Annotated in this window: 38 protein-coding genes and 2 tRNA genes (1 of these 40 running past the window's edge); 13 read left to right on the forward strand and 27 right to left on the reverse strand. The window is 62.9% G+C overall.

Annotated elements, in window-relative coordinates; all coding sequences use genetic code 11:
* Window positions 1-893: IS4 family transposase (locus BEN48_RS10390; protein WP_125932585.1), on the forward strand; the 893-nt coding region annotated here is incomplete at its 5' end.
* A 129-nt stretch (window positions 894-1022) separates the two neighbouring features.
* Here the strand turns inward: BEN48_RS10390 and BEN48_RS10395 are convergent.
* From BEN48_RS10395 to BEN48_RS10415, 5 genes are all read right to left on the reverse strand, one after another.
* Entirely contained in the window at window positions 1023-2138 is a 1116-nt protein-coding gene (locus BEN48_RS10395; RefSeq protein WP_070734608.1) for a TlpA disulfide reductase family protein, read from the reverse strand.
* Between the two features lie 342 nt (window positions 2139-2480).
* Complete coding sequence (locus tag BEN48_RS10400; protein ID WP_070734610.1) at window positions 2481-2879, reverse strand: response regulator; 399 nt, start codon at window positions 2877-2879, stop codon at window positions 2481-2483.
* A gap of 27 nt (window positions 2880-2906) precedes the next feature.
* On the reverse strand, window positions 2907-5468 hold the full coding sequence (locus BEN48_RS10405) for a PAS domain-containing sensor histidine kinase (RefSeq protein WP_070734612.1): 2562 nt from the start codon (window positions 5466-5468) through the stop codon (window positions 2907-2909).
* Window positions 5469-5875: 407 nt separating this feature from the next.
* Window positions 5876-6661 (reverse strand): hypothetical protein, encoded by a 786-nt coding sequence (locus BEN48_RS10410; RefSeq protein ID WP_070734895.1) that lies wholly within the window; start codon window positions 6659-6661, stop codon window positions 5876-5878.
* Between the two features lie 308 nt (window positions 6662-6969).
* Window positions 6970-7629: an ABC transporter ATP-binding protein gene (locus BEN48_RS10415; RefSeq protein ID WP_035561930.1), complete on the reverse strand. Its 660-nt coding sequence runs from the start codon at window positions 7627-7629 to the stop codon at window positions 6970-6972.
* A gap of 136 nt (window positions 7630-7765) precedes the next feature.
* Here BEN48_RS10415 and BEN48_RS10420 point away from each other — a divergent pair, with 136 nt between their 5' ends.
* On the forward strand, window positions 7766-8929 hold the full coding sequence (locus tag BEN48_RS10420; RefSeq protein ID WP_125932586.1) for a glycoside hydrolase family 113: 1164 nt from the start codon (window positions 7766-7768) through the stop codon (window positions 8927-8929).
* Between the two features lie 105 nt (window positions 8930-9034).
* On the forward strand, window positions 9035-10231 hold the full coding sequence (sucC, locus tag BEN48_RS10425) for an ADP-forming succinate--CoA ligase subunit beta (protein WP_070728883.1): 1197 nt from the start codon (window positions 9035-9037) through the stop codon (window positions 10229-10231).
* 79 nt (window positions 10232-10310) lie between these two features.
* On the opposite strand, the gene BEN48_RS10430 is transcribed toward sucC, so the two are convergent.
* Window positions 10311-10778, reverse strand: coding sequence for an Ohr family peroxiredoxin (locus BEN48_RS10430; protein ID WP_070734614.1), 468 nt, complete (start codon window positions 10776-10778; stop codon window positions 10311-10313).
* Between the two features lie 159 nt (window positions 10779-10937).
* On the opposite strand from BEN48_RS10430, the gene BEN48_RS10435 reads away from it, so the two are divergent.
* Together BEN48_RS10435 and BEN48_RS10440 are read left to right on the forward strand one after the other, a co-directional pair.
* Window positions 10938-11009, forward strand: a tRNA-Arg gene (locus tag BEN48_RS10435).
* 700 nt (window positions 11010-11709) lie between these two features.
* Entirely contained in the window at window positions 11710-12198 is a 489-nt protein-coding gene (locus BEN48_RS10440) for a fasciclin domain-containing protein (RefSeq protein ID WP_070734899.1), read from the forward strand.
* A gap of 111 nt (window positions 12199-12309) precedes the next feature.
* Here the strand turns inward: BEN48_RS10440 and BEN48_RS10445 are convergent, their stop codons facing one another.
* The 3 genes from BEN48_RS10445 to BEN48_RS10455 form a co-directional block, all read right to left on the reverse strand.
* Window positions 12310-14259 (reverse strand): T9SS type A sorting domain-containing protein, encoded by a 1950-nt coding sequence (locus tag BEN48_RS10445; RefSeq protein ID WP_083320965.1) that lies wholly within the window; start codon window positions 14257-14259, stop codon window positions 12310-12312.
* Window positions 14260-14400: 141 nt separating this feature from the next.
* Window positions 14401-15162: a PASTA domain-containing protein gene (locus BEN48_RS10450; RefSeq protein ID WP_070734618.1), complete on the reverse strand. Its 762-nt coding sequence runs from the start codon at window positions 15160-15162 to the stop codon at window positions 14401-14403.
* Window positions 15163-15300: 138 nt separating this feature from the next.
* Complete coding sequence (locus BEN48_RS10455; protein WP_070734626.1) at window positions 15301-18048, reverse strand: D-alanine--D-alanine ligase family protein; 2748 nt, start codon at window positions 18046-18048, stop codon at window positions 15301-15303.
* A 274-nt stretch (window positions 18049-18322) separates the two neighbouring features.
* On the opposite strand from BEN48_RS10455, the gene BEN48_RS10460 reads away from it, so the two are divergent.
* On the forward strand, window positions 18323-19513 hold the full coding sequence (locus BEN48_RS10460; protein WP_070734628.1) for a phosphoglycerate kinase: 1191 nt from the start codon (window positions 18323-18325) through the stop codon (window positions 19511-19513).
* A gap of 165 nt (window positions 19514-19678) precedes the next feature.
* On the opposite strand, the gene BEN48_RS10465 is transcribed toward BEN48_RS10460, so the two are convergent.
* From BEN48_RS10465 to BEN48_RS10480, 4 genes are all read right to left on the reverse strand, one after another.
* A complete protein-coding gene (locus BEN48_RS10465) occupies window positions 19679-20029 on the reverse strand; it encodes a hypothetical protein (protein WP_070734630.1) in 351 nt (116 codons plus the stop codon).
* A 354-nt stretch (window positions 20030-20383) separates the two neighbouring features.
* Entirely contained in the window at window positions 20384-21022 is a 639-nt protein-coding gene (locus tag BEN48_RS10470; RefSeq protein WP_070734632.1) for a hypothetical protein, read from the reverse strand.
* 299 nt (window positions 21023-21321) lie between these two features.
* Entirely contained in the window at window positions 21322-22599 is a 1278-nt protein-coding gene (locus BEN48_RS10475; protein ID WP_241502240.1) for a site-2 protease family protein, read from the reverse strand.
* On the reverse strand, window positions 22568-23221 hold the full coding sequence (locus tag BEN48_RS10480; protein WP_070734634.1) for an HAD family hydrolase: 654 nt from the start codon (window positions 23219-23221) through the stop codon (window positions 22568-22570). Before BEN48_RS10480 ends, BEN48_RS10475 begins: the two co-directional genes overlap by 32 nt.
* A 99-nt stretch (window positions 23222-23320) precedes the next feature.
* Here BEN48_RS10480 and BEN48_RS10485 point away from each other — a divergent pair.
* Window positions 23321-23394 (forward strand) — tRNA-Ile (locus tag BEN48_RS10485).
* A 1051-nt stretch (window positions 23395-24445) separates the two neighbouring features.
* Window positions 24446-25909 (forward strand): T9SS type A sorting domain-containing protein, encoded by a 1464-nt coding sequence (locus BEN48_RS10490; RefSeq protein ID WP_083320966.1) that lies wholly within the window; start codon window positions 24446-24448, stop codon window positions 25907-25909.
* A 250-nt stretch (window positions 25910-26159) separates the two neighbouring features.
* Here the strand turns inward: BEN48_RS10490 and BEN48_RS10495 are convergent, their stop codons facing one another.
* From BEN48_RS10495 to BEN48_RS18470, 4 genes are all read right to left on the reverse strand, one after another.
* Window positions 26160-28373, reverse strand: coding sequence for a PAS domain S-box protein (locus BEN48_RS10495; protein WP_070734638.1), 2214 nt, complete (start codon window positions 28371-28373; stop codon window positions 26160-26162).
* Between the two features lie 20 nt (window positions 28374-28393).
* The gene (locus BEN48_RS10500) at window positions 28394-29044 is read right to left on the reverse strand and encodes a response regulator transcription factor (RefSeq protein WP_070734640.1); all 651 of its coding nucleotides are present in this window, start codon (window positions 29042-29044) and stop codon (window positions 28394-28396) included.
* 377 nt (window positions 29045-29421) lie between these two features.
* Window positions 29422-29733 (reverse strand): hypothetical protein, encoded by a 312-nt coding sequence (locus tag BEN48_RS10505; protein ID WP_125932587.1) that lies wholly within the window; start codon window positions 29731-29733, stop codon window positions 29422-29424.
* Window positions 29734-29922: 189 nt separating this feature from the next.
* Window positions 29923-31374: an OmpA family protein gene (locus BEN48_RS18470; protein ID WP_083320967.1), complete on the reverse strand. Its 1452-nt coding sequence runs from the start codon at window positions 31372-31374 to the stop codon at window positions 29923-29925.
* A gap of 621 nt (window positions 31375-31995) precedes the next feature.
* On the opposite strand from BEN48_RS18470, the gene BEN48_RS10515 reads away from it, so the two are divergent.
* Window positions 31996-32655, forward strand: coding sequence for a sce7726 family protein (locus BEN48_RS10515; RefSeq protein ID WP_070734647.1), 660 nt, complete (start codon window positions 31996-31998; stop codon window positions 32653-32655).
* Window positions 32656-32842: 187 nt separating this feature from the next.
* Here BEN48_RS10515 and BEN48_RS10520 read toward each other — a convergent pair whose 3' ends face one another.
* Together BEN48_RS10520 and BEN48_RS10525 are read right to left on the reverse strand one after the other, a co-directional pair.
* Window positions 32843-34306, reverse strand: coding sequence for a glycoside hydrolase family 30 protein (locus tag BEN48_RS10520; RefSeq protein ID WP_070734649.1), 1464 nt, complete (start codon window positions 34304-34306; stop codon window positions 32843-32845).
* Between the two features lie 100 nt (window positions 34307-34406).
* Window positions 34407-35843 carry a glycoside hydrolase family 30 protein gene (locus BEN48_RS10525; RefSeq protein WP_070734651.1) on the reverse strand — a complete coding sequence of 479 codons (1437 nt, stop codon included), beginning with the start codon at window positions 35841-35843 and terminating at the stop codon, window positions 34407-34409.
* A gap of 315 nt (window positions 35844-36158) precedes the next feature.
* Between BEN48_RS10525 and dinB the strand changes: the two genes are divergently transcribed.
* Both dinB and BEN48_RS10535 read left to right on the forward strand, forming a co-directional pair.
* Window positions 36159-37238 carry a DNA polymerase IV gene (dinB, locus tag BEN48_RS10530; RefSeq protein ID WP_070734653.1) on the forward strand — a complete coding sequence of 360 codons (1080 nt, stop codon included), beginning with the start codon at window positions 36159-36161 and terminating at the stop codon, window positions 37236-37238.
* A 406-nt stretch (window positions 37239-37644) separates the two neighbouring features.
* The gene (locus BEN48_RS10535) at window positions 37645-39774 is read left to right on the forward strand and encodes a carboxy terminal-processing peptidase (RefSeq protein ID WP_070734655.1); all 2130 of its coding nucleotides are present in this window, start codon (window positions 37645-37647) and stop codon (window positions 39772-39774) included.
* Window positions 39775-39848: 74 nt separating this feature from the next.
* On the opposite strand, the gene BEN48_RS10540 is transcribed toward BEN48_RS10535, so the two are convergent.
* On the reverse strand, window positions 39849-40532 hold the full coding sequence (locus BEN48_RS10540; protein ID WP_125932588.1) for a hypothetical protein: 684 nt from the start codon (window positions 40530-40532) through the stop codon (window positions 39849-39851).
* A gap of 261 nt (window positions 40533-40793) precedes the next feature.
* On the opposite strand from BEN48_RS10540, the gene BEN48_RS10545 reads away from it, so the two are divergent.
* Window positions 40794-43373, forward strand: a complete 2580-nt coding sequence (locus tag BEN48_RS10545) for a PAS domain-containing protein (protein WP_083320968.1) — start codon at window positions 40794-40796, stop codon at window positions 43371-43373.
* A 159-nt stretch (window positions 43374-43532) separates the two neighbouring features.
* Here the strand turns inward: BEN48_RS10545 and BEN48_RS10550 are convergent, their stop codons facing one another.
* The 5 genes from BEN48_RS10550 to BEN48_RS10570 form a co-directional block, all read right to left on the reverse strand.
* Window positions 43533-45026 (reverse strand): AsmA-like C-terminal region-containing protein, encoded by a 1494-nt coding sequence (locus BEN48_RS10550; protein WP_070734660.1) that lies wholly within the window; start codon window positions 45024-45026, stop codon window positions 43533-43535.
* Entirely contained in the window at window positions 45023-45346 is a 324-nt protein-coding gene (locus BEN48_RS18915; protein ID WP_141764583.1) for a hypothetical protein, read from the reverse strand. The genes BEN48_RS10550 and BEN48_RS18915 overlap by 4 nt, the downstream gene beginning before the upstream one ends.
* Window positions 45249-46811 carry an AsmA family protein gene (locus BEN48_RS10560; RefSeq protein WP_070734665.1) on the reverse strand — a complete coding sequence of 521 codons (1563 nt, stop codon included), beginning with the start codon at window positions 46809-46811 and terminating at the stop codon, window positions 45249-45251. Before BEN48_RS10560 ends, BEN48_RS18915 begins: the two co-directional genes overlap by 98 nt.
* Window positions 46812-47052: 241 nt before the next feature.
* On the reverse strand, window positions 47053-50469 hold the full coding sequence (locus BEN48_RS10565; protein WP_083320969.1) for a S41 family peptidase: 3417 nt from the start codon (window positions 50467-50469) through the stop codon (window positions 47053-47055).
* Between the two features lie 478 nt (window positions 50470-50947).
* Window positions 50948-51658 carry a hypothetical protein gene (locus BEN48_RS10570; RefSeq protein WP_070734667.1) on the reverse strand — a complete coding sequence of 237 codons (711 nt, stop codon included), beginning with the start codon at window positions 51656-51658 and terminating at the stop codon, window positions 50948-50950.
* A gap of 457 nt (window positions 51659-52115) precedes the next feature.
* Here BEN48_RS10570 and BEN48_RS10575 point away from each other — a divergent pair, with 457 nt between their 5' ends.
* Window positions 52116-55670: a PAS domain S-box protein gene (locus BEN48_RS10575; protein WP_070734669.1), complete on the forward strand. Its 3555-nt coding sequence runs from the start codon at window positions 52116-52118 to the stop codon at window positions 55668-55670.
* A 71-nt stretch (window positions 55671-55741) separates the two neighbouring features.
* Here the strand turns inward: BEN48_RS10575 and BEN48_RS10580 are convergent, their stop codons facing one another.
* On the reverse strand, window positions 55742-56698 hold the full coding sequence (locus BEN48_RS10580; protein ID WP_070734671.1) for a 1-phosphofructokinase family hexose kinase: 957 nt from the start codon (window positions 56696-56698) through the stop codon (window positions 55742-55744).
* Window positions 56699-56761: 63 nt separating this feature from the next.
* On the reverse strand, window positions 56762-57671 hold the 3' portion of the coding sequence (pulA, locus tag BEN48_RS10585; protein WP_070734673.1) for a type I pullulanase. It continues 1088 nt past the right edge of the window; the window shows 910 of its 1998 coding nt (coding positions 1089-1998); its start codon lies beyond the right edge, outside the window; its stop codon occupies window positions 56762-56764.

Consider the following 57671-nt stretch of genomic DNA (forward strand, 5'->3'; position numbering starts at 1 on the left):
CGGCCTTGTGGGGGCAGGGTTTACGGGCCGTCGGCAGCCCGCCGCCGGGTACGCGCTGGGTGGTGGTGGCCGACCGGGGGGCGGACATTTACGAGCACTTGCACCAGTGCCAGGCCCAGGGCCTGGGCTTCGTGGTGCGCGCCGCCCAGGACCGGGCCCTGGTCGCGGGCGCGGCCAAAACGCCAGCGGGCCGTCTCTTCGAGTTGGCCCGCGCTCAGCCCAGCGCGGGCAGCTTTGCCCTGGTTCTGCGGGGGCGGCCGCGCCAGCCGGCGCGGGAGGTGGTCTTGCAGATAAGTTTCAGCCCGCCACTCGCGTTGCGCGCCCCGCAACGGCCAGGCGGGGCCACGGGCAAGGGCGAGCCGGTACCGGGCAGCGTGGTGCGTGTTTGGGAAGAAACGGCCCCTGAACAGGCCCCCGGCCTGGAATGGCTGCTGCTCTGCGACCAGCCCCTGAGCAACTTTGCCCAAGCCCTGCGTTGCGCCCGGCAGTATGCCAGCCGCTGGCTGATAGAGGACTTCCACAAGGCGCTGAAAACGGGCCTGCGGGTGGAGCAGCTGCAGCTGCAAACGGCCGCCCGGCTCTTCGCGGCGGTGGCCCTGCTCAGCGTGGTGGCGCTGGCCCTGGTGGACCTGCGCGAGAAAAGCCGGCTGGAGCCGGACGCGCCGGCCGAGGCAGCTGGTCTGACGCAGCAGGAATTGCGGGTGCTGCGCCAGCAGAGCCGCCGCCCCCTGGACACGGTGCGCGCCGTGTTTCTGGCCCTGGCCGCGCTGGGCGGGCATCTGGGCCGTAAAGGCGACGGCCCACCCGGCTGGCAAACGCTCTGGCTCGGCCGACGGAGCCTGCGTCTGCTCGTGGAAGGCGTACAGATGGCCGCGCAACTGCTCGATGACTAGCCCCAAAAAAGAGCGCCGACCTGCCGGCCGGCGCTCTTTCAAGTTTTGGGTAAGGACAAGGACCTCACGGTACGGGGCTTTTCTGCTTATTGCCTTGCATCGATATCGCTAGGTGGCCACCGAGCAACGTTACTTGATAAACTTGGCAAGCTGCGCCACTAAATCGTCGCCGCGCAGGTTAACGGCCACAATTTTGCCTGTGGGGTCAATGAGAAAATTTTGCGGGATGCCTTGTAGGTTGTAGCGCTTGTATATCTCGTTTTCCGGGCCACGCAGGTCGGCTACCTGCGTCCAGGGCAGATTGTCGTCCGCTATGGCTTTTAGCCATCTATCGCGGCCTTCGTCAAACGAGATGCCCAACACTTCAAAGTTGCGGTTTTTATAGGCTTCATAGACTTTTACCATCTGTGGATGCTCGGCGCGACACGGGCTGCACCAACTGGCCCAGAAATCAAGCAGCACGTATTTGCCCCGGTAGTCGGCCAGCGAAACCTGCTTGCCGGCTGGGGTAGGCTGCACGAAGTCGGGCGCCTGGGCCCCGATGGCGGTAGTTTTTTGCTTGGCGAGCAGCTGGCCGTACTGCTGCCCGGCAGGGCTGTTGCGCAGGGCAGGGCTAAGCGCGGCATACAGGGACGCTTTTTCGTTGTAAGTCGTGCCTGGTGGCAACTCCTGCAGGGTTTCGAAGCTGACCCAGGAGGCTGGATGCGCCTTAATGAAGGCCATTTTGGTGCGGGCCTCCTCATTGTGGTAGGCTGTGAAACTTCCCCGCGGGGTAGCCTTTTCGAAATTGTCCGCCATGGTCTTCATGGCTTCCTGGCGCTGCTGGTAGTCGGTGGTGAGCCGCCCGCCCTTTACCAGCGCTTTAAACACCGAATCGGAGCTGGTGACGACCACCGGCCCGGGCTCCAGAAACAGGCGCACGCGGTCGGGCGACTCGAAATAATATCTGCTCATTTTGCCTCCCCTCATCTGCTCGCGCCACCCGTCTTGCAAGCGGCCCTGCCGCTCCAGTACCAGGGAGACCGTCATGTGCTGAGGGGTGGTGCCCTTCATTTCAAAACGACCGTGTTGAAGCGTGGCGGAATCAAGCCGTTCCGTACCACGCACCAAATACACCTTGGCCGGCGCGTCAAGCTGGGAAATTTTGCCTTTGATTATGTACGGATAGGTAGCCGGTGCGGGAGATTGGGCCAGCGCGAGGCCAGGGGCCAGCAGCAGCAAACCAGCTAAGTGGGTTTTCATCATGGGACGGGGAAGGGGTAGGGTTCCAGCCAGTAGCAGCCAGGCGCTAAAGGTAGGCGGCACCCGTGATAATAGCGATGTTGAAAACTTGTCTTTTCCAGGTCACAAAATCACAGTAAAAATGCCCATCATGCACCAGCTGAAAACCGCATTCTCCAGTTTAAGCACACAGTGAAATCATCGGCAGGATGAAGACCCCACATCCCATTTCGCACAAGGGCTCACTATTCAACTTCAAAGGCGAACCAAGCACCTGACAAAAAAGCCCGGCACCGCACGGCACCAGGCTTTCCAGGCCACGAGGCCGAAGCTCAAGCAGCCGTTACGTTTCCGCAACCAGTTGCTTTACCGTTGAAAGTGCAGCTGCATGATGTTCTCGATTTTCTCCTTGGTCAGCGGCTTGCTCACCAGCCCGGCAATGTTGAGCTCTTCGAGGCGGGACAGGTCGCGGGCGTCCATGGTGGTGGTGAGCATGATGACGACCGTGGCGCTGCGCTGGGCCTGGGGCAGGCGCTTATACGCCTCCAAGAACTGGATGCCGTTCATGCCCGGCATGTTCACGTCCAGCAGGATAAGGGCGGGCTCGTCGGGGCCGGCGGTATTTTCAATAAGGTCCAGGGCCTGATTGCCGTTTTCGGCCAGCAGCAATTTGTCCGTCACGCCCAGGCTCTGGAACAGCAGTTCGTTCAAAAAATTGTTGGTCGAATCGTCGTCGACCAGGAGTACGCTCGAAAGCTTTTTCATGCAAGCAGGAGATTAAAAGATGATGGGCTAGCCCGGGTTGGGTAGCGTAACGGTGAAGGTGGAGCCCACGCCCGGCTGGCTTTGCACCGCGATGCTGCCGCCGGCATTCTCCACCATCTTCTTGACCATGTACAGGCCCACGCCCGAGCCGGGCACGTGGCCGTGCAGGCGGCGAAACATGCGGAATAATTCGGTTTGCTGCGCCGTACTCAGGCCCAGCCCGTTGTCCTGCATCTCCAGCACCACCTGGCCGGGGGCGGTGTGGCAGCGCAACGCCACGACCGGGGCTCGGTCAGGCGCCCGGTACTTCACGGCGTTGCTGAGCAGGTTATAAACAATGGAGCGCAGGTTGTTGGCCGAGAAGCGAACCGTGCGGCATCCGTCCAGATTTACGGTAAGCGTGGCCCCGGCGGCGGTCAGCTCGGGCAGCATGTCGAGGCGCACGGCGTCGACTAGCGTGGGCAGGTCAATTTCTTCGGCGGGGTGCTCGGACTGCCCCTGCTGCAGGCGCGTCACGTCGGTGAGGTAGCCCAGCGTTTGCTGGAAGCGCGCCACCGCGTCGTCCATCATGCCCAGCAGGCGCGGCACCAGCGGAACTTCAAAGGCCGGGGCCGGCAGGTGCTCGCGCAGGGCCAGCAGCAGCCCTTCCACGTTGGTAATGGGCGACTTCAGGTCGTGCGAAGCCGAATAAACGAAGGTGTCCAGGTCGGAATTGGTGCGCGTGAGGCGGCTGTTGGTGTTCTGCAGCTCCTCGTTGGTGGCCTGGACTTGCTGATTGATGGCCGCCAGCTCCGCGTTCAGGGCCTGTACCTGGTGGCGGGCCAGCACCTGGTCGGTCACGTCGTACACAAACGCCGCCACGCCCACTATTTGCCCTTCCTCGCGGTAGGCCTGGTAGGCAAACGTGACGTAGCGCGGGCTGCCGGGGTGCAGCTTGGCGAGCGGCATGTCGATAACCGCCTGGCTTTCGCCGGTGGCGTACACAATGTCCATCAGCTCGACCAGGCCCGCCAGCCGGATGCGCGGGTACACCTCCGACAGGGTGTGGCCGCGCAGCGGCCCGTTCCACTCTTCGGGCGGAAACAGCTCCACGAAGGCCGGGTTGAAGTGGTCGATGCGGTGGTCGGGCTCGCGCAGCAGCACAATGGACACCGGCGTCTGCTCAAATACCTGAAACAGGTCCTGCCGCTGCTGGGCCTGGCGCTGCACCACGGCCAGCATGGCAGCCTGCACCGTTTCGGCCTGCTTGCGGGCCCGCACCCGGTCGGTGACGTCGGCGATGAACGCCAGAATGCCCTGCGGGCGCGCCTGCCCGTCGAACAGCGGCTGGTACATAAAGTCGATGTACCGCGTCTCGGCCGACTCGGCGGCAGCACCCGGCAGCAAAAGTATCGTTTCGGTGCCGCTGAAAGGCTGGCCGGTGGTGTATACTTTGTCGAGCAGCGCCAAAAAGCCCTGTTCCTTTATCTCGGGCAGCAGCTCGGCCACCGGGCGGCCATGCACGGCGCGGCCCGCCACCAGGCGCTGGTATTGGTCGTTGAAGAACGAATAGCGGTGCTCGGGGCCACTAAGCGTGGCAATGGCGGCGGGCACCTGGCCAATAATCTGGCTCAGGAGGCCCTGCTGCACCCGCAGCTGCTCGCGCTGCTGCTCCGCCTCCACAAGGGCGACGCGGGTTTCGGCCGTGCGAGCGGCCACGCGCTGCTCCAGCTCGTTGTTCAGCTGCTGCAGCTGCTGGCGGGCCCGCACCTGCTCGGTGGTCTCGGTGGCCACCACCATGGCTCCGTAAATGCTGCCGTCGGCCTCGTGCATGGGCACGTACACAAAGTCCCAGTACACGGTTTCGCGGCGGCCGTTGCGGTCGTGCTGGGCCTCCATGGCGTGGGCTACGTGGGGTTTGCCAGTGGCCATCACCCCATCCAGCAGCTCCTCATAGCCCATGCCGGCTACCTCGGGCAGCGCCTCAAACAAGCCCTTGCCAAGAATCTGCTCCGGGGTGCGGCCCCACAGCCGGCACACCGTGGGGTTGGCCAGCTCAATGATGTACTTGGGCCCCCGGTACACGGCAATGGCCACGGGGGCTTGCTCAAATACCCGCCGGAGCTCCCCGCGTTGGTGCTCGGCTTCGGCCTGGGCGGCCTGTTCGCGGTTCTGTGCCTGCTGCAGCGCCCCGGCCTGGGCCGCCGGCAGCGGGTCCAGGGTGTCGAGGAAGCTGACGACCAGCAGCGCCCCCTGCCGCCGGGCTACCAGATGAAAATAGCCTTCTAGGCCATCGTGTTGAAAATTAAAAGCCTCGCGCTGGGTTTGCCCCGACAGGAAAGCATCGCGGTAGAAGGCGAAAATGCCAACTGGCCCGGCGTTGGGAAAACGCGTCAGAAAGGACTCCTCAGGGCGCTGCGGCAGCCGCAGCATCTGCTGGGCGGCGGGGTTGAGGTACTCGTAGCCCAGGTCGGTTATGGTAGTGCCGGCCGCGTCGTACACCGGGCGAAACAAAATGAACCCCGTCAGGGCTACTTCCAGCAGCGTGAGCGAAAATTCATCGAATCCTGCCGGCAAGTGGGGCAGGGTAGAAGCAGGCGTGTCGGGCATGGGACGGTGGGCAGGCTGGAATACAGGTTCCTTTGCTTTGGGCAGCGGGACGGCTTGCCTGGGCGAAGCAGAAAGATTTTCCCAAGGACGGAATGACAACTGCGACCGGACTGGCCAGCGAGGTGCCGCCAGTTCAGCCTTTGCGCCCGATTACGCTGCCGCGTGCACGGAAGTTCATCGCCCCGCGCTTAAAGATGAAAATGCCAAGTGGTAGTGGACCAGGCTACCAACCATCCCAGGAATGGGCACCGAACTAATGAACCCCGATTACCTTGCCCCAGGGACTACCAGCGAAACGCGGCAGCGTCAACTTTGGCGGGCACACGCAGCCCCCTCGCCTATAGAAAAGGGCAAAAAAAAGCCCGATACCTCACGGCACCGGGCTTCTAAAGTATCGTAGCCGAAGCTTAAGCAGCGGCCTTCTCGCCGTTCTCACGGTCGTCGATGGCCTTGCGCAGCTTGGCGATGGCCTGAATGGCACGCTCCTCGTCCAGCCGGTTGATGTTGAGCAGCATCTTGGTCTTCTCAGGGCGGGTAATCACCGGGTGGTTCAGCAAGCGGATGATTTCCTCTTTCTGCGACGCCGTGGCGTACTGCACCGGTGCTGCCTGCTCGGCGGCTACGGCCGGGGCCTCGGCGGGCACTACCTGCATGGCGGGCACGGCCTGCGCTACAGCCGCCGCCGGCGCCACAACGGCAGCGGGCGTGTTAGTATTGTAGTCCATTTCCTCAGCGGGCGTGGGCTCGTAGCCGGCGGCGCGGATAATCCAGGCCAGGCAGTTGCGGTAGGCCTTGCCAATGGCGCGGGTCTGCGCCATGCTCATGATGGCAAACTCCTGGTAGAACTTCTTGCCGCTCTCCTTATTGGAGCACACGGCAAAGCCAGCGCCCACGGTAATCTGGTGGCGGATGTCAAACAGCGTCACCTTGGCCTGGTACTTCATCTCATCGGCGCTGCTCACGTTGATGACGTGCTCCACGATGGGCACAATGCCCAGGCGCGAACCGGCGTACTGCCAGCCCTCTACGTTTACGAACTCCTTGCCCTGCACGTTGGTGGTGAGCTTGTTGTCCTTGATGAACTTGGCGAGGTCCTTCGCCAGGTCCAGCGTCTCATCGGAGCGACTAATATCGTAGCTCTCGACTTTTACTTTCTTGGTAATGTCCTTGGTGGTTTTGGTGGCCTCGTTCATGGCTTTGTTCTTTAGTAATGTGTCCAACTGATGTTCGGGTTTATAACCGAAGCATTGCGGAAAACGTGCCAGAAAAGCCAAAATTACTGGTAAATTTTATCGTTGTTTATCAGGTGTTTATCAGCAATAGTGAAAATATAATAACTAATCAGATTAGGTAAGCGGCCGGGACTGGGGACTTCGCTTGCTAAATGGGCTGCAATGCGTTCACCGCAGACGCAAACGCAGAAGGGCCGCAGAAGAATAAATCCTCTGCGGCCTTCTGCGTTTGCGTCTGCGGCGTCTGCGGCGTCTGCGGTGAAAAAAACCTACCCGCCTTCCACGATGTGGCCGTCGCGCATCACAATCTTGCGGTCGGCCATTTCGGCCAGTTGGTCGTTGTGCGTCACAATTACGAAGGTCTGGCCCAGCTCTTTGCGCAGCAAAAAGAAAATCTGGTGCAGCTCCTGGGCGTTCTTGGTGTCGAGGTTGCCGCTGGGCTCGTCGGCGAAGATGATTTCGGGCGAGTTGATAAGGGCGCGGGCCACCGACACGCGCTGCTGCTCGCCGCCGCTCATTTCGCTGGGCTTGTGGTCGGCCCGGAATTCCATGTTGAGCATGCCGAGCAGTTCGCGGGCCCGCACGCGCACTTCTTTTTCGGAGCGTCCGGCCAGGTAGGCGGGCAGGCACACATTCTCCAGCGCCGTGAACTCAGGCAGCAGGTTGTGGAACTGGAAGATGAAGCCAATGTGCCGGTTGCGGAACCGGGCCAAGTCGTTGCGACCCAGCGTGCTCACCGACTCGCCATCAAACAAAACCTCGCCCGAATCGGGGTTGTCCAGGGTGCCGAGAATGTGCAGCAGCGTGCTTTTTCCCGCGCCCGAAGAACCCACGATGCTGACGATTTCCGACTTTTCAATCGTCAAGTCGATGCCCTTGAGCACGTTCAGGGAGTTGTAGCTCTTGTGAATGTTGATAGCTTGCAGCAACGGAAGGCAACGAAAAGCGTGAATGATGCGGTAGTGGCAAAGCTACGCAGAATCTACGCTAGCGTTACGAGGCCGCAAACATGTTGCAACCCGGGCGGTATATTTTGAAAATTTGCCAGTGACTGACCTTTCGCTCATGCCTGTACCTTTTGTTTTGTGGCGGCGCTGGTGGCTGCTGGTGCTGCTGGCTGCAGTGCCGCTGCTGGTTCTGTGGTCGTGGCCCCGGCACATAGGGGGCACAGACGCAGGCCCGGCCCTCAACCAGCAGCTGGCCTCTACGCCATCCGCATCCGAAACCGCTCCATCCAGCGCTGCGGGTTCTTTCGACAGCACCCGCCTGCGCGGCGTGAGCTGGGTGGGCAGCGATTCTGCCACCTCCGCCGACCTGGAGCCCCTGCGCAAAGCCCACGTGACCTGGATAGCCCAAATGCCCTTTGGCTGGCAGGCCGGCGCAGCCGACCCCGCGATACGGGTAAGTACCGGGCGGCGGGCCAGCCGGGGCAGCTACTGGGGCGAGAGCGACGCCGGCCTGTTGCACACCGCGCGGCTGGCCCGCCAGCACGGCATCCGCACCCTGCTCAAGCCCCACCTCTGGGTGCGCGGCAATGGCGCCTGGCCCGGCGACATCAACATGAAAAACCAGGCCGACTGGGACGCCTGGTTTGCCAGCTACACCAGCTTCATCCTGCACTACGCCCAGGTGGCCGAGGAAGGCAAATTCGACGCTTTTTGCATTGGCACCGAGCTGCTGTACCCCACCAAGCCCGCCCACGACAAAGCGTGGCGCCGCCTCATTCGCCAAATCCGGAAGGTGTACCAAGGGCCGCTCACCTACGCCGCCAACTGGAGCGGCGAGTACCAGCAAATTCGGTTCTGGGACGCGCTCGACTACGTAGGCATTCAAGCCTACTTCCCCCTGAGCCCGGCCGCCAACCCGTCGCTCGACACCCTGATAGCCGGCTGGCAGCCCCACCTGCGCGAGCTGGCCGCCTGGCAGAAAAAGGTTAAAAAGCCGATTGTGTTCACCGAAGTGGGCTACAAAACCACCCCCGATGCCGCCGCCCGGCCCTGGGAGTGGCCCGAGCGCCTGGCCCTGCCCATAGCGCCCGACGAAGCCACGCAGGCCCGCTGCTACGAGGCCCTGTTCCGGGCCTGCTGGGGCCAGCCGTGGCTGAAAGGCATGTTTATCTGGAAGTGGTACCCCGGCCTAGCACCCGACGGTCCGGCCCGCCGCCACGCCGATTTCACGCCCCAGCACAAGCCCGCCGAAGCCGTGCTGGCCCGCTGGTACGGGCAGTAAAACGGTTGCTACGAGCACGCAATTGCTACAATAAAGACTGGCCGCCGTACTTTCGTGCTACCAACCGAAGGTAAGAGTAGCTAAACCCACCCCTTTACCAACCTTATGAACATTCACGAATACCAGGGCAAGGAAATCCTGAAAAAATACGGTGTCCGTATCCAAGAAGGCATTGTGGCCGATACGCCCGAGGAGGCCGTGGCCGCCGCCGAAAAGCTGACGGCTGACACCGGCACCACTTGGTTCGTCATCAAGGCGCAAATCCACGCCGGCGGACGAGGCAAAGGGGGCGGAGTGAAGCTCGCTAAAGGCCTGGACAAGGTGGCGGGTATTGCCAAGGACATCATTGGCATGCAGCTCATTACCAAGCAAACCGGCCCCGAAGGCCGCAAAGTAAACAAGGTGCTGGTAGCCCAGGACGTGTACTACCCCGGCGCTTCGGAGCCGAAGGAGTACTACATGAGCGTGCTGCTGGACCGGGCGTTGGGCAAAAACGTCATCATCTACACCACCGAAGGTGGCATGGACATCGAGGAGGTAGCCGAGGCGCATCCCGAGAAAATTCACCGCGAGCACGTAGACCCCGCCGTGGGCCTGCAGGGCTTCCAGGCCCGCAAAATTGCCTTCAACCTGGGCCTTGAGGGCGAAGCGCAGAAGGAGATGGTGAAATTCGTAACCGCCCTGTACAAGGCCTACGACGAAACCGACAGCGCCATGTTCGAAATTAACCCCGTGTTGAAGACGTCGGACAACAAGATTCTGGCCGTGGACGCCAAGGTGACGCTGGACGAAAACGCCCTGTACCGCCACAAAGATTTCGTGGCCCTGCGCGACTTCAACGAGGAAGACCCCTTGGAAGTAGAAGCCAGCCAGAACAACCTGAACTACGTGAAGCTCGACGGCAACGTGGGCTGCATGGTGAACGGTGCCGGCCTGGCCATGGCCACCATGGACATCATCAAGCTGAGCGGCGGCGAGCCGGCCAACTTCCTCGACGTAGGGGGTGGAGCCAACGCCCAGACGGTAGAAGCAGGCTTCCGCATCATCCTGAAGGACCCGAACGTGAAGGCTATCCTCATCAACATCTTCGGCGGCATTGTGCGCTGCGACCGGGTGGCAAACGGCGTGGTGGAGGCCTACAAGAAAATCGGCGACATCCGCGTGCCCATCATCGTGCGCCTGCAAGGCACCAACGCCGAAGAAGGTGCGCGCATCATCGACGAAAGCGGTCTACAAGTGAAATCGGCTACCCTGCTGAAGGACGCCGCCGCCCGTGTAAAGGAAGTGCTGGCTACCGCGTAGCGGTAACTGGTTGTTGAACTGAAAAATGGCCGCCGGAGCATATCCGGCGGCATTTTTCAGTTAACAACCAGTTAAAAAATTACTCGCCGGCAACGCCCGCATTCTCTTCGGCCTTCACCGGAATGGCTTTGCCCATCACGCGCAGCTCCACTTCCATGTTGCCGCGGGTGCCCACCGAGTACGGGCAGATAACGTGTGCCTGGCGCACCATTTCAATGGTTTTGGCCTCGTCGAACTTCTTGAGGTCCACGTCCAGCACGGCACTCAGGCCGTAGCCTTCGCCTTCCTGAAACAAGGTGACGGAGCACTGCACCTTGCTTTCCTTATCGAGGGTGTCGCCGGCTTTTTGGGCAATCACGAGCAGCGCCTGCTGGAAGCACGAGGCGTAGCCGGCAGCAAACAGCTCTTCGGGGTTGGTAGCATTTTTTTTGCCGCCCAGTCCTTCGGGTACCGACATTTCCATGTCGATAGTGCCCGTGGCCGAGCGAACGCGGCCGCTACGGCCACCAATGGCCGAGGCGTCGGCCGTGTACAGATTCTTTTTCATAAAGACGATGTAGAAGGTTGAAGATTTGTGAGCATTAACACGGTTGGCTTAACTGATATTGCAGGCTTGAGGTTTTGCCTATTCCCGGCTGACTTGCAGTAATTGTGACGTTACATTTGGTCCCCTTCGCTTTTATGGCTACTTTTGCAGCCGCAATCCGGCCGCGTCGTACAACGGATAGTATGAGAGTTTCCGAAGCTCTTGATTTAGGTTCGATTCCTAACGCGGCCACAAAAAACCCCGTTTCCAGCTTGGAAATGGGGTTTTTGTTTGTTCAAGGTACGCTTGTGGGTACGCGGCGCGGCTTTTATGCTTGCGTTTTTAGGCAGCGGTGGTAGGGTAAGCGGAGTGAATATTTCAGTCGAATAGATTTGTGCAAGCCCAAAGGGTTGTAGATGCCAACTCGCCTATGACAAAAGCCCCTCGCTCCTCAATCGAGGCCGTGGGGCTTTTTCGTACTGAGGATTCTAGCACAATGGCCGACGTTACCGCACTGCCGCAAGCGGGGTTTGGCTAATCGAATCCATTAGCAGGCATTGTGTCTGCTTCGCTGCCTTTGTTGAGGTGAACCCTCCCCCGCACCACGGTCCCTCGTTCCACTCGGGATGACAGCTTTTTCGACTTTCACAGTAGTCTCAACACCCAAAACGAATTGAACCACGTATAGTGGCCAGTTAAATTTATCACTTCCTAATAATTTCCCATGAACAGCAAACCACTCTTCGCCGCCCTCGCTCTCACCGTCGCTTTCGCAACTCCTGCATTCGCTCAGGACATGAAAACCAAAAGTGACGACGAGAAAACCAAAACCAAGGCCGACGGCACGATGACCAAGACCAAAATGGCCGACGACGGCAAAATGAAGGTCAAAGGCAAAACAGATAAGGGCGACAAAATGAAAGCCAAAACCAAGCCCCGCAAAGGCGAGGCGATGAGTACCACCATGGGCACCGGCGGTGGTGTTATGGTGGGCGGCGCCATGATGACGCCCGATAAGGACATCGTGGACAACGCCGTGGGCAGCTCTGACCACACCACCCTAGTGGCTGCCGTGAAGGCTGCCGGCCTGGTAGAGACGCTGAAAAGCGCCGGTCCTTTCACCGTATTCGCCCCTTCCAACGCTGCTTTCGATAAGCTGCCCGCTGGCACGGTTGCCTCGCTGGTGACTCCCGAAATGAAGCCGACTCTTACCAAAGTCCTGACCTACCACGTAGTACCCGGCCGCCTCACCGCTGCCAACCTCACCGCCGGCCAGGTTCTGACCACCGTGCAGGGCGAGCAGCTGACCGTGATGAAGAACGGCAACGGCGTAATGATTAGAGACGCCAAAGGCGGCATGGCTACCGTGACCATCGCCGACGTGATTTCGAGCAACGGCGTAACCCACGTTATCGACACGGTGCTGATGCCCGCTAACTAAGCGCACACACCAAGCCGGGCCGGTAGCAGCATATGCTGCTGCTACGCCCAATGGCCAAAAAAAGAGGCCCGTCCAATTAGACGGGCCTCTTTTTTGTGTTTTCTGGTGCGGCTATTCCAGCATCAGCCGGCGGCCCACGGGGCGGCCATCGGGCAGGGTGAGCCGCACCGTGTAAACGCCCGGTGGCAGTGCGGGCAGCGCCAGGCTCGCCTGCCCGGCCTGCGCCGTAGGCTGTTGCCAGACTGCCCGCCCCAGGGCATCGAATACGGTGGCGCGGGCAAAGCGGGGGCCCGCTACCGTGACGGTGGTGCCCCGCGCCGCCGGGTTGGGAAACAGGCTGAAAGCTGCCGCCTCGCGGGCCGAAGCTGTGGCTGTGACCACGCCATTGGTCATCACGGCACGCATCATGAGGGCACCGCGGGGCGGCAGGCCGCGCGGCACGAAGTTCACGGTGTCCCAGGTGCCGGTATTGTCGCGGCGCCAGAGGTGGCGGGCCGGAAAAGTGCTGTTCAGGTCGAGGCCGTAGTGCAGGTCGCGGCCCTGCGAGGGCTGCGAGTAGCCCACGTAAAAGGACCCCGAAACCCGCACGGGGACGTCGAATGTGATTTCGGCGTACTGAAAGCCGGCCGGTAACGGGTTGGAAATGGTAGCGGTTTTGGTGGCCAGGGGCTGCTGGCTGGGCCGGCCGGCCTCATCGGCCCACACGTTGATGGTGATGGGGCGCGGGCCGGCATCCGACGCGGTGAAAACGGGGTACAGGCGGAGTGCCCGCACGAAATCAGGCTGGTTGAGGTCGAAACGATAAGCGAAGGCGGCAGACTGGCCCGTGGAGTAGGGCACCAGCTGCGTGATGTTTTCGGCCGAGCCGTCGTCGTAGGCGTAGTAGTTGCTCAGCTCTACGTCGCGGAAGATGGTGTCGTTGGCCAGGGTGCGCGGGTTGGTTTCCTGGGTGTTGAGGGCCAGCGTGTAGCGCAGGCGCTTTTCAACAGCCGTGGCGGGTATGGCCAGGCGGTTGGCGGCCCCGGTCACGCTGTCGAGGCGTGGGTTCACAGGCAGCGGGCGGCTTATTTGGAGCCAGCTGCCCAGCGCCGCGGCGGGCAGCACGCGCACCGAGCCGGTGATATCAATGGGAATGGGCAGCACGCCGGCGTTCAGGTTGCTCAGGTTCACGCCCAGGCGCGGGTTTAGCTCGCTGGTGCCTGCCGGGGCGGCGTTGAACTGCCACACCGGCATGGCCGAAAACCGCCGCAGGGGGCTGCGCAGGCCGCCCGAGGGGTTGCCGCCGCGCAACCCGGCGCTGGTGGCAATGTCTACAAAGGTGGTATCGGAAGTGCCGCGGGTGCGGCCGCGGTCCAGCACCACGTAGTCGATGCTCCAGTTGTCGCTGTTGTCGGAAGCGTTGCCGATGGCCACAAACCGAAACTGGAAGCTGCCGTGCAGGTACTTGGCCTGGTTCAGGTCGATGACCTGCTGGCGGAAGCCGGTGCGGCGGCGCGTGCTGGCCTGGCTCCAGGCCAGCTCCCAGGTGCCGTTGGCGGTGCGCACGTACAGCTCCAAACGTACCGGCGTGGTGCCGCCACTGGCATTGGGCACGCCCACAATGCTGCCCGCCTGCCAGGCAAAGCTCAGGTACACGGCATCGTTTGGCGTCAGGCCACCCAGGTTGATGGGCTGTGATGTCAGCGAATCAAGCTCGCCGTAGGAGCTGGTCACCAGCCCACTGTAGCTCCGGCCGTTGGCCCGCAGGCCGTCGAGGGTGGCCGTGCCGCGGGTCAGGGGCTGCAGGGCCAGGCGGTTGTTAACCAAAGCGCCGCCGGTGGGCAGCCAGTTCAGGGTTTTGGGCAGTCCTTCGAGGGGCGTGGTGAAATCGTCGAAAAAAGGCAGCGCCACCGCGGCCACCCCGCGCTGCTGGGCGCGCTGGGACTTGGTGGGGGCATACGCGGCGCGGGCCGGGTCGGCGGCGAGGGGCAGCGCGGGGGCCACCTGGCCGGCTGCCGCGCCGGCCAGCAGCAGCAAAGCGGGCAATAGGAAACGGCGGTAGCAGGAGAAGCAATTGGTCATAGAATCGGGCTTTGAAAACCTAACGACGGCAGAACCGGAAAAAGTGCAGTAGCGCGAAGCGGTGCTTCGCGCCCGGCGCCACAAGAACTAATCCCTTCGGCACACGGACGCGAAGCACGCTTCGCGCTACTCAGATACGAATTACTGGGCCACCCAGATATCAACCAGCTGGCCCATGCGAATGGTGGCGTCGGGGCTGGCGATGGGGCGCTGGCGCACCACTGTGCCGGGCACCTGGCCACTCTCGGCGGGCACCTGGAATACTTCGCCTTTTTGCAGGCCCTGGCCCACCAGCAGGGTCACGGCCTCGTCCTCGGGCATGTTGATGAGGTAGGGCACGGCAAAGGTTTGGTTGCCCTGGCCGTCGCCTACCACCAGGTCCACCTTGGTGCCTTTGGCAATGGGGGCGCCGGGCGCTATCTCCTTGCCGTTCACCAGCTGCTTGAGCACGGCGTTCTGGGCCAGGTCGGGCACCAGCTGAATCTGGCCCACCACCAGGTCGTAGCTTTTCAGGATGAGCATGGCATTCTTCGAAGAGCCATCGGTGAGCTTGGGCATCTTGATTACCGGCGGGTTTTTCATGCTCACCTGCAGGTAGATTTTGCGGCCTTCCTTCACCTTTTCGCCGGGCGCGGGGTCCTGCACCAGCACCGTAAAGGGCCGAATGCTGGGGCTGTAGCTGGAATCGTCCACGAAGTAGGCCAGGTTGCGCTCCTCGAGGTAGTCCTCCAGGTCGGCCACGTTCATGCCCGTCACCTTGGGTACTGTAATGGTTTCGCCGTGGTGCGTGGTCATGGGCAGGTACACGTAGAAGAACCCCAGAATCAGCAGCAGGCCGGCTATGGCAATCAGCACCAAGTGCTTCACCACGTCGAGGGGGGAATTAGCAGAAAAGAAAGACATTGAGTGAGTAAGATGCTATTTGAAGGAATAAAGAACGTCATGCTGAGCGGAGTCGAAGCATCTCTACTGCTTAACCAAACCAATTAATTGGATTTACTACTGCGGTAGAGATGCTTCGACTGCGCTCAGCATGACGTGCTATTTGGTTGTGCTTAAGGCCACCCGCACCTTGCCAAACTCCAGAATCCGGTCGATGAACTGATACGGCGTGTAGCCGGCCAGCGCCGTTTGGTGGAAAATGCACGTGGCGGGCGTCATGCCGGGCAGGGAGTTTACTTCGATAATCAACACCTCGACTTCGCCCTCGGTGCGCACGCGCACAAACGCGTCGATGCGGGCGTAACCCTGAATGTCGAGCACTTCGGCCACGCGGCGCAGCACGGCTTTCACCTCGTTGGAGATGCGCTGGCGCTCGGCGGGGTCGGTGGCGTAGCGGGCGGGGGTGATGTTTTGGCCTTCGCCGGCCAGGAATTTCTCTTCCAAGCTTAGCACCTCGCCGGTGGCCAGGGCCTCGCTGGCTTCAAAAACCTCAATGCTGAGCTGCCCTTCTTTGTCGTAAGCCGTGAGCAGGCCGCCCGTCACTTCCAGGAAGTGAGCCGCCCCGTCGCGGCTGATGAGCGTTTCGACCAGGAAGGCATCCTTGCGCGGAAACTCTTCCTTGAAGCCCAGCTGCAGCACCCCGGCGGGGCCAGTCAGCAAGTCTTCCTCGGTCCGGAAAATGAGCTTGCTGAAGGCTTCCAGCTCCGCGCGGGTCTTGATTTTCTTCACCGCCGAAGAGCAGCCGTCGTCGGCGGGCTTGGCAATGAAGGGGTAAGGAAACTGCGTTTCGAGCGTGCGGTAAAAGCCTTCGGCATCGGCCCACCACTCCAGCTTGGTGGCCATACGGTGCTCGGCCACCAGCAGGCCGGCGGTGCGCAGGCGCTTGTTGGTTTCAAACTTGTTGATGGTGACGCTGCTGCTGGCCACGCCCGAGCCGTTGTAGGGAAGCCCGAATTTTTCCAGTTGCTGCTGCAGCGCGCCGTCTTCGCCGGGCCGGCCGTGCAGGGCAATAAACACCTCATCAGCCAGCTGGGCCAGGTCTTCGAAGGTAATGCGGCGCGGCAGCGCCAGCCCTTGGCCGGCGTAGGTGCTGGTGATGGTGCTGGCTTCGCGGCGGATGCGCTCCAGAATGGGGTGCGGGGCCTCGCCGGCCTCGGCGTGCTCAATCTTCTCGCGGATGTCGTCGGCGTTGTCCTTCAGCATCACGTTCACGGGCAGCACGTAGAGGCGGTGCTCATCGGCCGAGCCGGTGAGGAACACCGGCACCGGCGCGTACTTGGCCGAGGAGCTAAGCTTCTCGTAGATGTTGCGGCCGCTCTCCACCGAAATGTGCCGCTCTGAAGAGTAGCCGCCCATAATCACGGCCACGCGGATGCGCTCGGTGGTTTCGTGCTGGCGGCCGGCCACGGCGTCGTCCAGCCGGGCCAGCAGCTGCGCCAGCTTCACGGGCCGCAGTCCGGCCCGGCGCCGCGCCGCCAGCGACGTGCGAATCAGAAACGTGAGAAACTGGGACGGATTGAGACCGATTTCGGCCGCCTGGTGGAAGAAGAACGACGCCGGCAGCATGCCCGAAGTCGTGTTCGGGTCGTTGAGAAACAGCTGGCCGTCGTGCCCCACAAAGCCGTCGAGGCGCGCATACACCTGGAATCCAAACGTGCGGAACATCTCCTCGCAGGCCTCGCGGATTTCCTGAATTTTCTCTTCGGGCAAATCAATGGGCGTGACTTTGCGCGCCAGCCCGGGCAGGTACTTCGAGCGGTAGTCAAACAGCTCGTCGCCCTTTACAATCTCGGTGGGCGGCAGGGCCAGGGGCAGGCCGCTGGCGTCTTCCACCACAATGCAGCTGAACTCGCGGCCGGCCACAAAGCTTTCAATCAGCACCTGCGTTTCGCCGTCCACGTTGGTCAGGCGCACGCTGTCGGCCGTTTCAAACCGCTCGTTGAGGGCAAAGAGCAGGGTTTCGGGGTGGTAGATAGTTGTTGGTTGGTTGTTGTCAGTTGTCAGGCCTGCATTATCACTGACAACTGACAACGGAAAACTGTCAACTAGAACCGGCAGGCCAATGCCTTCGCGGATGTCGGTGAGGTGCTGCACCCAGGCCAGCTTGTCCTGTTCGCCCAGCCGCAGCCATTCCTCTTTCGTGAGGTTTTTGCGGAACAGGCTGCGCTCCACAGCGTCCTCAAACTTGGTTAAATCGTCGGTTTTCAGAATGCTCACGCCGATGCTGGAGCCCTGGCGCGGGGCCTTTAGCACCAGCGGCAGGCCCAGCTCGCGCACCAGGTAGCTCAGTGTGGCGGCGTGGTTGGTGCTGTCCCATTCCTCGGCCTTTATGACGCGGAAAGCGGGCGTGGGCCGGCCCAGGGCGTGCAGCAGGTTCTTCTGCGCAATCTTATCGATGCCGAAGGCCGAGGGCAGAATGCCGGAACCCGAGTACGGGATGCCCAGCCACTCCAACATGCCCTGAATGGCGCCGTCTTCGCCGCCCGGCCCGTGCAGGGCCAGAAACGCGAAGTCCATGAGCAGGGGCAATTCCTCTATCTGCACCTGGCGGCCCACCTTGGCAATGGCCTGGAATTTCTCCTCGTGGCTGAGCTCGCCCAGGCTTTCGATGTACACCTGCAAATGGTGCAGCGAAGGCGGTTGCGACGACACCGGCGGGTAGAAGTCCCGAATGGTGCCCTTGTAAATAAACTGCCAGTCGAGCAGAATGAACTGCCCCAAGCTATCCACGAAGATGGGCACCGGTTGAAACAGGGCCTTATCCAAATTATCAAAGACGGTGCGGCCGCCGGCGAAAGAAATTTCCCGCTCGCGCGAAGTGCCTCCGAAAAAAATGCCGATTCTCATAAGTGAAGCAAAGGTAAGGAGGGGAACGGGGCCAGAAGAACGACAACTCCCCTCCTTGTTTAAGGAGGGGACGCTTACGCAAAGCGTGAGCTGGGGTGGTGAAGTCGTTGAACGATGTGGGCACGACCAGCGGCGAAATCGTTCGGCCATCGTGCAACGACTCAACCACCCCCGTCCGAGCCCTTGCCTCGAACATCCCCTCCTTAAAGAAGGAGGGGAGTTGTCGTTCTCGCTGGCTTTACTTTGCAGCCTCAAACCAACGCCTTCTCATTCGATGAACACCCTCGATACCTACAATTTCGCTGGCAAGCGCGCCGTGATGCGCGTCGATTTTAACGTGCCGCTCGACAAAGACCTGCGCATCACCGACGACACGCGCATCCGCATGGCCACGCGCTCGGTGATGAAAATCCTCAACGACGGCGGCTCCGTGGTGCTGCTCTCGCACCTGGGCCGGCCCAAGGGCGGGTACGAGAAGAAGTTTTCGCTGGAAAGCCTGGTGGCGCGCCTCACCGAGGAGTATGGCCGCGAAGTGCAGTTTGGGGGCGATGTGCTGGGCGAGGAGGCCGCGCAAAAAGCTGCAGCCCTGCAGCCCGGCCAGGTGCTACTGCTAGACAACGTGCGCTTCTACAAAGAAGAAGAAGCCGGAGATAAAGACTTTGCCGCCAAACTGGCCAAGCTGGGCACCGTGTACGTGAACGATGCCTTTGGCACCGCGCACCGCGCCCACGCCTCCACGGCCGTAATGGCCCATTCCTTTGCGCCCGCGGACCGGGTGGGTGGCTACCTGCTGCAGTCGGAGCTCGACAACGCCAAGAAAGTGCTGGAAGAAGCCGAGCGGCCCTTCACCGCCATCATGGGCGGGGCCAAAATTTCCGACAAGATTCTCATCATCGAAAAACTGCTTGACAAGGTCGACAACCTGCTCATTGGCGGGGGCATGGCCTACACGTTTGCGGTGGCGCAGGGCGGCAAAGTGGGCAGCTCGCTGCTCGAAGCCGACAAGGTGGACCTGGCCCGCGAGCTCATCCAAAAAGCCAAGGACAAGGGCGTGAACCTGGTGCTGCCCACCGACTCGCTCATTGCTGACAAATTCGCCAACGACGCCAACGTGAAAGAGGCGCCCAACACCGAAATCCCGGAGGGCTGGATGGGCCTCGACCTGGGCCCCGAAAGCCGCGAGGCCTTCACGGCCATCATCCGCGACAGCAAAACCATCCTCTGGAACGGTCCCATGGGCGTGTTTGAGATGCCCAGCTTCGCCAAAGGCACCGAGCAGGTGGCCCACGCCATTGCCGATGCCACCGCCAAAGGCGCTTATTCGCTCATCGGCGGCGGCGACTCGGCCGCGGCTGTGCAGCAGCTGGGCTTCGGCGAGCAGGTGAGCTACATCAGCACCGGCGGCGGCGCGCTGCTGGAGTACATGGAAGGCAAGGAGCTGCCCGGCGTGGCGGCGCTGGGCTAGCACCGCCTGGCAGCAGCAAACGCAGCTAAAAGGCCGTCATGCCGAGCGAGCCGAGGCATCTCGCTCGCACCGTTCAACGAAGCGAGCCAGATGCCTCGGCTGCGCTCGGCATGACGGCCTTTTTTTTTCTACAACACTTAGCACCACTCACTTTTGAATGGAGCGCTAGCAGGCGCGCTCCGTCATAAACTTGAGCAGTTTGATTGCGGCATTTTCAATGTCGGAGTAGCCTTGCTGGGCGGCGCTTTCCCGGGCGGCCAGCAGGCCGTTGTGGTGCACGGCACGGAAGTCGCCATACGGGAAATGGTAGCGCTCCGGGGAGTTTTCGCGCTTGCTCATGTCAAGGCCCAGGTACCAGTTGCCGTACTCCTCAATCTCGTGGCTTTCCAGAAAAATGTCTTCATCGGCGGTGCAGGGGACGTGCGCGGCCCAGGGGCTTTTGTGGCCCTTGGTGTTGCCGTCCCGAATGAGGCGCTTGGCGTAGGTAACGGCCTGGGGATTGAGGGAAATAGCCATGGCGTAGGGAGAGCATAGGGTGACTGAACTCTTATCCATACGCGGGCCATCATGGCAAGTTCCCAGGGCTCAGGTTTGCCGCAGAGCACGTACTATCTTGGGGTGATGGTTGAGCCCGGAAGTGGTTTGATAACAGTGTACCCCGTACTCAAGGAGCCCACGTCAGGCCTCTAGCAGCAGGCCGCTAACGCCGCGAATCGAAGCTTTCCCCGCTGATTGGCTTGGAGGTGGTTCACGGAAAACATACCGTTGCGGTCATTTAGCACGCCCATGCAGCCACCTGCTTTGGCGCGGGCACTGCCTGCGCCTACCCCCCCCCCGTAAAATTCACCCCGGTATTTGCCTGATGGCGCCTTAGTTCAGGTACGGGGATTCCAGCTCCTGGCCCATGCTTTTAAGCGTGTCGGTGGTGCGGCGGCCGGTGAGGCGCGTGCTCAGGGCCTGGGCTTCGCGGGCGCTGAGCACGTCGAGCTCCCGCAGCCAGGCCACGCGGCGCAGCTGCGGCTCTATGAAGCCCAGCGGATTGACCTGGCCGTACTCGTCGCGCAAGTAGGTTTTGGTGCGACGCTCCAGCTCGGTTACCAGCGCGCGGAACGCGTCGCGCTGCCAGGGCCGGCCGGCCAGGGTCACGGCCAGGTGGGCGGTTTGCAGCCGGAAGGTGCACCACTGCTGCTCAAAGCGCAGCCAGATGGCCAGGGCATTCACCCCAAGAATCACCCACCACGAATACAGGGGAAATCCTGCTTCGCCCGTAGCCAGCCAGTCGCGCCAGGGGCCGTAGCCCACAAAAAGCAGCAGCAGCCCCGTAAGCACGAGCTGCGTGGTGGGAATGTGCCGGTGCTCGCCCGACTTCACGGGCAGCACTTCTTCGTAAGGTACTTCGGTTTCGAGCGTGGCTACCCCCTGGGGGTTGCGCTTGCAGACATACAGGCTTTCGGCCCGCAACGCAATGTGCGTGGTGCCAATGAAAAGCTGCTTTTGGGTAAAAATCATTCGTGGAAATAACGGCTAAGGGTTTGTCGGAATTACAAAATGTCATCCTGAGCGCAGCGAAGACCTTCTCACCGCAGAACAAACGCGGCGCAACGTGAGAAGTCCTTCGCTGCGCTCAGGATGACAAACGGTTAGTAAGTAGTCGTGCAGAAGCAAGCGTACTGCATCTACAACGTCATGCTGAGCACAGCCGAAGCATCACTACCGCGGAGCGGGTGTAAACAAATTAACTATTGCGGTAGAGATGCTTCGACAGGCTCAGCATGACCGCCTTTTTTGTTATGGTTAATGTTGCGTGGCTACTTAAAGGGGCTCGACGTGAAGCAGACCACAAAAATAGCAACCATCACCCAGCCCAGTACCTTGCGGCCGGCGCTGAGGGGCCGCTCGTCGGGAGCGGGCGGGTGGTAGATGCCAGTGAAGCGGCCCAGCAGCAGCCCGAAAATCAGCCAGCCGGGGTTGCCAAACGCGTTGGGGAAGGCCACTGTGAACGCCAGCTGCGCCGCCCACACGCTGGCCGCCAGCAGCAGGCTCTGGCGGGGCGTGGGCATTACGCGCCAGAATATCAGCCCCAGGTACAGGGCGTAGGCAGTGCCGCCGTATAGCCACACTTCCCAGCTGCTGCGCAGCGAAAACATGCCCAGCCCGGCGTAAAACACAAAGCCCAGAAAAATGAACAGCACCGTTTTGTTGAAGCGCCGCCGGCCCATCAGGCCGTAGAGAATGTGGCCGCCGTCGAGCTGGCCCATGGGCAGCAGGTTGAGAGCCGTGAAAAACAGGCTGAGCGCACCGGCCAGCAGCACCGGGTAGTGCAGCAGCTCGTTGGTGTGGGGCAGACGGGCTGGGTCGGCCAGGGTAGCTTCCAGGAACTGGTAGAGCAGGGGCTTGGCCAGGGTGTAGCCGGCCGCACCCGGCGGGTACACGTGCTGGGCGTAGTTGGCGCCGTACTGCGCATACTCGGGGTGCAGGGCAAAGAGGTACTCCAGCGGCGGCAGGTGCGTGAAGCCGTAAGCCAGCACGCCCACCGCCACCACAAAGCCCGCCAGCGGCCCAGCCAAACCAATGTCGAAAAACTCGCGCCGCGAGAAAATCCGCTGCTTGATGCGGATAATGGCCCCAAAAGTGCCCAATCCCAGCGGGAAAGGAATGAAATAAGGCAGCGTCGAGCGCACCCGGTTGTAGCGCGCCGTGAAGTAATGCCCAAACTCGTGCACCGTGAGCACCGCCAGAAACGGCAGCGAAAACCACAGCCCGCGCTGCAGCTCTTCCCACAGGGCCGGGCCGCTCAACTGAAAAATATCGAAAGGCAGCCAATTAATGGGGTCTTCGCGGGCCTGCGTGAGCTGCACGCCCGCCAGCGTGGTGGTAACCAGCGTGACCAGAAACAGCCCGATGTGCACCACCGCTTGGCGCGTGGGCGAGGGCTCCGGCCGCTCGAAGCGCCGGAACAGCCGCCGCGCCCGCAACCGCTCCGCGAGCGGGCCGGGCGCATCCGCCAGGGCCGGTGGCACCGGCGGCGCGGCCGGCCAGAAATTGGGGTCAGGACTAGGCGGGGGCGTATTCTCGGGGAAAGGCACGGAGGGCTTTGGGCAGGGCGGAGGTGAGGGTGAGGGGCGGGGCCAGGTGCAGCACCTGCAGCCCCAGCCGCCGGGCCGTGGCAATGTGCTGCGGGCTGTCTTCAATAAACAACACGTCTTCGGGCTGCCAGTTCATTTCGCGCAGGGCGTGGCGGAATATTTCCTCGCCCGGCTTGCGCAGCCCCACTTCCTGGGAATAAAAAACCCGGTCGAGCACGTCGGCAATGCCGTGCCGGAAGCCGTATTGGGTGGCCAGGCGCTGGTTAATTTCGGCAATGTGCAGGGCATTGGTGTTGCTGAGCAGGGCGGTTTGGTGGCCCTGCGCCCGCAACTCGCCAATGAGGGCGAGGCGCTCGGCGGGCACGCCCAGGAGCATGGCGTGCCAGGCGGCGTCCAGCTGCGCGTCGGTGGCGTCGAGGTCGTAGACGGCGCGCAGGCCGGTGCGGAACGCGGCGGGGGAGAGGTGGCCGGTTTCAAACTGGTCGAACAGCGCCGACTGGCTGGCCTGCGAAAAGGCAATGGTGCTGCCGGCACGGCTCAGGCGGCGCATGGCAGCGGGGGTGGCGTCGTAGTCAATATCGATGATGACGCCGCCGAAATCAAATAACAGATGGGGTAGCATGGGTTGGCTTGTTTTTCCGTGGGCGAAGGTCGTACTTTTGTGCTGTTGGAGGGCTGGCAACGGCGAAGGTTGAGGTGAAAGATGACTGCCTCCGGCAACGGGCCCATAGCTCAATCGGTTAGAGCAACTGACTCATAATCAGTAGGTCCTCGGTTCGATTCCGAGTGGGCCCACGGAAAAAGCCTGTAAACAGCTATAATTTAGCTGTTTACAGGCTTTATTGCTTGTTTGCGGGACAAAACTTCTCATTTGCCCTCGCAATGCCTAAAAAAACGTTCTGAAGGTGGGCGGACCCGACTTGCGAGGCCTGGTCGGTTTTGGCCTCTGGTTTCAGTGGATGGGCATGCCAGCGGGTGGGCTGGCCCCAGTAGTGGTTTTCGCGGCCTTTCCCGAAACGGGCCATATAGGTTTTCTCTAGTTTGAGGCCTAATAAGGTGGGCCCACCAAGTCCGGATACTGGTGGGCGTTAGTTGCGAATTATAATAAAGCCGGTAAGTGCCATAGGCTTCGCGGTGGGTAAAATAGCCGGTGCCCGTGCGCAGATACAGCACGGCAGCCCCCCGGCCCGACACGGACCAGTGCGGTGGCCGGGTAGGTGGCTGGCCAGCGCCTCCAGCGGAATCCGGTAATCCGTAGCTGGTGGTTTGTCGAGGGTGCAATGCAGGCGCACGTGGGGCGTCGTATCGGCTACTAGGTTCACCCTTAGCCCAACGCTACGAGTGGGGTGGCCGTTGCAGCTGAACCGTAGGGTAGTGACGTGTAAGCCGTACCCATCAGTCCTGACTCGCGCAAAAAGGCTATCGAGATGCTGTTGCATTCATCGGCCGCGGCAGGAAAATCGGGTATTCTGGGCATGTTCCACAGGACTCGCTAAGGCAATCGGAATCGTTAGGAAAATAAGATAAAATAGCGGCGTTTTAGCAAAAAGCACCCTCTTGCAGAATGCATGTAAAGCATCCTATGCCATGTTATGCTTCAATAAAAAGCCTCTGGATAATTAAGGTCTGCGTCATGAGTATAGACTGGCCCGTAAAGCCGCGCCAGCAAGCATCTTCCTAAGATTAACGAATAATTGCTTATTAAAATAGGCTGTTAAATATTGTAGATTATATATATTGTTATTATATTCATCATGTTGGTCCCCCGACTGGTCGGTTCAACCACGTGCAGCCTTCGTTGCGTTTTCGTTGTATCCTTCTTTTTTCGCTCCTCAACTCGATTAATATGTACACCAACTCATTAATCTGCTGGCCTGTTGCGGGCAGGAGTACCACTTGGCTGCACTGCTTACTGCTGTCAGGTCTGCTCTGGTCTGCGCCCCTGGCTCAGGCCCAAGTCCTGACCATCACTGGCACCAGCCCGGTAGCCAATGCCCGAGCAGCCTCCGCGATGGGCCCAGTAGCCGTGAGCTTTAATCAGCCCGTTGCGGCGGGCAGCACAACTGCCCTTAAAATATTCAGTGCTCAGCGCGGGGGGCTGCGCACAGGCCATAGCGGCACTACCACGTCCAGCGGCAGTACGGTGAGCTTCGCGCCCGCCTATGCCTTCCGGCCCGGCGAGACGGTGCAAGCTACGCTGACTACAGCGGCTACGGCCGCGGGCGGCAGATTGGCCACCCCGCGCGTTTTCCAGTTTACTGCCGCTGCTACGAATGGCAGCGGCACCTTCGCCGGCGGCTCGGACGTGGCCGTGGCCGATAGTCCTATCAGCGTGGCAGTAGGCGACGTGGACGGGGACGGCGACTTGGACCTGCTCACGGCCCACTATCCATTTGGCCCAGGCACGAGAACGGTGGGTGTGCGCCTCAACAACGGCAGCGGCACTTTCGCCGGCGCCTCGGACGTGGCCGTGGGCAACAGCCCCGGCAGCGTAGTGCTGGGCGACGTGGACGGGGACGGCGACTTGGACCTGCTCACGGCCAACGATGTCGACAACACGGTGAGTGTGCGCCTCAACAACGGCAGTGGTACTTTCGCTGGCGGCTCGGACGTGGCCGTAGGCAACGGCCCTTACAGCGTAGTGCTGGGCGACGTGGACGGGGACGGCGACTTGGACCTGCTTACGGCCAACTACTACAGCAACACGGTGAGTGTACGCCTCAACAACGGCAGCGGCACTTTCGCCGGCGACTCGGACGTGGCCCTGGGCAACGGCCCCGGCAGCGTAGTGCTGGGCGATGTGGACGGGGACGGCGACTTGGACCTGCTCACGGCCAATTCCGGCAGCAACACGGTGAGTGTGCGCCTCAACAACGGCAGTGGCACTTTCGCTGGCGGCTCGGACGTGGCCGTGGACAAAAGTCCTATCAGCGTAGTGCTGGGCGACGTGGACGGGGACGGCGACTTGGATGTGATTGCGGCAAGTTTTACGAACACGGTGAGTGTGCGACTCAACCAAAAGACTGTGCTGGCTTTAGCCGGAAGGCTCTTGCCCACCCAGGTGGTGCTTTATCCTAACCCGACGTGCGCGGCGGCGGCGGTGCGCGTGGAATTCCCTGTTTCTGGGGGCGCGGCGGCTTCGGTAACGGTGTTCAACATGTTAGGCCAGGAAATGCGTAAGGCTTGGCTGCCGGTTTATGACGGGCGGGCCGGGGGCGTACTTTCTACGGCTGGTCTGGCGGCCGGGGCATACGTGCTGCGCATGCAGGCCGGTTCGGTTGCCGTTATCAAGTTCCTTGAGGTTAATTAGGGGCCGCGACCGCCGCGCTCAGCCAAAGATTCTAGCGTTCTTCAATCAAGGGCACGGGAATCTTGCTATTTTAGTGCTATCACCCCGCGCAGGCATTCTCAGCTTCTACCCACCTAGATTTTAGTCCAGATTTCCAGCTCTTTTTAGCAGCAGAAGCCAGTCCCCCTTCTCTTTTTTGGAAAAGGGGCTAGGGGATGAGGCGCACGCCTCGCGCCATTCGCGGCGCGCCTTACCCCAAACTTTCCCGCCCCTACGTTTCCTGTTCCTCAATCACGGGCAGCAGGACGGTGGCAATGGTGCCACGGCCGGGGTGCGACACCAGTTCGAAGCGGCCGCCCAGCAGCGCGGCGCGGTTGTAGAGGCCCGCCAAGCCAATGCCCTGGGCCGATTCCACGGTGCTGGGCACGTCGAAGCCGCCGCCGTCGTCCTCCATGCTGATGTGTACGTGGCCTTCTTCGTAGGCCACGTGCAGGGTGGCTTCAGTGGCGTGGGCGTGCTTCACCACGTTGTTGAGCAGCTCCTGCGCCATGCGGTAAATGGCCACGTTCAGCAGCTGGGGCAGGGGGTGGTCGAGGTGGGCGAGGTAGAGGTGCAGGCGCAGCTTGGCTGGCGGAATGCTGCCGGCCAGCTTCTGCAGGGCTACGGCCAGCCCAAAGTCTTCCAGCACGCTCGGCGTGAGCTCAAACGACACGCTGCGCAGGGCCTTGATGGCCTCTTCCAGCAGGGCCATGGCCTTGTTGGAGGTGCCCAGGGCTTTGGCGCCTTCCTCCAGGTGCAACCTGGTGGCGTAGAGGAGCTGGCCCACGCCGTTGTGCAGGGCTTCGGCAATGCGCTTGCGTTCTACCTCCTGGGCCACCAGCACCATGCGGAACGTATCGCGCTGCTGCCGGGCCTTGAAGCGGGCCGTGCTGGCGTGTAGGCGGTTGCGCTCCGTCACGTTGCGTAGCAGGAGCAGCCCGCCGCAGCTGCTGGCGCCATGGGCTGGTTCCAGCGGGATGGCCGTGAGCTCAAAATCGCGGTCGGGGGCCAGCAGGCTGAACGGCTGGTAGAACCGGGGCCGCCGGGCCCCGCGCAGCAAGTGCGCCACAATGAGGCCCGGCGCCGACGCGGGCCCAAACGGCAGGCAGGCAAATACGTCCTGGCCCAGGGCTTCCGCCTCGGCCCAGCCCGTGAGGGCCGCCATCACCCGGTTCCAGGCCGTGAGGCGGCCGTACTGGTCGAAGGCCGCCACGCCGTCCACGTAGTGGTCGAGCAGGCTTTTGGTGAATCTCTGCTCCTCAAATAATTGCTTTTTAATCTGTTCCGATTCAGTCACGTCGAAGGCCAGCAAAACGCCCTGCTGGCTCTGCTCGTCAAAAAAACCGTAGTTCTGGTAGTAAACCCGCTGGTTGGCCGTGTCGGCAATGCCCAGAAAGCTGCCCGGCTCGCCGGCCAGCAGGCGCCGCACCGGCTGGGTGAGCGACGGAAACGTGTCGAACAACGAGGTGCCCACCAGCGCGTTGCCGGGCATGCCCAGGCGGCGCAGGCCCGCCCCGGCCACCTCCAGCAGCTCCCCGCTGGGCGCGAAGCGCGCCACCATCACCGGCAGGTTGTCGAGCAGCTGCTGCAGCTGGCGGTTGCGGTACTCCAGGGCGGCTTCGGCCTCGTGGCGGGCTGTCACGTCACGCACCAGGCCAATGAGGCAGTCGGGCCGGCCCTGGGCGTTGTACTGCACCTTGCCATTGGCCGTGAGGTAGTGCACCGAACCGTTGGGCCACTGCGCGCGCAGCATCAGGTCGAGCGGGTGGCCGTGCCGGATGGTGGCCTGCAGTGCCCGTTGCAAGAGCAAAGTATCGTGGGGGTGCACGGCGGCCTGCAACACGGCAAATGTAGTGGGCCCGGAGTGGTGGGGCCGCCCAAAACAGGCCTGCGACTGTGCGTCCCACTCCAGCGCGTTGGTCGCGAACGTCCACACCCACACGCCGGTGCCCGAGGCCGCCAGGGCCAGCGTGAGGCGTTCCTCGCTGCGCCGCCGCCGCTCCGTTTCGTGGCTAAGCGGCGACACGTCCAGCACGGCCAGTTGCAGGGTGGGCGCGGGGCCGGCGGGGCCCGGCTGTCCTTCCAACTGCGCCGCAAACCGCATGCCCGCTCCCGTCTGCAGGTCCAGCTGGGCGGTGTGGCGCTCGCGGCTGCCCTGCACCAGCGCCAGAAACTGGCGAAACGCGGGGCGGCTGTCGGGCCGCACATACAGTTGGAAGCGGCGGCCCATCAGCTGTTCGGTAGGGGCCCCCAGCAGGCAGCCGGCGCGCTTGTTGAGCTGCGCAATGGCGCCGCCAGCATCCAGCGTGAACAGGGCCACCGGGGCAAAATCATAGAGCTCGGCGTAGCGGGCCTGCGCCGCTTCGGCCGCGGCCCGGGCCTCCTGCAGCTGCTGCCGGAGCTGGCAGTTCGGGGTATACGGCAATGCGTCGGCGGGCTTGGGCATGGCGCAGGTAGAGGCTGAGGCTACTTAATAAGGCCATCCGACAGCGCAATTTTCACCAGGGCCGCCGTGTTTTTGGCCTGGGTTTTTTCCAGAATGTTCTGGCGGTGGGTTTCCACCGTGCGCTTGCTGGTAAAGAGCTGGTCGGCTATTTCGGCGTTGGTCAGGCCTTCGGCAATGAGCTGCAGCACCTCCATCTCGCGCTTGGAAAGCAGCTGGTTTTTCTGGGCCGGGGCGGCAGCTCCGTGGGTGTCTAGGTTCAGCACCTTGTGCAGCATGGCCAGCCCGATTTCGGAACACAAAAACGGCTTGCCTTCCATCACAGCGTGAATGGCGTGCAGGATTTCCTCCTTGCCGGTGCTCTTGAGCAGGTAGCCGCTGGCACCGGCTTCCAGCATGCGCCCAATGTAGAGCTCCTCCATCAGCATAGACAGCGCGAGTACCTTAATGTCGGGGTATTCCTCGCGCAGGTGCTGCGTGGTGGTGTACCCGTCCATCACGGGCATGTTTATGTCAACCAGCACCAGGTCGGTGGGCACAGCTGGCAGCTGGTCGAGCAGCTCCTGCCCGTTGCCCGCCGTGCCCACCACCTCAATGCCCGTTTGGTGCTCCAGCAGCGAACGAATGCCGTCGCGCACAACCGGGTGGTCATCAACCAGGAATACACGAATCATGGCGCAGGGATTAAATGGGAGAAAATGTTCAAGCCGGGCCACCTTCTGCCCCAGCTTCCGCCGCCCCGTGCCTGCCAGCACTTGGGCCGGATGGCAATATACGTAGTTAAAAAATTTATAATTAATTATTTGTTATATACTATACGTATTTGTCGCAGCCACCTTTTTGAAGTGCCAGTTCAGGCGCGCCCGTTACGCCCTGTCACTTCCTGTCATTCTGATTCTTGCCACTGAACTTCCTGTTCCACCCCAACGCAATGCTTTTTGTAGCCTACAGCCATCAGCGGTGGTTCGTTCGCCACAAAAACAGCCCTGGCAACCCCGCAGCACTGGTGCGGGGTTGCCAGGGCTGGCTGGGGAAAACGGGCATCGCGGCGCTATTCGTTCTCGTCGGGCAGGCCCTGCCAGAAAGCGAGGACGTCGGGCGCGAGGCGCGCCGCCAGAAATTCAGTAAGCGAGTGGCCCCGTTTTTCGAGCAAAAAACGCTTGAAATCCGTAATCGAGCGAGACGAGGCCAGGCCCCGGGCCTCGGCGTGGGCGCGGCAAGCGGCCGGCAGCGCCGCCAGCCAGGCCGCAAAGTCTGCTGATGTGGCGTCTACGTGGCGTGCTTCGCGGTAATAGAGGTAAGTGGTGAAGGCGATGTCGCCCAGGGCCCCGTGGGGCACAGCATAATGTGCAGTTGAAGTCATAGCAGACAAGTAATGTTAACGCGGCCACTGGTTTCCCAGCCACTCTCCAATAGAAGGACAATACAAAGTTCGGTTATAATTTCGGGCGGTTTATACCACCAAATACGGGTTTTGGCGGGCAATATGTACTGATAAGCACGGCGAATAAATCGCGCCCCGCCAACTTGGCCTGTGGGAGCCTCGCCCCACTTACTTGTCCACCACCCGAATGCTCACGCGCCGGTTTACGGCCCGGCCCAAAGCGGTTTTGTTGGGCAGCACGAAGTAGCGCGGTCCATAGCCCCTGGACTGCAGGCGGCTCGGGCTCACGCCGAGGCGGGCCAGGGCCAGCATGGTGGTGCGGGCGCGCGCTTCGCTCAGGTGGTAGTTCAGCTCGGCATCGCCGGTGCTGTCGGTGTAGCCCCCTATTTTCACCACCGAGCGCGGGTAGGCGTTGAGGATGCTGGCCAGGTTGCCCAGCTGCTCCATCGATTCCGGGGTAAGGGTGGACCTGTTGAGGCTGAAGTTGACGCGGTCGAGGTTTATCCACCCCTTGGTGCGGTTCACGGAGTCCACGGCTTCCGCCAGAGTAAGGAAGGAATACAGGCGCCGCTCGGTGGAGTTGGTGCCCACGCGCTGGCTGCTGCCATCGGCCAGGGTCAGCTGGAGCTTGGGGCCGGTGTCGTAGATGTAATGGTCCTTGGCCGCGTCGTAGTAACCCGGGTAGGCGGCGTTGGGGGTGGGGGTGGGCGGCGTGTCGGCGCGGCGGCGCTCGGCCAGTATCTCAGGAACCGACAGCCTCAGGGGCACCGTGGTTGCTCCGCTGGGCTTTTCGGCGGAGAGTCCATCCGGAAGTACGGAGGCCTCAATGACGGGGCCAGTCACGGGCAGCGCGCTCAGGGACCCGTCGGGGCCGATGGAGGCGCTGCTGCCTTCGGGCCCGGCAAAGTGGCCGCGCCCAAAAAAGAATCCCAGGCTCACAGCCAGTAGCAATAGGGCTCCCCACTGCCACCGCAGCCACGCCGGAGCGGTGGCTGCCAGGGCTTGCTCCATGGCCGGTTTGGCCCAGGGTGCGGCGGCGTATAGGGCGGGCGCTGCCGTGGTGGCGCGGGCGGCTTCGGTTCGGAGGGGTAACCCAACTGGCGCCGACAGCTCCGGTTCCATGATGGCTTTGAGCAGGGCCGGCCCGATGGCTTCCCGCTGCGCCCGCAGCCAATTGGCGAATTCGTCCGGGATGAATTCGTTTTCCACGGCGGCGCGGCCCAGCACCCCAAGCACGGCCGTGGCCACCACTTCGAGCAGGGCGGCACTGGCCGTGGGCTGAATGCCTGCTTCCACCGCAATTTCCTGCACCGTAACGCGGTAGCCACTGCCCAGCAGGTCGCGGAGCAGCGTGGTGCCCGGCGCACTTAGTCCCGAAGCCGACGGGTTGGCCAGCTGCTTCAGCACCCCGGCCGCGTCGGCGGTATGCACCAGGCTGAACAACTCCTCAGCGGAGAGCCTGCTTTCCACGCGGTTCAGCAGGCCCTTGAGGGTGAGCGGCACCGATTTGTTGAGGGCTCGACGCACGCTGAGCTCGGTTTCGTCCACCATCGCGCTCAGGTCCGCGACTACCCCCCTGGTAAAGTACGATTTTACTGTTTCAAGAATATCGTTCATCATAACCTTGAAGTAAAAAAAAAAGTTGACAAACTACAAGCTGGCCGGTCAACGTTAAGTTAAGATATGCAACTGGTATAAAGTATGTTAAGGCTGTGATTTTCTGTATTCGTGTAGTCGGGACAATGCTTCCGTGGGCTCCCTATTGCCCTGCCATCCTCATATAATTAGCCCCTGCCTCCATCCAAACCACGTAGCAGCCCTTCTCAACTACAAGTTGGTTATTCGCATCTATTGTGTGCAAATCATTCTGTTTGAAATGAAATTTACATATAATTTTTTATAAATATTATACTGAGAATGAATTGACTTTATATAATTTGAGACAACGTGTTTATTAAGGGAGGCCACGTAATGGATAAAAAACTGTCTTCCATCTATTTGACGAAAAAATACAAACGTCAGGATAGTAATAGGGGTATTGTTGCCTTGCAGAAGATTATTTATCTATACATGAAGCTGTGCTGCGGAAATATCTGATATTGTGCTGGTAATAAACGTGTGCTATAGCGCGAAGCATTGGTCGCTGGCCTAATACAAGTCTGTCTATACTTGATTTGAAAAGCGCTGTTTTATGGGGTTAATTCAACTGGCAGGCCGGCCCGGCTTACTTTTGGGGCTGCCATGAACGACCCGGAAATTCGCGCTCTGCTCTATCCGCTGCTCACGGGCGGCGTGTATGTCGACGAGCTGCCCACCGGCACCACCCGCGCCGATGTAGTGCACATCACGCCAGCTTTCATGCACGGCTACGAAGTGAAGGGCGACGGCGACACCCTGCAGCGCGTAGCCAACCAGCTGCGCTGCTACGGCGAGGTCTATGATTTTGTGACGTTTGTGGTTACCGAGAAGCACCTGCCTAAGCTGCTGCCCTTGCTGCCCGAGTGGGTGGGGGTGCTGGTGGCCGCGCCCCAGGGCCTTCGCACCCACCGCGCCGCCGCCTACAACGCCACCGTGGAGCGCGCCCCCCTGGCCAACCTGCTGCTGCTGGAGGAAGTGAAGCAGTTTCTCATGGCGCGGGGCCTGGCCGGCGTGAGCACGCTCCGCAGCCGGGAAGTGGGGCATTTCCTGCGTACCACCGCCACGGTGCCGCTTTCCTGCCTGGCCCAGTTCGTGCGCGACCGCCTCATTGCCCGCCTGCCCGAGCGCCTGCTCCTGCGCGCCGAGCGCAAGGCCGAACGCGAGCGGCTGCCGCCCCGCCGCAAAAAAGCCAAGCGCAAAATACCAGTTGCCCGCAAGAAAACCGCCGCGAAAAAAGCCGTTGCGAAACCCCGACTGGGGTAGCACTTGGGCCACCGTACGCGCGGCTGGCAGCAAACCGGGCATTTCCCGCAGAGGACGCAGAGGTAAAAAACGCAGAGGTTCGCAGAGTAGGACGTAAGCCCACTGCGAACCTCTGCTTCTTTTCCTCCGCGACCTCTGCGGGAAATAAAATCAGAAAGATTTAGGCGTAAGTGCTTTACAAACAGCCTTACAGCACCATCGTCATAATGGAGTGGGCGGCCGACGTGGTTTTGGCGGCCTGGCCGTCTATCCAGAGTTGGAAATCCAGGGGCTTGTCGGTCTGGTTCATCACTACCACGGCCAGGCTGCCGTCGGGGTTGCGGAAAGCGGTGGTTTGCAGCACGTCGCGGTTGGAAGAGGCGCTGATGCGCCGGGCGCCGGGCCGGATGAACTTGGAGAAGTGGCCGATGTAGTAGTAGGCGTTGGTGTAAATAAGCTTGCCGGCCTTGGTGTCGGCAATAATGGGGGCGAAGCAGAAGTTGCCCACGTGGTTGGGGCCGCCGGTTTCGTCCAGCAACACGTTCCAGTCGGTCCAACCCACGGTGCCGCCGTTGAAGTCGCCTATCATCGACATGCCGTACCGCTCGCCCAGGGCCCAGTCATTCACGCGGTCCAGCTTAAAGTTCTCCACGCAGCCTTCGGTGAAAATCAGGTTTTTGTTGGGGTAAGCTTCGTGCACGCGCCGCACGTTGTCGAAGAGCATGGCGCTGCCGGTCCAGGTTTCGTACCAGTGGTAGCCGATGCCCCACACGTACTTCGCCGCCTGCGGGTCGTCGAGTACGGCGCTGGCCCGCTGCACCAGCAGGTCGCGGTTGTGGTCCCAGGCAATGAGCTTTTTGTTGCCCAGCCCGCCTTTCTGCAGCGTGGGCCCCAGGTAGCCCTTTATGAAATCCCGCTCTTCTTCGCCCGTAAAAATGCAGGATTCCCACTTCTGGGTAGCCATGGGCTCGTTTTGCACCGTGAGGCCCCAGATGGGAATGCCCAGCTGCTCGTAGGCCTTGATGAACTTCACGTAGTAGTCGGCCCAGGCCTGGCGGTACTGGGGCAGCAGCTTGCCGCCGCGCAGCATGGTGCCGCTGTCCTTCATCCAGGCCGGGGGGCTCCAGGGGCTGGCATACAGCGTGAGCTTGCCGCCCGCCGCCGCCATGGCCTGCTTGATGAAGGGAATGCGGAACTGCTCGTCGTGCTTTACGCTGAACGTTTTCAGGCCTGCGTCCTTGTCGGCCACGTAGGTGTAGCTGCCGCTCGAAAAGTCGCTGCTGTGGATGGTGGTGCGGGCCAGGGTGTAGCCAATGCCGGCCGTGGGGCTGTAATAGGCCTTCAAAAATTCCTGCTGCTGCGGCTTGGGCAGCTTGGCAAAGGTTTCGGCCGAGGCATCGGTGAGGGCCCCGCCAATGCCCAGCATGGTCTGGAAGGTATTCTTCGGATAGACGAAGACGCACACCTGCGTTTCGAGGGGCTGCCCGGTGGGCTGAAACGCCAGGTCTTCGCCCGCCGATAGCCGCAGCTCGGTGTTGGCGGCGGTGGCAAACACCTTGGCTTTTTTGCCAGCTGCCGAAAACGTGGAGCCTGACGAAGTAGTTTTCTGGGCGTGGGCGCTGCCCAGGCACAGCGCGGCCAGCAGGGAGAGGGGAAGTAGCTTGGAATTCATTGCGGAAAAGGAAGCGTAGGTATCGTTGATAAAGGTAAAGAGCACGTCACCCCAATGGCTTAAGCGGCACGTGGGACCGGTGGCAGCAGCCTGCTCCCGGCTACCACACGTAGGTGCCCACGGCCCCTGCGGGCAGCGCGGTGCGCAGCCGCTTGCCCCGGTGCCCGATGTTGAAGGCCTGCGGGGTCGGGCTCTGGTTCAGCACCACAAGCACCCGGCTGCCATCGGGGGCCCGGAACGCCACGTTGGGCAGCCCGGCCGGTAGCGTGGAGGCCACGCGCACGCTGCCCGGCTGCGCAAACTTGCTGGCGTGGGCAATGATGTAGTAAGCCGGGTTGCGCGTCACGGCGTTGCCGGCCAGGGTGAGGGCGCCCAGGCATTCGGTGCAGCCGCCGGGCGTGTGCGGGTTCTGCTGCGGGTCGGCGGCCAGGTTCCACTCCAGCACGGTACGGGCCCAGTTGCGCGTGGCTCCAATAATCAGGTGCTGGATGTGCCAGGCCAGGTCGCCGGGAAAGTTGCCGGGCGCGCCTATCCACTGCTCGGTGAAGTAGAGGTGCTTGTCGGGGTGGGCGTCGTGCACCTGGCTCAGCGCCTCAATGGAGCCGGCGTAGAGGTGAAACGCCGAGCCGTCGACGTACTGCGCGGCCTCGGGGTCGTTGAGTACAGCCAGGGGGTAGTCGGGCCGGTCGGCGTTGTGGTCGTAAACAATGATTTTGGTGTCCAGCTTCGCGGCGCGGAACGCCGGCCCCAGGCTGCGCTTGATGAACTCGGCCTGCTGCGCCGCCAGCATGAGCAGGCTGGGGTTGTTGCCGGGGTGCAGCGGCTCGTTTTGCACGGTAATGGCGTCAATGCGCACGCCTTCGGCCCGCATTCCCTCAACGTATTTCACGAAATACTGCGCGTAGGCATCGTAGTACTCCGGTTTCAGGCTGCCGCCTTTGGAATTCTCGTTGGTCTTCATCCACGCCGGCGGCGACCACGGCGAGCCCATCAGCCTGAGGCTGGGGTTGATGGCCAGAATTTCCCTGAGCATGGGCAGCAGGTGCTCGCGGTCGGGCGCCAGGCTGAACCTGGCCAGGGTGGGGTCGGTTTGCCCGGCCGGCAGGTCGTCGTAGCTGAACACCCGGTCGTCCAGGTCGGAAGCGCCGATGCTCAGGCGCAGATAGCTCACCCCAATGGCGCTACCGGCCGTGTCAAACAGTTCGAGCAGCAGCCGGGCGCGCTCCGCGGCGTGCATCTGGTGCAGCAGCCGGGCGCTGCCGCCCGTGAGGCAGTAGCCAAACCCATCCATGGTTTGGTAGGCCTGCTGCTCGTTTATTTCAATGGTGGGCCCGGCAGCGGCCGGCGCGCCAAAAACCAGCCGGCCCGGCTGCCGCTGAAACAGCGCGGTTCGGTCGGGCGTGGTGAGCCACAGGGCGACCGTGCCGGTAGTGGCGGCTTTGGCCGGCGGCAGGTGCCTGGCTGCTGCTGGCCCGGGGCCTGCCAGTGGCAGCAGGCCCAGGGCCAGCAGCAGCCAGCGAGCAGAGAACGTAAACATGAGGCTGGACGCAAAAAAAGCCCCCGATAATTCCGGGCAGCCACAAGGTACCAAGCCCCGGGCAGACGCGCTAAAAACGCAAAAAGCCCCGATGCTGAGGCAGCCGGGGCTTGTGCTGTAGAGTGAGGACTTGAACCTCGCTCCGGTGGTACGGCGAGATACGCTGGCGCGTCTGCCTGCTCCGCTGCCCCAGAGTGTGTTGCTGTAGAAATGCAGCTTCAGAATGTGTGAATTCAACTTCCCGAACGAGCTCCAGACCCTCGGAACGCACTTGTTCCCTCCCATTTATCTTTGACTGAATAAACAGCTGAAAAAGTGAGCGAGCCGGCCCTGCGCAAAATCATCCACCTGGACATGGATGCGTTTTATGCCTCTGTAGAGCAGCGCGACAACCCGGAGCTGCGGGGCCGGCCCGTGGCCGTGGGCGGTGCCCGCGAGCGCGGCGTGGTAGCCGCCGCCAGCTACGAGGCCCGGCAGTACGGCGTGCGCTCGGCCATGCCCTCGTCCACGGCTTTGCGCAAGTGCCCGGAGCTGGTGTTCGTGCCGCCCCGGTTTGAGGTGTACAAGGAAGTATCGCGCCAGATTCGGGCCATTTTTGCCGAGTACACGCCGCTCATCGAGCCCGTGTCGCTCGACGAAGCCTACCTCGACGTGACGCACAACCTGAAGGATGTAGCCTCGGCCACCCAGATTGCGCGCGACATCCGGGCCAAAATTCTGGCTGAAACGCACCTCACGGCCTCGGCAGGCATTTCCTACAATAAGTTTCTGGCCAAGCTGGCTTCCGACTACCGCAAGCCCAACGGCCAGTTTGTGGTGCGGCCCGCGCAGGGCCTGGCTTTTGTGGAGGCCCTGGCCGTGGGGCAGTTCCACGGCGTGGGACCGGTCACGGCGGCCAAAATGAACCAGCTGGGCATCTTCACCGGGGCCGATTTGCGGGAGCAGCCCGTGGAGTTCTTGGTGCAGCAGTTTGGCAAAGCCGGCCGCTACTACTTCGCCATTGCCCGCGCCCAGGACCACCGCCCCGTGGTGGCCGACCGCCTGCGCAAGTCCGTGGGCTCCGAAACCACCTTCGCCCAGGACCTGCACGGGTTCCAGGACTTACTGGCGGGCCTGCGGCCTTCTATTGAGGAGGTGTGGGAGTACTGCCAGCGCACCGGTATTTTGGGCCGAACCATTACGGTGAAGGTGAAATATGCTGACTTCCAGCAGATAACCCGGAGCCGCAGCACCGTGGGCGGCATTGCCAGCCTGGCGGTGCTGGAGCGCCTGTGCCGGGAAATTGTCGAAGCCCTGTTTCCGCTGCCCAAAGGCGTGCGGCTGCTGGGCGTGTCCCTCTCCAACCTCAGCAACGGAACCGCCGCCGCCGGCCGTCAGCTTCCGCTGGGCTTGTAGCAAGGCAGCAGCACGTCATGCTGAGCCTGCCGAAGCATCTCTCCCGCGCCTCTTGTCATGCCTAATCTGGCGTACCGAAGGAAGCATCTTTTCACCGGTGAACGACTCTTTTCCTGGGACAAGGTTCTTCGCTGGGCTCAGGATGACAAGAGGCGTGGGAGAGATGCTTCGACCAGTTCAGCATGACGGGCTGATATGTTCTGGCGACTTTTTAGACAGCTTTAATATATTACGAGTGGTATAGCTACTTTTCGCAACCTTATTGGTGCCTTTTGGACTTTATACCAGTACTTGGTGCGATTGTGGCATATCAGTTGCCACCTTTGGCGCAACAAGTGCCTCCTGCCAGGGCATAGCCAGTTACCGGCGCTCGTTCATTATTCTTACTTCCTGAATCCTTTCTCGCATGCAAGTACCCCGTTTTAAGCTAGGATTGTACGCTACGGCGGCCCTGTTGGGGCTGGCTTCCTACTCCGTGTACCAGGGCACGCCCCCGCGCGACCAGGTGGTGCTGGGTACCATGCTGCAGGGCCTGAGCGTGGCCCACTTCCAGCCCGAAAAGCTGGACGACCAGTTTTCGCAGCGCGTGTTCGACCTCTACCTCAAGCGGGTAGACGTGAACAAGCAGCTGTTGCTGGCGCCCGAAGTAGCGCAGCTGCGCCGCTTCCAAACCAAGATAGACGACCAGCTGAAGGGCGGCACCCACGAATTCCTGGACGTGACCAGTCAGATACTGGCCAAGCGCACCCTCGAAATTCAGGTGCTCTACCGCCAGCTTCTGGCCCAGCCCTTCGACTTCACGGTGCAGGAAACCTGGGAAACCGACCCCACCAAGGCCGTATTCGCGGCCACGCCCGCCGCTCAGCGCGAGCAGTGGCGCAAGCTGCTCAAATACCAGACCCTAGCCCAGCTCTCGGAGCTGATGGACGAGGAGGCGCGCAAGAAAGACAAGCCGCTGGCCGCCGCCAAAGTGGGCGCGGCGGCCTCCACCACCATGGAGCGCCCGCGCACGCCGGTGGAGTTGGAAGCTGCCGCCCGCAAGCGCGTGCTGAAGTACTACGACGAGTCGTTTGCCGACCAGCTGCAGAACGATGCCGATGACCGGCTGGCCGAGTTCGCCAACGTCATTGCCAATACCTACGACCCCCACACCGAGTACTTTGCGCCCATCGTGCGCGACAACTTCGACATTGCCATGTCGGGCCGGCTGGAGGGTACCGGCGCCCAGCTGCAGGAAGACGAAGGCAAGCTGAAGGTGACGGACATCGTGGCCGGTTCGGCCTCGTTCCGGCAGGGCGAGCTGAAAGTGGGCGACCTCATCCTGCGCGTGGCCCAGGGCGGCGCCGAGCCGGTGAGCGTGGAAGGCATGCGGTTCGAGAAGGCCGTGAAGCTCATTCGCGGGCCCAAGGGCACCGAAGTGCGCCTGACGGTGCGCAAGCCCGACGGCGCCACGGTGGTCATTCCCATCATTCGCGACGTGGTGGTGATTGAGGAGACCTACGCCCAGTCGGCCATCATCAAGCGCGACGGCCGCAACTACGGCTACATTCACCTGCCCGGCTTCTACGCCGATTTTGGCCGCAAGGGCGGCCGCAGCAGCGCCACCGACGTGAAAGCCGAGCTGGCCAAGCTGAGCAAGGAAAACGTGGCCGGCGTGGTCCTGGACCTGCGCTACAACGGCGGCGGCTCGCTGCAGGACGCCGTGGAAATGGGCGGCCTCTTCGTGCCCACCGGCCCCATGGTGCAGGTGAAAGACAACCGCAACCCCGCCGAGGCCCTGAGCGACACCGACCCGCAGGTGCAGTACGGCGGCCCGCTGGTGGTGCTCGTGAACAAGTACAGCGCCTCGGCCTCCGAGATTCTGGCCGCGGCCATGCAGGACTACAAGCGCGGTGTGGTGATGGGCAGCACCACCTACGGCAAAGGCACCGTGCAGCAGGTGTTCGACCTCGACCGGGCAGTGTCGCCGGACCTGCAGGGCCTCAAGCCCCTGGGCTCGCTCAAGCTCACGCTGCAGAAATTCTACCGCGTGAACGGCGGCTCCACCCAGTTTAAAGGCGTGGTGCCCGATATCATGCTGCCCGATGCTCTCACGTCCTTCGCGAAAGGCGAGCAGGAAGCTGAGTACGCCCTGAAATGGGACGAAATTGCGCCCGCCAAGTACCAGCCCACCAACACGGTGGCGTCGGTGGAGCAGCTGCGAGCCGCCAGCGCGGCCCGCGTGGCCGCCAGCCCCGGCTTCCGCCTCATCACGGAAGCGGCCGACCGGGCCACCATCCGCCGCAAGCAAACCACGCTGTCGCTGAACCTGGCCGCCTACCGCGCCACCCAGCAGCAGGCCCGCGACGCCAACAAGCAGCAAACCGCCGCCCAAAACGCGCTGCCATCGCTGGACGTGGCCACCCTCACGGCCGATGCCCGCCCGGCTCCCGCCGACTCGGCCGTGGCCAAGCGCGCCGCCCGCTTCCTGAAGCCCCTGCGCAAAGACGCCGCCCTGGCCGAAGCCGTAGCCGTGCTCAACGATGGGCTGAAGTAACGAGAAATTGCAACCGCAAAACGCTGCCGCTGAGAAGCGACAGGGGCGTTTTGCTTGGTAGACAGGGCCGTTGTTTACTTCACTTCCACGGTGAAGGTGCTCTTAGTTTCGTAGATGTCTTGTTGGATATGGATGCCTGGCTCGAAAAAATACGCTTTGGTATGCTGGGCGAACAAGTCGAAGTTGTTGGCCTTGCCGCCATTGATGACGTAAAACGATTCGTCCAGCACGGCCTTTTGTTCGCGGCCCTCGGCGTCGGGCGGTAAAGCAACGAAAGGAGTAAATCGCCCAAGGCCCCGAGTACCTTCAACCGGAACCATGATGAGAGAAATGGCAGTGACCCCGGTCTGGGTGGGAATTAGGCCGATGCGGGCTCGATAGCGGGCTCCGTTATATTCCGGTTCGAAACTGGCACTGATGGAGCCTTTGACAGCGGCGCGACCAATCTTCTCTACAATTCGAAAAGATGGAGCAATGCTAGCAGGTTCCTGGCCCACTCCGACAAGCCTCCTGAAAAGTATGGCAGACCGTAAGGCCACGTCCTGCGGCCGAACCCGAAAGCGGCGTCCGCTGTGGCGGTCCAACAGCGAGTCGGAGCAGTTCATTTCCAACCATAGTGTATCTCCGCGCTGCATGGTGCGGGCGGTGGGGGTGATGGTGACCTCCGGCAGGAAGCCTACCGGCACGGCCACGGGGCCTTTTTCTTTCTCGCAGCCGAGGAAGGAGAGCAACAACGAGGAGGCAAACAACAGACGCATGGTAGCAAATAGAAGTACGGGGCGGAAGATAGGCAAAAAGGCGCCGTTCGAGTGAACGGCGCCTTTTCAAAGCTATGGGTGGTACAGGCGGCTTACTCCACTTCCACGGTGAAGGTGCTTTGCTGCTCGTATTTATTCCTTTACTCCACGGTACCGGGTTCGAATGCTAAGGCACAGGGGTAACGCGCTGAATCACGACAGGTACCGAGGAATCAGCACAGTGTCCCTGCTGCTCCCTTGCCGCTTCCGTACATTCGCCACATGTCCGCTTCTGTCGTTGCTCCTGTGCCTTTTCCCGACGACCTCCGCGGCCAGTTCATCCCTGATGAGCTGCTGGTGGGCCTGTTCGAAACTTCGCTCACAGGCTTCGTGCTCTACCTGCCCATCAGGGGCGGTGATGGCACCATTGTGGACTTTGGGCTTGGCCTGCTGAACGCGGCCGCTCAGCAGCTGCTGAGTTTGCCAGCGCGCCCTACTCAAACGTACCGGCAGCTGTATCCGGACACGAGCCAAAACGGTGTTTTTGAGTTCTATCGATGCGTTTTTGAGTCCGGCGTGCCGGCGCAGTATAAATTTAACTACCAGCACCACGGGCTGGATACCTACTTCCAGCTATCGGCACGGCGTGTGGGGGAGGGACTGGTGGTGAGCCTTGCGGACATGGCGAGCGAAGAACGCACGGCGATGGCCACAGCCCGGCAGAAGCTGGCCCATAGCGAAGCCCGCGCCTCATCAATCAACGCCGAGCTGGCCACTGCCAACGAAGAGCTGGCCGTGGCCAACGAGGAGCTGCAAGCGGCCAACGAGGAGATTCGAGCCACCAACGACACCCTCTTCCTGGCGCAGGTAGTGTTACAGGACTTCAACCAGGAGCTGGAGGCCCGGGTAGCCGACCGCACCGCCCGGCTGCAGGCCGCCCAAAGCGAAGCCGAGCGGGAGCGGATGCGGCTGGACCGGTTTTTCCGGCAAGTGCCCGCCGCCATCTGCATTCTGGACGGTCCCAATCTGGTGTTTGAATTGGTGAATCCAGCTTATCAGGCCCTGTTTCCGGGGCGGCGGCTGGAGGGGCGGCCCCTGCTGCAGGCGCTGCCCGAACTAACCAATCACGCGGTGTGGCAGAGCCTGCAGCGGGTGTACCAAACCGGTGAGAGCAGTGCAGAAAGCAGCATACTGGTTCCGGTAGCCCGGTACGAGGGCCAGCCGCTGGAACACCTGTACTTCGACTACGTGCAGCAGGCGCGCTACAACGAGCACGGGCAAGTTGATGGCGTCCTGGTGTTTGCCTTCGAAGTAACGGAGCAGGTGCTGGCGAAGCAGCGCAACGACGCCCTGCAGGTGCAGGCGCTGGCGGCGGCCCAGCAGCTGGTGCGCCAGCGCGAAACCCTGTACCAGGTATTTGAGCAAACCCCGGCCAGCGTGGCCATCCTGCGTGGCCCCGACCACCGGGTTGAGTACCTTAACCCCGGCTACCAGGCCCTGTTGCAAGGGCGCGAGCTGCTGGGCAAGCCCCTGGCTGAGGTCCTGCCCGAAACCGAGGAGCTCGGGTTCGTTGCCCTGCTCGACCAGGTGTACCGTACCGGTGAGCCCTTTGTGGGGGTTGAGATGCCCTTTCAGCCGCGCGATGCCACGGGCGCCCGGTTGCCCGAGGCCTACTACACCTTCACCTACCAGGCCCATCGCGAAAACGGCGTGACCGTAGGCGTGTCCTCCTTTGCCTTTAATGTGACGGAGCAGGTACTGGCCCGCCAGCAGACCGCCGCTCTTCAGAAGGAGGTGCAGCACCGCGACGTGCAGCTGCAGGACCTGTTTGAGCAGGCGCCGGTGGCCATTGCCGTGCTGCGCGGGCCGGAGCTGGTAGTGGAGCTGGCCAATAGCGTGGTCTGCGCGCTGTGGGGCCACACCCGCGACGAGGTGCTGGGCAAGCCGCTGCTCGATGCCATGCCCGAGCTGCGCGGCCAGGGTTTCGAGACACTGCTTGAACGCGTAATGGCCACGGGCGTGCCCTACGTGGCGCAGGAGAAACCCGCGCAGCTGCCACGCAACGGCGAATTTAAAACCGTGTTCCTGAACTTTGTGTACCAGCCCCTGCGCGATGCCCAGGGCCGGATTACGGGGATAGCGGCCGTGGCCACCGACGTGAGCGAGCAAGTAGCCGCCCGCCAGCGTCTGGCCCTGGCCAACGCCGAGCTGCAGGCCGCCAACGAAGCCGTGAGCGTGCGCAACAACGAGCTGGCCAGTACCAACCAGCAGCTGCTGCGCACCAACCAGGACCTCGACAATTTTGTGTACGCGGCTTCCCACGACCTCAAGCAGCCGGTCAACAACCTGGCGGGGCTGTTCCAAGAGGTACGTTTGGTCACCGCCTTCACCGACCCCGAAGAAGAAGCCACCCTGCTGCCGATGGTGGACGAAGCCCTGCGCCAGCTCTCCGGCACCATCGATGACCTGGCCACCGTGGGCCAGGTGCAGCGCCTGCCCGAGCTGCCCGCCGAAACGGTGGCGCTGGAAGAAATAACCCAGGAACTGCTGCAAACCCTGCAGCCGCAGGTGCAGGCCGCCCGCGCCCGCGTTACCACCGATTTTTCGTCCCGGCCTACCATCACCTACGCCCGCGCCAGCCTGCGCACCATTCTGCTCAACCTGCTCAGCAATTCGCTGAAGTATGCCGACCCCAGCCGGCCCTGCCGCGTGCACCTCTCGGTGTGGGTGCAGGAAGGTCGCCCCGTGCTGCTTGTGGAAGACAACGGCCTGGGCTTCGACGTGCAGCGGCACCGCGGCGAGCTGTTTCACCTCTTCCGCCGCTTCCACGACCACACCGAGGGCACGGGCGTCGGACTTTAACTTGTCAACCGCATTGTGCAGAGCAACGGCGGCCGCGTGGAGGTAGAAAGCGAGATAGGGGAGGGCACCACGTTCCGGGTGTTCCTGTAGCGCCCTGCGGCACCTGGTGCCCGGTGCCACTAAAGTTATTTTCCGGGCGCTGGCGTAATGCGAAAGGGCTTACCGCACCAGGCGCATGGTAGTGTCCAGCCGCTCCGTGCGCAGCAGGGCGCGGTACTGCTGGCGCAGGATGTCCTGGGCCTGGCGCTGCTCGCCCTTTTGGAAGAACCGCACCTTGTACTTATCGCCGGGCGCGTCGCGGCGCAGGTTGATGTAGGTAAGCTTGCGGTTGGCGTTGCGCTTGGGCTCGCCTTCCTGAATGCGCTCCACGCGCTTGCTGTTGTTGCCAAACAGGGCCTGCAGGGGTTTCAGGCCCACGTACAGATTGCTGCGACCGGTCAGGCCGTAGCGGCCGCTCACTTCCAGGCTGCTGATGTTGCTGTTCAGGCGCAAACTGGGAATGAGCAGCTGGCCATCGGCGAGAATGAACTGGCTGCTCACGGGCTCGAAGTACAAATGGCTGCTGCGCTCGGCTTTGATAAACTTCAGGGCCTCCATCAATACTTCCACGTTCAGCAGCTCCAGGTCGCGAAAATCGGTTTTGAGGTAGCCCACGGTGGTCTGCAGGTCGGGCAGGAACGTAGGGCCCAGGTTGGTGCGCAGGTCCACCACGCCGCGCAGGCTCCCGCGAATGTTGTCGCCGCCCAGCACGTTCAGGCCCATGGCGTTGGCAGTGGCAAAAAGCGGCGAAAGCTGCAGGTCCTCCAGCTGCACCTGCGCCTGGGCGGGGTGGTGCGCCCGGTCGGTGGTGGTGAGCATTTGCCCCCGCAGACTGATGCGGCCCTCAAACGCATCAAACGTGCAGTTGTCGAGCTGGGCCTCGCCCTCCAGCAGGCGCGACACCAGCCGGAACCGCGTGCCCCGAATGGCGGCGTAGCGCACCTCGTCGGCCTCCACCCGCAGCACCGCGCTCAGCACCCCGTTTGCCACCATGGAGGCGTTGGGCTGCGTTTCCTTGCGGATGGCGCGCCGGGCGGCCCGAGCCTGGGTGCGGGCCGTGGGGGCCGCGCTGGCGGGGGTGGTCAGGCTGGCCACCAGGGCCAGCAGGCGCGGTACGTCCAGAGTGCCGTAGCGCAGGGTCACGTCGGCATCGGCGGCCACAAAGCGCATGTCTTCTACCTGCACCGTGGCGGTGGCCTCGCCCCGGCCGCCTTCGGGGGTGCGGAAGCGCAGGAAGGGCAGTTGCAGGAGCTCCCCGGACTTTTCCAGGCGCATTTGCACGTCGCGCAGGCTCTGGTCGTTGGGCAGCTGCACGTAGGCGATGTCGACGTTTATACGGCCGTTGGCGGCCAGCAGCAGGTCCCGCAGGGCGGGCAGGGCCGCGCCTTTGGCTTTGCTTTTGGCGGGAACTGCCGGCGCGTCGGGCTTGCGGAGGTGGGCCACAAACTGCTCGTAGTCGAGCGCGGCGAAGCGAATGCCCAGCTGGTACTGCACCGGCGCCACGCGGTTGTCGGGGTCGGTGGGCCATTCTACCTGGCCCTGCACGCGGCCGCCCCACACGCGCCCGGCCAGGTTGCGCAGCTGCACGCGCTGCCCGTCGTGGCGCACGGTCACGGCCAGGTCGGTGAGCGTGTCGGTGGCCAGCAGCAGCGCTGGCAGCGCAGGTCCACGTTCAGCAGCAGGCCCGGCGGAATGAGCTCGCTACCCAGGGTGGCGGCCAGCTGGGCGCGGTCGGCGCGGTCGCGGGCCGGTTTGGGCAGGCTCCCCGGCGAAAACCCCGGCCCCACCGTACGCGGCAGGGGCCGCAGCAGGGTGCGCAGCCGGCCCAGCCGCAGCTCATCCACCGAGAAAGTGCCGCGGATGCTGGCCGTGGGGTGCTGGTCGTTGAGGTAGTCGTAGAGGTAGGTGGTGGTGGCCGAGGCCCGAAACCGCATGCCGTTGAGCACGCCGGCCGCATTGGAGAGGCGCCAGAGGCTGTCGCGCAGGCCAATCTGCACGTTGAGCTGCGTCAGCTCGGCCTCGCGCCGGGGCAGGCCCAGGGCCGCGCCGCGCAGGGCCAGCGTGCCGCGCAGCGACAGCCCTCTTTGCGGTGGTCCCGGGTAGGGCCGGCCGGCGCGCGGGCAGCAGGCCCCGCACCCGCACGTCGAGGTCGGCAATGCCGGCGCGGGCTCGTAGTTGCCCGGGGGCCAGCACGGCGGCCAGTCCCGGCAGCTCGGTGCGCCCCCGAAAATGGCCGTTCACGTACGGACGCTTGAAATCCCGCATGGTCAGGGCCACGTCCAGCTTGCCCACGGGCGAGTAGATGCGGCAGCGCTGCAGGGTAAGCACCGTCGATTTGAGGTTGTGGGCCGGGCCATTATCGTAAGTGCCCTGCAGGTCCCAGCGGTTGATGCGGCGCGCGGGTTCGGGCCAGCGCAGGCTGGCGTTGCGCAGCCGGAACGTGAGCACGTTGCGGGGCGTCACGGTGGGCCCGCTCAGCCCCGTGATGGTGTAGTGAATGTGGGCCTTGCTGGGGCTGGTGGCACCCACCAGGTAGGATTCGAGGCGGGGCGGCAGGGCGGCGCGCAGCACCTCCGTCAGGGGCTGGTTGCCTATGAATTTCAGCTGGAGCCAAGTGCCCACGGGCTGGTTGGGGTCCACGGTGTGGGTGCCGGTCACCCGAATGGTGTCGCCGTTGAGGGTGGCGCGCGTCTGGTAGAGCAGGCCCTGGCGGTTCTCAAATTTGTACTTGTAATGCACCCAGGCCTGCACCGGCTCGCGTTCAAACATGGTGCCGAAGCGGGTGCGCAGGTAGCTCAATTGCCCATCAAGGGAGCCCGCTACGCGCAGCACGCCGCCCCGCAGCCGGGCCCTGAGCCGCGCTTGCCGCACCCGCACCCCAAAGGCACTGCGCGAGTAGCCGTTGTGCGAGCTAAACCGAAAGTTGTTGACCACCAGCTCCTGCAAATCCAGGTTGAGGGTGGGCGGGGAGCCCGTGCCCTTGCGGCGCTTGCCACGCAGGCCCCAGGAGCGCCCCAGCGAGTCCACCCGTTCGCGGAAATCCACGTCCGATATCACCAGGCGGGTAACCTGGATGGTGCCGCGCAGCAGGCTGGCCAGCTCCAGGCGCATATCGGCCCGCTGCAGGCGCAGCACCGGCACCCGCCGCCGGTGCGAGGTGTCGGTCAGGCTGATGTGGTGCAGCGAGGCCGTGAGGTGCGGGAAGTCGCGCCAGGGCGAAAAATCAACTTCAAACGGCCCCAGCACCAGCTCCGAATTGGCCGTGAGGCCTTGCCGCACTTCCTGCGCAATGCGCCGCCGCCCGTATTCCGTGCCGAAAAGCCACACGGCCACCACCGCCCCCGCCACGCCCAGCAGCAGCAGCCCAGCCAGTAGCCGACGGATAGGAAATGACGTCATGAAGCGAAAAGGGGTAGAAAGGAGCCGCGTAGTCGTGCGAAGCGTGGTGAAGGTATCGCCGCTTACGCGAATGGACGCTGCTCAACCACAACCATAGCGTTTAGATTCTAACCGATTAGGCGTCACGCTGAGCGTTGTCGAAGCATGACGGCCTAATCGGTTAGAATTAGAGTCCTTTAACGCAACAGCCCCGAGCACTGCTGCCCGGGGCTGTTTCACGTTATTACATGCTTTCTTGCCGCTAACGGCTGCCTGTAGCCCCTGCAGGGCTGGTCTTTAGCTGGCCCAGCAGCTCCTTCACGGCAGTATCCAGCTGCACGTCGCGGCCGGTGTAGCTCTCGCCCATGGGTCGGGTCACGGCCACGTCCACGGGGCGGGGGTTCATCTCCATCACCTTGCCGTCGCGCGCGGCCCGGATGGTGCTGCCCGGCAGGCGCAGGCTGGAACCATCGAGCAGCGTGGCGCCGCCGGTGAAGATAATCCAGCCGCCAGTGGGCTCGCCCACTATTTTGCCCAGCTTCTCGGCCCGGTAGCCTTCGCTGAAGTCCTCGGCGTCGGACAGGGAGTGCTGGTTGGTGACGAGCACCGTGGGCAGCTCCAGGGCACGCTGGCCCAGGGCGGTGCGCGCCGGCATGGGGGTGGGCTGGCTGCGGTTGCTCATGGTGAGGTAGCTGCGGCGCGCCAGCACGTCAATGGCGTACACGTTCACGAAGCCGCCGTTGTTGTTGCGCACGTCCACCACCACGCCTTCGCGGCCCATGTTTTCGGCGTCAAGGTCCAGGTAGAGCTGCGCCAGCGCGCCGGCCGACATGTCAAACATGTGCACGTAGCCCAGGCGGCCGCCGCTGGCTTTGGCCACGTAGGCGCGGCGCTCCTCCACCCACTGCCGGTAGTCGAGGGCTTTTTCGGTTTCACGGCTGATGGGGCGCACCACCACGTCACGCTCGGTGGCGGCGGGGGCGGCCTTGCTTTTGCGCTTGCCGGTGGCCGGGGCTGTGGCCGCGCCGCTGCCCACACGCAGGGTCACGCGGCGGCCCACCTGGTACTGCAGCAGCTCGTCGAGGTTGGTGCTGGGGGTAAGAGCCGTGCCGTTCACGGCCAGCAGCACGTCGCCGGGGCGAATGCCGGCCAGCGCGGCGGCGCTCAGCGGCAGCACGGTGCTCACCCGCAGGCGGCCGTTCTGCTCGTATTCGGGCGCCTCAAAACGCAGGCCGAGGCGGCCCGTGGCGGGTGGCACCGTGCCGCCCGCGGCGGGGGCGGGGTTGTGGCCGGAGTGCGAGGCGTTGAGCTCGCCTATCATCAGGTTGGTGAGGCGGCGGGCTTCGTCCACGGTGCGGGCCCCGGCAATGAGGGGCGCGTACACTTCGCGCTGCGCCGGCCAGTTCACCCCGTTGAAAGTGGAGTCGTTGAAGAAGTCGCGCATAAGGGTCCAGGCCTGGTCAAACACCACCATTTTCTCCTTCTCAAAGTCCACGTCCATCTCGGCGCTCACGGCCACGCTGCGCGGGGTGCCCTTGCCGGTTTCCACGGGCACTACTTTGATGGTGCCCTGGTCGAGGTAAAACACCTCCTTGCTGTTGGGCGAAAACTGCGCGTCGCGTTTGGCGCCGGTGGTGGACGTGAGCTGGCGCACCACGGCCGGCTCCTTGCTCAGCTCATCGAGCGGGTACACGTACAGGTTCGATTGATTGGCCGAAAAAGCGGTTAGCAGCAGCCACTTGCCATCGGGGCTGATGCTGTGCGAACCCACGTTCACGCCCACGGGCAGCAAGCTCAGCCGGCGGCGAATGTCCTCAAAATCAACCTTCACCGGCGGCTTGGGGGCTTTGGCACCCGCCACGCCTTTTCTCGTGCCAATGGAGTCGGTGGGCCCGCCCGGCAGCACCACGGGGCGATTCGTAGCGGACCTGGTGGAGGGCGCCGGGGTTCGGCCGGGCGCGCTGGGGGCCGGGGCTGGCTGTTCCCTGAACAAGTCCCGGAACTGGTCCTCGCGAAAGCGGGGCGTGCGAGGCAACAAATCGACGCGGGCCACCTGGGCGTCTTCGGTGCGCTGGCCGGTGTCGAACAGCAGGTACTTGCCGTCGGGGCTCCACGACACGGAATTGGAGTTGGTGTTGGCCACAAAGCTCACGGCGCGGGCCGCGCCGCCCGCCGCCGGCACCACCGAGGCATTGGTGAAGCCGCGTCCGCCCCGGGGCATGAAGGCCAGCCACTTGCCATCGGGCGACCACACCACGTTCCGCTCGGGGCTGGAGGGCGGGCGGCCGAAGATGCCGCGGGCCAATACTTTATCCTTACTAGTGGCCACGTCCAGCACCCGCAGCTCACGGGCGTCGCGCTGGAAGGCCAGCAACTTACCATCGGGCGAGAAGGCGGGCGCGGCGTCGTTGAGGGTGCTGTTGGTCAGGCGGGTTTCCTTGCCGGTGCCAAAGGCGTAGCTGTAGAGGTGTCCCGGGCCATCGCGCTCCGATACGTACACCAGCCGGCGGCTATCGGGTGCCCAAGCCAGGCCCGATTCGGCGGCCGGCGTCTGCGAAATGCGGGTGGCCTCGCCACCATCGGCCGCCGAGGCGGCAAACACTTCGCCGTGCACCACAAAGGCTACTTTGGTGCCATCAGGCGATAGGGCCAGCTCTTGCAGGCGGTCCGTAAACCGCAGGCGTTCCACGGCCGGCCCGGCGGGCACGCCCCGGCGCTGCACCGCTACTTCGCGCACCTGGCCGTTGTCGGTGTCCATGGTCCACAGCTTGAAGTTTCGCTCGAAGGCAATGAGCTTGCCGTCGTAGGAAATGCTGGGCCAGAGCACGCGCCCGTCCTTGAAGGAGGTGACGGGCCGGGCGGCGGTTTTGTCGCCGTTCAAACCCAGCACCCAGATATTCTCGGGCCCGGCCTGGTCCGACACGTAGAACAGGCGCTGGCCGCCCGCGCCCCACATGGGCCACAACGCCTTGCCGCCGCCCGTGGTCAGGGCCTCGTAGGTGGGTGCGCCGCCGGCGCCTTCGCGCCGCAGGGTGATTTCCGACTCGTCGAGGTGGCTGTGGCCGTGGCGCCACCACTGGTTGTTGGCAATGCCGCGGGCGCTGAAGGCCAGCAGTTTGCCGTCGGGGCTGGGCGCGGCGAAGAATTCGTTGGCGTAGCGGTCGGCGCTCACCGGGGTGGGCGTGCCCCCGGTGGCTGGCACCCGGTAGATGTCGTTCATGCCGGCGATGTCGCGGCTGGTTGAGGAGAAGTAGAGCCATTTGCCATCGGCCGACCAGTTGTCGAGCTGGTCGGGGGCATCGTCGAAGGTCACGCGGCGCAACTCGCCGGTTTCCAGGGCCAGCACGTACACGTCGCCGTTGCCGGTGCGCGTGGAAATGAAGGCCAGCGAACGGCCATCGGGCGAGTACAGCGGCCGGCTTTCGGTGGCCGGGTGCGACACCAGCAAACGGGCTTCGCCACCCGCCACCGGACTGGTCCAGATGTCGCCGCCCGACACAAAAGCCAGCTCCATGCGGTTGGGCGACACGGCCGGCTCCGAGAAGTACGGCACCGGCGTCGGGGCCGCCTGCGCACCTTGCGCCAGCAGGAAAGCAGTGAGGAAGGGCAGCGCGCGTGCTGCTCGCGCCGGCCGCAGCCAGCGGCTAACGGGCTTTTGGTGAGGGAGTAAAAATGCCATCAGAAAGACGTTGCTAATTGAAGAGGTAATAGTACAAGCATTTATCGACATGCCATTCGCCCGCTGAGAAAACACAAGGCCAGCAGGGGAGTAGCGCGAAGCAGTGCTGCGCGCCCTGGCGCCGTGCGGGTGTGCTTCGCGTTGGCCATAGGGTTACTACCATAAGCACCTGTCATGCTGAGCGCAGCGAAGCATCCTCTCACCGCTGAACATCCGGCTCAAACCTGATAGGATACTTCGCTGCGCTCAGCATGACAGGTGCTTATGGCATGATGCAGGGGCACAGCAGCAAGCGCTGCCCCGCCACACCGCACGCTCAACACCGGCCAGCGGCAGCGGCGAGTTCCGACCGATACCAACGCAAAAGCCCCAACGCGGCCTGCCATAAGGAGGCACTGCGGTGGGGCTTTTTACCAGGAAGTTGGGCAACATGGGCTGCTGCCGGCACTCAAGATTTTGGCGCTGGGAAAGGGCGGGCCTACTCCTCGGTTTCCGCCACGGAATCGGCCTGGGTGGTAGCTTCGTAGGTGTCGGCGTACTTGAAATCGTCCAGCCAGTTGGTGGAGCTCATCACGTCGAAGGTGATGGAGGTATTGGTCTTTTCCACCGTTTTCAATTCCCAGATTATCGACTTGGCTTCCTCGAATTCGGTGCCGGCCAGGTGGGTTGAAAACAGCCGGTTAATCAGCGAGCTGTCGGGCAGGCCCTGGGCCAGCAGGCGCAGGAGCGGGGCTTCGGGCGCCTCGTCGAAAAGGACAAGGCCCTCGGCATTTTCCGGGGTGCATTTCACCTGGAACTCCACGGCCTGGGTGCGCGGGAAGGTGCCGTTGTAGGCCGTGTGCAGCAGCTGGGTGGCGTTGTAGAAGCCCTGGTGCAGCGGCAGCTCGGGGTTTTCTTCCCAAAGCTTTTCCGTCAGCATCTGGTGCGACAGGTTCTCGATTTGCCCGTCGTTCAGCTGCTCCGGAAATAGGTAGCCCAGCACAACTTCGGCGGCCTCACGCGGCTCCAAATCGGTGAACGACATCAGGCACATGTCTTTTAGCTCGGCTTCGCTAATGTCGTCCGGGTTTTCGTAGTTCATCTTCTTCAGCAGCTCTTTATAATCCGAGTTCTGCCAGGCACCGGGCAGCTCAGTTAAAGAGGTGAAGGACAAACGCTCAACGGTGAATTTATGCTCGGTGGTCGACATATTGATAAGTATCGGGATGAGGCGAGAGGCGGCGAATGGTGGCAGCCCCTGCAGCCGGGTTTACGGGCCCGGCCCGCAAACAACCGGAAAGCCTACGCAATAGCTGGTTTCTCAGTAGCGCTTGAGTCGCGGTTTTGGGGGGGCGTCGGCGGGGAGCAATACCGGTGGACGGGCCACCACGGTGCCAAAGTCGGGGCCCGCCCGCCAAAGCGGTTGCCTGCATCATCGCAATGCCCCGGAACTTGCCGTTGCCCAATGATTTTTTCAACCTCAGAAAGGATTAAAAAAATGAACACCTGTAGCTGAACACCTGTAGCTGAACAGGGGGCTGTTGTTGAGGGTTGTTTTTTGAAACAAGTTATCTTTGATACCTCTTGGGTTCGTAGTCGAATTTGTTCGTATTGCCCAATCTGGCGGCTGAGGTGCTGGCCAATCCGCTACTCATTATTTTACGGCTATGTCTGCTGTTACTACTAATTCCGCTGCCGAGTGGGCGGTGCAGGTTGCCTCGGAACGGGCCGGACGCGAGCAAGCTGAGGCTGCTCTGGCGGCCGCCCAGGCCGAAATTGCGATGCTTAAGCAGGAAGCGGCCGCCAGTGCCAGCCGCGCCCGGCAGCACCACACCCAGCTCACGGCCCTGGTGCAAAATCTGCGCGTGGGCTTTGTGCTGGTAGACTCCGCTGGCCAGATTCAATACGTCAATGAGCATTTTTGGAGCTTGTTTGGGCTGCCGCCAGTGGCCGGGCCGGCCGAGGGCCACGGCCCCATTCCCCTGGCTGCTGTCCACATCGACGATGCCTTCCGGGACCCGGCCACCTTCCGGGCCCGGGCGCTGGCGCTCCACGCCGCCGGACAAACCGTGCTTCAGGAGGAGTTTGTATTGCGCAGCGGCCGGGTTGTAGAGCTCGATTACCTGGTGCTGGAAACCGAAGGCGCCGGCCGCTTGATATGCTACCGCGACGTGACTGAGCGCCACCAGCGCGACGCCGAGATTCAGACGCTGTCCTCCCTTCCGCAGCACAACCCCAACCCCATTTTGCGTCTCAGCCCGGCCGGCGAAGTGCTGTATGCCAATCTGGCCGCCCAGCCGCTGCTGCCCGCCCTGGCCGCCGATGCTCCCGCTGGCCTTTTGGCGCGGCTGCTGGCCATGGTGAGCGCGGTGCTGCGCACGCCCGAACAGCCGCCACAAGAGGTGGAGATAAATGGCCGGTACTACCTCCTCACCGGGGCGGCCATGCCAGACCAGGCGTTTGTAACGCTGTACTTCACCAACATCACGGCGCGGCAGCAGGCCGAAGGGCTGCTGGCCGAACAGCGCGCTTTCTTTGATAGCCTGCTGGAGCAGGTGCCCACGGCCGTGGCCGTGTTCGACGCCGAGCACCGCTACCTGTTTCTGAACCCCGCGCTGGAGCCCAACGCCACCACCCGGGCCTGGATGGTGGGCAAGACCAGCATCGAGACCTGCGTCTACCGCAAGCGCCCGGAGGCCGTGGCCCAGCGCCGTGCCGCGGCCTTTGCCGAAGCCGTGCGCGAACAGCGGGACGTGTCGTGGGAGGAAACATGGCCAAGCTCTCAGGGCCGGCAGCACTGGTGGCTGCGCTACCGACCCGTGGTGGCGGCCAATGGCGAGCAGCTGGTGCTGTGCTCGGGCGTAGACATCACGGAGCGGAAAATGGCCGAGGAGAAGGTGGCCGAGCAGCAGGAGTTCTACGAGTCCGTGCTGAACCTGCTGCCGGTGGATGTGGCCGTGTTCGACGCCCAGCACCGTTTTCTGTTCGTCAACCCATCGGCGGTGTCGGACGCGGCTTTGCGCCAGCAGATTACCGGCCTCACCAGTGCCGAGTACTTTGCCATTCGCAAAGACAAGCTCCCTGCCAGCCTGGCCAAGGAGCGGGAGCAGTACTTTGAGCTGGCCACCCGCACCCGCACCGACGTGACGTGGGAAGAAATGCGCACCGACCGCAATCAGCAACCCCAGTTGATGCTCCGCTATTTCCGGCCGGTATATGACGCCAGCGGCGCCCTGCGGCTGATGGTGGGCGCCGGCATTGACATCACGGCTCGCTACACGGCCGAAAAGCTGCAGCATCAGGTGCAGGAGATGCTGCAGATGCAGCAAACATTTGTGCGCCACATTATCAACACCCTGCCCAACGCGCTGTACATGGTGGCCCCCGACGACAGCGTCACCTTCTCCAACCACGCCTATGATGTCATCTCGGCCCAGTACCAGCGCCGGCACGTGGCTGAGGTGCCAGTTGCTGTGGCGGAAGAAATGAAGCAGCTCCGGGACATGAACGAGCTGGTGCGCAGCACCCGCCAGGCCCAGACCCGGGAACTGACGTTCACGCATGACGAGGGCGAGGTACTGCATTTCCAGGTGCACAAGCGGCCCATGGAGCGCCCCGATGGCCAGATGGACATTCTTACGGTGAGCACCGACATCAGCGACACCAAGCGCGCGCGGCAGGCACTGGAGCGCCGCGAGAAGCAATACCACGACCTGGTTTATTATTCGCAGGCCCTCATTTGCACCCACGACCTGCAGGGCACGCTGCTGTCGGTGAATCCCGCCATTGAGCGCCTGCTGGGCATTCCGGCCGCCCAGCTGGTGGGCAAGAACCTGAGTGAAGCGCTGCCGCCCAAGCACCGGGCTGCCCTCAAAGCTTATTTTGAAGGCGAAAACCCCTTAAAGACCGAAGACCAAATCATTGAGGTGCAAACCCGGGAGGGCGAGCTGCGCTACCTGCGCTACTACACCTACCAGGTGGCGCAGGAAGGGCACGCGCCCTACGTGCTGGCCTCGGGCTACGACGTGACGCCGGCCATTATGGCCGAGCGGGCCCTGCGGCTAGCCAAACAGGAGGCCGAAGAAAATGCCTTGGCCAAAGAAGCCTTCCTAGCCCGCATGAGCCACGAAATCCGTACGCCGCTGAACGGGGTGCTGGGCATGGCCGGGCTCCTGCAAAAAACCTCGCTCACCGCCCCGCAGCGCGAGTACCTCACCACCATGCAGCACGCGGGCCAGCACTTGCTGGCCTTGCTCAACGACGTGCTGGACATGGCTAAAATCACCACCCACCACCACCACGTGCTCAACCACGCCCCCTTCGACCTGGGGGTGGCCCTGCACGGTGCCGGGCAAACGGTGGCGGCCCTGTTGGCGCAGAAGGGCCTGGCCCTAACGGTTGAGCCGCTGCCCGCGGCCATGCCGCGGGTACTCGGCGATGCCTACCGGCTGCACCAGGTGTTGCTCAACCTGCTCTCAAACGCCATCAAATTCACCGACTACGGCCACGTGCGGCTGGGGGCTGAAGTCCTCGAGGACACCCCGCAGGCCCTAAGACTGCGGTTTTACGTGGAAGATACCGGCATCGGCATCTCACCCGAAGAGCAAGTACACATCTTCGAGGCCTTCGCCCAAGCCAGTGCCGATACCAGCCTGCGGTACGGCGGCACGGGCCTGGGCCTCACCATCAGCCGCCAGCTGGTGGAGCAAATGGGCGGCGCGTTGCAGCTAAGCAGCGTGCCCGGTGAGGGCACTACCTTTTCGTTTCAGCTGGTACTGCCCCGCGCCCCCGATACCGCCGGGGACCACGTCCCCGCGGCGCCCACTGCCGGCTTCGAAGCCCTGCAGGGCCTGCGCGTGCTGCTGGCCGAGGACAACCTGGTGAACCAGCGCATTGCCGTGGCCGTGCTGGAGTACTGGGGCGTGCACGTGCACGCCGTTGACAACGGCTCCGATGCCCTGGCCCAACTCCAGGAACACGTCTACGACGCGGCCATTCTCGATATCCGGATGCCGGGCCTGAGCGGCGTGCAGGTGACCACGGCCATCCGGCTGCACCCCGCCGCCAAGCTGGCCAATATCCCCATTATTGCCCTCACGGCCAATGCTTTTGAAGCCGACCGCGCCGCTTACCTGGCCGCGGGCATGAACGCCTGCCTCACCAAGCCCTACGACGAGGCCGCCCTCTGCCAACTGCTGCTCGACCTCACGGCCGCTAAGTAGTCTTGAAGCAGCAATCGCAACGCATTCAGCCCGACGTTCTAAAATCAGTGTGCCTGCTCCTGCACTGGTCCTTAAGAAACCGGCGCGGGCCGGGGCATGGTGCGCAGCAGCCACTGGAATAGCTTTTCGACATCAGCGGTGTGAAACAGCTCGGTGCCGGAGTTCATGGTAGCAGCCGAGCCGCAGGCCACGCCCAGGCGCACGGCTTCGCGCATGGGCCGGCCTTGGCAGAGCGCGAACACCATGCCGGCCACCATGCTGTCGCCGGCGCCCACGGTGCTGCGCTTGCGCACGGCGGGCGCCGGGATGTACTCTTCCTCGTCGCGCGTGACCAGGCAGGCGCCGTTGGGGCCCAGCGACACCACTACGATTTCGCATTTGCCCTGCGCGATAATGGAGCGGGCGGCATCGGCCGCCGACTCACTGTCCAGGGTTTCTACGCCGGCCAGCTTGCTGAGCTCACCCAGGTTGGGCTTCAGCAGGTACACGCCTTCGTTCACGGCCGCCTGCAGGGCGTCGCCGGAGGTATCCACTATCAGTTTGGCCCCGGCCTGGCGAGCCCAACGGGCAATGTTGCCCATGAACTCGGGTGGCATGCCCTGGGGCAGGCTGCCGCTGGCCACCAGCACATCGGGCCGGGCCGGGAGGGCGTCGAGCGTGGCCAGCACCTGCGCCTGCTCGGTGGCGGTGAGCGTGGTGCCGGGCATACCAAAGCGGAACTGCTGGTTGTTGGAGGCGTCGACTACAATGAAGTTTTCGCGCGTCCAGGCCGCCGTGGGCACGGTCTGGTAGGCAATGCCTTCCTGGCTTATGAGCTGCTGGAGCACCTCGCCGGGCGGGCCGCCGGCCACGAAAATGGCCTGGGCATCGAGGCCCAGCCGTTTGAGGGCACGGGCCACGTTGATGCCGCCGCCGCCGGGCTCAATTTTGGGCGGGTCGCAGCGCAGCTTTTGCTCGGGCACCAGCTTGGGCACGGCCGTGCTTTTGTCGATGGCCGGGTTGAGGGTGAGGGTGACGACGTTATTCATGCGGAGGGGAAAGGGGGTCGATGGTTAAACGCAAAGGCGGGCGGGGTATGCCGGTGGGGCGGCCTATATCTTCACCAGAACAAGGGCCGATGTGCCCGCGACCTGCACGCCGCTGGTTACTTCAAGCACATCAAGGCCCTCTTCGTTTACCTGGTCGCCGCGCAGCACCACCTTGTAGGTGCCCCGCGGCAGGGCCACGCTGTCGGCCGAGGCCTTGCCGTTGAAAATCACCACAATGTTCTGCCAGGCGTCGCCGCCGGCGTGGTCTTTCAGCTGGTAGGCAATGACGCCGGCGTGGGTGTTGGGCAGGAACTCCAGGTGCTGCTGGACCAGTTCGGTGGTGGGCAGGCGGAAAGCGGGGTGGGCGCGCCGCATGGCAATGAGCCGGCGGTAGAAATTATACACCGCCGGGTACTTGGCCTTGCGGCCCCAGTCCAGCTGATTCACGCTGTCGGGCAGGTTGTAGGAGTTGTGCGAGCCGCCCTTGGTGCGCAAAAATTCATCGCCGACGGGCAAAAACGGGATGCCCTGCGACGTGAACACAATGGCGTTGCTGAGCAGGTCCATCTTGGTGCGCTGGGCTTCCGTGGCGCCGGGGTTGGCCACGGCAAGCTTGTCCCAGAGCACGAGGTCGTCGTGGCAGGCCACGTAGTTGATGGCCTGCGCGGGCGACTCTGCCCAGGGCGCCTTCGAGTAGTTCACCAGGCTGTAGTCTACCTGCGGGTGCTGGGTGGCGGCCACAATGCCAAATTTCACGCTCTCCTCCAGGCCGGGCCGCCCGCTGGCAAAGCCGGGCTCGGTCTGGCGGGCGTAGTGGCCCTTCACGCCGTCGCGCAGCTCGTCGCCGAACGCGGCAATGCGCGGGAGCCGGGCCACGTTGGCTTTCACGGCGCGGCGGGCTTCGGGCAGGGGGGAGGGGCCGGCAGTCCAGCCTTCGCCGTACATCAGTATGCTGTGGTCCTGCTGGTCGAGG

It is taken from the genome of Hymenobacter glacialis (assembly GCF_001816165.1).
Classification (GTDB): domain Bacteria; phylum Bacteroidota; class Bacteroidia; order Cytophagales; family Hymenobacteraceae; genus Hymenobacter; species Hymenobacter glacialis.

What these genes read in the sequence shown, in the direction of transcription:
- BEN48_RS18470 (WP_083320967.1), bottom strand. Translation starts at nt 31,374, where the DNA reads ATGATGAACGATATTCTTGAAACAGTAAAATCGTACTTTACCAGGGGG.
- BEN48_RS18915 (WP_141764583.1), bottom strand. Translation starts at nt 45,346, where the DNA reads ATGCGGTTTCGGGCCTCGGCCACCACCACCTACCTCTACGACTACCTC.
- BEN48_RS10500 (WP_070734640.1), bottom strand. Translation starts at nt 29,044, where the DNA reads ATGATTCGTGTATTCCTGGTTGATGACCACCCGGTTGTGCGCGACGGC.
- BEN48_RS10470 (WP_070734632.1), bottom strand. Translation starts at nt 21,022, where the DNA reads ATGATTTTTACCCAAAAGCAGCTTTTCATTGGCACCACGCACATTGCG.
- BEN48_RS10570 (WP_070734667.1), bottom strand. Translation starts at nt 51,658, where the DNA reads ATGTCGACCACCGAGCATAAATTCACCGTTGAGCGTTTGTCCTTCACC.
- BEN48_RS10515 (WP_070734647.1), top strand. Translation starts at nt 31,996, where the DNA reads ATGAACGACCCGGAAATTCGCGCTCTGCTCTATCCGCTGCTCACGGGC.
- sucC (WP_070728883.1), top strand. Translation starts at nt 9,035, where the DNA reads ATGAACATTCACGAATACCAGGGCAAGGAAATCCTGAAAAAATACGGT.
- BEN48_RS10505 (WP_125932587.1), bottom strand. Translation starts at nt 29,733, where the DNA reads ATGACTTCAACTGCACATTATGCTGTGCCCCACGGGGCCCTGGGCGAC.
- BEN48_RS10420 (WP_125932586.1), top strand. Translation starts at nt 7,766, where the DNA reads ATGCCTGTACCTTTTGTTTTGTGGCGGCGCTGGTGGCTGCTGGTGCTG.
- BEN48_RS10410 (WP_070734895.1), bottom strand. Translation starts at nt 6,661, where the DNA reads ATGAACGAGGCCACCAAAACCACCAAGGACATTACCAAGAAAGTAAAA.
- BEN48_RS10495 (WP_070734638.1), bottom strand. Translation starts at nt 28,373, where the DNA reads ATGCCCAAGCCCGCCGACGCATTGCCGTATACCCCGAACTGCCAGCTC.
- BEN48_RS10395 (WP_070734608.1), bottom strand. Translation starts at nt 2,138, where the DNA reads ATGATGAAAACCCACTTAGCTGGTTTGCTGCTGCTGGCCCCTGGCCTC.
- BEN48_RS10525 (WP_070734651.1), bottom strand. Translation starts at nt 35,843, where the DNA reads ATGTTTACGTTCTCTGCTCGCTGGCTGCTGCTGGCCCTGGGCCTGCTG.
- BEN48_RS10560 (WP_070734665.1), bottom strand. Translation starts at nt 46,811, where the DNA reads ATGACGTCATTTCCTATCCGTCGGCTACTGGCTGGGCTGCTGCTGCTG.
- BEN48_RS10405 (WP_070734612.1), bottom strand. Translation starts at nt 5,468, where the DNA reads ATGCCCGACACGCCTGCTTCTACCCTGCCCCACTTGCCGGCAGGATTC.
- BEN48_RS10480 (WP_070734634.1), bottom strand. Translation starts at nt 23,221, where the DNA reads ATGCTACCCCATCTGTTATTTGATTTCGGCGGCGTCATCATCGATATT.
- BEN48_RS10465 (WP_070734630.1), bottom strand. Translation starts at nt 20,029, where the DNA reads ATGGCTATTTCCCTCAATCCCCAGGCCGTTACCTACGCCAAGCGCCTC.
- BEN48_RS10520 (WP_070734649.1), bottom strand. Translation starts at nt 34,306, where the DNA reads ATGAATTCCAAGCTACTTCCCCTCTCCCTGCTGGCCGCGCTGTGCCTG.
- BEN48_RS10445 (WP_083320965.1), bottom strand. Translation starts at nt 14,259, where the DNA reads ATGACCAATTGCTTCTCCTGCTACCGCCGTTTCCTATTGCCCGCTTTG.
- BEN48_RS10580 (WP_070734671.1), bottom strand. Translation starts at nt 56,698, where the DNA reads ATGAATAACGTCGTCACCCTCACCCTCAACCCGGCCATCGACAAAAGC.
- BEN48_RS10430 (WP_070734614.1), bottom strand. Translation starts at nt 10,778, where the DNA reads ATGAAAAAGAATCTGTACACGGCCGACGCCTCGGCCATTGGTGGCCGT.
- BEN48_RS10490 (WP_083320966.1), top strand. Translation starts at nt 24,446, where the DNA reads ATGTACACCAACTCATTAATCTGCTGGCCTGTTGCGGGCAGGAGTACC.
- BEN48_RS10565 (WP_083320969.1), bottom strand. Translation starts at nt 50,469, where the DNA reads ATGGCATTTTTACTCCCTCACCAAAAGCCCGTTAGCCGCTGGCTGCGG.
- BEN48_RS10400 (WP_070734610.1), bottom strand. Translation starts at nt 2,879, where the DNA reads ATGAAAAAGCTTTCGAGCGTACTCCTGGTCGACGACGATTCGACCAAC.
- BEN48_RS10540 (WP_125932588.1), bottom strand. Translation starts at nt 40,532, where the DNA reads ATGCGTCTGTTGTTTGCCTCCTCGTTGTTGCTCTCCTTCCTCGGCTGC.
- BEN48_RS10535 (WP_070734655.1), top strand. Translation starts at nt 37,645, where the DNA reads ATGCAAGTACCCCGTTTTAAGCTAGGATTGTACGCTACGGCGGCCCTG.
- BEN48_RS10455 (WP_070734626.1), bottom strand. Translation starts at nt 18,048, where the DNA reads ATGAGAATCGGCATTTTTTTCGGAGGCACTTCGCGCGAGCGGGAAATT.
- BEN48_RS10450 (WP_070734618.1), bottom strand. Translation starts at nt 15,162, where the DNA reads ATGTCTTTCTTTTCTGCTAATTCCCCCCTCGACGTGGTGAAGCACTTG.
- BEN48_RS10440 (WP_070734899.1), top strand. Translation starts at nt 11,710, where the DNA reads ATGAGTACCACCATGGGCACCGGCGGTGGTGTTATGGTGGGCGGCGCC.
- BEN48_RS10545 (WP_083320968.1), top strand. Translation starts at nt 40,794, where the DNA reads ATGTCCGCTTCTGTCGTTGCTCCTGTGCCTTTTCCCGACGACCTCCGC.
- BEN48_RS10575 (WP_070734669.1), top strand. Translation starts at nt 52,116, where the DNA reads ATGTCTGCTGTTACTACTAATTCCGCTGCCGAGTGGGCGGTGCAGGTT.
- BEN48_RS10460 (WP_070734628.1), top strand. Translation starts at nt 18,323, where the DNA reads ATGAACACCCTCGATACCTACAATTTCGCTGGCAAGCGCGCCGTGATG.